40 protein-coding genes, 1 pseudogene and 1 other annotated feature (1 of these 42 running past the window's edge) are annotated in these 44018 nt (G+C 42.3%); of the genes and pseudogenes, 4 read left to right on the forward strand and 37 right to left on the reverse strand.

Annotation, left to right across the window (positions count from 1 at the left end; translation table 11 throughout):
- A protein-coding gene (locus HMPREF9380_RS04400) for a YSIRK-type signal peptide-containing protein (protein ID WP_002933827.1) crosses the window boundary here: on the reverse strand, positions 1–1015 show its start. Its footprint begins 3788 nt before the window's first position; only the first 1015 of its 4803 coding nucleotides appear in the window; its start codon is at positions 1013–1015; its stop codon lies beyond the left edge, outside the window.
- 143 nt (positions 1016–1158) lie between these two features.
- Here HMPREF9380_RS04400 and HMPREF9380_RS11510 point away from each other — a divergent pair.
- Together HMPREF9380_RS11510 and HMPREF9380_RS04395 are read left to right on the forward strand one after the other, a co-directional pair.
- Positions 1159–1353 (forward strand): annotated as a pseudogene (locus HMPREF9380_RS11510) (IS30 family transposase); the annotation flags it as partial.
- 484 nt (positions 1354–1837) lie between these two features.
- Entirely contained in the window at positions 1838–2092 is a 255-nt protein-coding gene (locus tag HMPREF9380_RS04395) for a hypothetical protein (protein WP_002933831.1), read from the forward strand.
- Between the two features lie 248 nt (positions 2093–2340).
- Here the strand turns inward: HMPREF9380_RS04395 and rplL are convergent, their stop codons facing one another.
- The 32 genes from rplL to HMPREF9380_RS04230 form a co-directional block, all read right to left on the reverse strand.
- A complete protein-coding gene (gene rplL / locus HMPREF9380_RS04390; protein WP_002900419.1) occupies positions 2341–2709 on the reverse strand; it encodes a 50S ribosomal protein L7/L12 in 369 nt (122 codons plus the stop codon).
- A 73-nt stretch (positions 2710–2782) separates the two neighbouring features.
- A complete protein-coding gene (rplJ, locus tag HMPREF9380_RS04385; protein ID WP_002897628.1) occupies positions 2783–3283 on the reverse strand; it encodes a 50S ribosomal protein L10 in 501 nt (166 codons plus the stop codon).
- Positions 3284–3319: 36 nt separating this feature from the next.
- Positions 3320–3455, reverse strand: a sequence feature (ribosomal protein L10 leader region).
- 86 nt (positions 3456–3541) lie between these two features.
- Positions 3542–4339 carry a formate/nitrite transporter family protein gene (locus HMPREF9380_RS04380; protein ID WP_002933834.1) on the reverse strand — a complete coding sequence of 266 codons (798 nt, stop codon included), beginning with the start codon at positions 4337–4339 and terminating at the stop codon, positions 3542–3544.
- Positions 4340–4452: 113 nt separating this feature from the next.
- Positions 4453–5400 carry a homocysteine S-methyltransferase gene (gene mmuM, locus HMPREF9380_RS04375; RefSeq protein ID WP_002933835.1) on the reverse strand — a complete coding sequence of 316 codons (948 nt, stop codon included), beginning with the start codon at positions 5398–5400 and terminating at the stop codon, positions 4453–4455.
- A gap of 9 nt (positions 5401–5409) precedes the next feature.
- Complete coding sequence (locus HMPREF9380_RS04370) at positions 5410–6816, reverse strand: amino acid permease (RefSeq protein WP_002933837.1); 1407 nt, start codon at positions 6814–6816, stop codon at positions 5410–5412.
- Positions 6817–6949: 133 nt separating this feature from the next.
- Entirely contained in the window at positions 6950–7651 is a 702-nt protein-coding gene (locus HMPREF9380_RS04365; protein ID WP_032907408.1) for a glucosaminidase domain-containing protein, read from the reverse strand.
- Between the two features lie 149 nt (positions 7652–7800).
- A complete protein-coding gene (gene yihA / locus HMPREF9380_RS04360; RefSeq protein WP_002933841.1) occupies positions 7801–8388 on the reverse strand; it encodes a ribosome biogenesis GTP-binding protein YihA/YsxC in 588 nt (195 codons plus the stop codon).
- A 10-nt stretch (positions 8389–8398) separates the two neighbouring features.
- Positions 8399–9628, reverse strand: coding sequence for an ATP-dependent Clp protease ATP-binding subunit ClpX (gene clpX, locus HMPREF9380_RS04355; protein WP_002917310.1), 1230 nt, complete (start codon positions 9626–9628; stop codon positions 8399–8401).
- Between the two features lie 224 nt (positions 9629–9852).
- Positions 9853–10365: a dihydrofolate reductase gene (locus HMPREF9380_RS04345; RefSeq protein ID WP_002933845.1), complete on the reverse strand. Its 513-nt coding sequence runs from the start codon at positions 10363–10365 to the stop codon at positions 9853–9855.
- Positions 10366–10489: 124 nt separating this feature from the next.
- Positions 10490–11329, reverse strand: a complete 840-nt coding sequence (locus tag HMPREF9380_RS04340) for a thymidylate synthase (protein WP_002933847.1) — start codon at positions 11327–11329, stop codon at positions 10490–10492.
- A gap of 104 nt (positions 11330–11433) precedes the next feature.
- Positions 11434–12393, reverse strand: coding sequence for an ROK family glucokinase (locus tag HMPREF9380_RS04335; RefSeq protein WP_002933854.1), 960 nt, complete (start codon positions 12391–12393; stop codon positions 11434–11436).
- 112 nt (positions 12394–12505) lie between these two features.
- On the reverse strand, positions 12506–12916 hold the full coding sequence (locus HMPREF9380_RS04330) for a GNAT family N-acetyltransferase (protein WP_002933857.1): 411 nt from the start codon (positions 12914–12916) through the stop codon (positions 12506–12508).
- Positions 12917–12987: 71 nt separating this feature from the next.
- Positions 12988–13575, reverse strand: coding sequence for a hypothetical protein (locus HMPREF9380_RS04325; protein ID WP_002933859.1), 588 nt, complete (start codon positions 13573–13575; stop codon positions 12988–12990).
- Positions 13572–15440: an ABC-F family ATP-binding cassette domain-containing protein gene (locus HMPREF9380_RS04320; protein ID WP_002933861.1), complete on the reverse strand. Its 1869-nt coding sequence runs from the start codon at positions 15438–15440 to the stop codon at positions 13572–13574. Before HMPREF9380_RS04320 ends, HMPREF9380_RS04325 begins: the two co-directional genes overlap by 4 nt.
- Positions 15437–16636, reverse strand: coding sequence for a CCA tRNA nucleotidyltransferase (locus HMPREF9380_RS04315; protein WP_002933863.1), 1200 nt, complete (start codon positions 16634–16636; stop codon positions 15437–15439). Before HMPREF9380_RS04315 ends, HMPREF9380_RS04320 begins: the two co-directional genes overlap by 4 nt.
- Positions 16633–17400 carry a 4-hydroxy-tetrahydrodipicolinate reductase gene (gene dapB / locus HMPREF9380_RS04310; RefSeq protein WP_002933864.1) on the reverse strand — a complete coding sequence of 256 codons (768 nt, stop codon included), beginning with the start codon at positions 17398–17400 and terminating at the stop codon, positions 16633–16635. The genes HMPREF9380_RS04315 and dapB overlap by 4 nt, the downstream gene beginning before the upstream one ends.
- A gap of 41 nt (positions 17401–17441) precedes the next feature.
- Positions 17442–18290 (reverse strand): DegV family protein, encoded by an 849-nt coding sequence (locus tag HMPREF9380_RS04305; RefSeq protein ID WP_002933866.1) that lies wholly within the window; start codon positions 18288–18290, stop codon positions 17442–17444.
- 2 nt (positions 18291–18292) lie between these two features.
- Positions 18293–18667 (reverse strand): DUF1149 family protein, encoded by a 375-nt coding sequence (locus HMPREF9380_RS04300; protein WP_032907411.1) that lies wholly within the window; start codon positions 18665–18667, stop codon positions 18293–18295.
- A gap of 126 nt (positions 18668–18793) precedes the next feature.
- Complete coding sequence (locus HMPREF9380_RS04295) at positions 18794–20779, reverse strand: PTS fructose transporter subunit IIABC (RefSeq protein ID WP_002933870.1); 1986 nt, start codon at positions 20777–20779, stop codon at positions 18794–18796.
- Positions 20776–21687 (reverse strand): 1-phosphofructokinase, encoded by a 912-nt coding sequence (gene pfkB / locus HMPREF9380_RS04290; protein ID WP_002933872.1) that lies wholly within the window; start codon positions 21685–21687, stop codon positions 20776–20778. Before pfkB ends, HMPREF9380_RS04295 begins: the two co-directional genes overlap by 4 nt.
- The gene (locus HMPREF9380_RS04285) at positions 21684–22427 is read right to left on the reverse strand and encodes a DeoR/GlpR family DNA-binding transcription regulator (RefSeq protein WP_002933874.1); all 744 of its coding nucleotides are present in this window, start codon (positions 22425–22427) and stop codon (positions 21684–21686) included. The genes pfkB and HMPREF9380_RS04285 overlap by 4 nt, the downstream gene beginning before the upstream one ends.
- A gap of 169 nt (positions 22428–22596) precedes the next feature.
- Entirely contained in the window at positions 22597–23580 is a 984-nt protein-coding gene (locus tag HMPREF9380_RS04280) for a CPBP family intramembrane glutamic endopeptidase (RefSeq protein WP_002933876.1), read from the reverse strand.
- A 13-nt stretch (positions 23581–23593) separates the two neighbouring features.
- Positions 23594–24223, reverse strand: a complete 630-nt coding sequence (locus HMPREF9380_RS04275) for a TIGR01906 family membrane protein (protein WP_002933877.1) — start codon at positions 24221–24223, stop codon at positions 23594–23596.
- The gene (locus HMPREF9380_RS04270; protein ID WP_002933878.1) at positions 24216–24986 is read right to left on the reverse strand and encodes a TIGR01457 family HAD-type hydrolase; all 771 of its coding nucleotides are present in this window, start codon (positions 24984–24986) and stop codon (positions 24216–24218) included. The genes HMPREF9380_RS04275 and HMPREF9380_RS04270 overlap by 8 nt, the downstream gene beginning before the upstream one ends.
- Positions 24983–25738 carry an acyl-[acyl-carrier-protein] thioesterase gene (locus HMPREF9380_RS04265; protein WP_002933879.1) on the reverse strand — a complete coding sequence of 252 codons (756 nt, stop codon included), beginning with the start codon at positions 25736–25738 and terminating at the stop codon, positions 24983–24985. Before HMPREF9380_RS04265 ends, HMPREF9380_RS04270 begins: the two co-directional genes overlap by 4 nt.
- 3 nt (positions 25739–25741) lie before the next feature.
- Positions 25742–26872, reverse strand: a complete 1131-nt coding sequence (gene hemW, locus HMPREF9380_RS04260) for a radical SAM family heme chaperone HemW (protein ID WP_002933880.1) — start codon at positions 26870–26872, stop codon at positions 25742–25744.
- Between the two features lie 138 nt (positions 26873–27010).
- The gene (gene proC, locus HMPREF9380_RS04255; protein ID WP_032907413.1) at positions 27011–27814 is read right to left on the reverse strand and encodes a pyrroline-5-carboxylate reductase; all 804 of its coding nucleotides are present in this window, start codon (positions 27812–27814) and stop codon (positions 27011–27013) included.
- Positions 27815–27816: 2 nt separating this feature from the next.
- Positions 27817–29079 carry a glutamate-5-semialdehyde dehydrogenase gene (locus HMPREF9380_RS04250; RefSeq protein WP_002933884.1) on the reverse strand — a complete coding sequence of 421 codons (1263 nt, stop codon included), beginning with the start codon at positions 29077–29079 and terminating at the stop codon, positions 27817–27819.
- 21 nt (positions 29080–29100) lie between these two features.
- Positions 29101–30210, reverse strand: coding sequence for a glutamate 5-kinase (proB, locus tag HMPREF9380_RS04245; RefSeq protein ID WP_032907415.1), 1110 nt, complete (start codon positions 30208–30210; stop codon positions 29101–29103).
- Between the two features lie 114 nt (positions 30211–30324).
- Complete coding sequence (locus HMPREF9380_RS04240; RefSeq protein WP_002933889.1) at positions 30325–31221, reverse strand: RluA family pseudouridine synthase; 897 nt, start codon at positions 31219–31221, stop codon at positions 30325–30327.
- Positions 31205–31672, reverse strand: coding sequence for a signal peptidase II (gene lspA / locus HMPREF9380_RS04235; protein ID WP_002904412.1), 468 nt, complete (start codon positions 31670–31672; stop codon positions 31205–31207). Before lspA ends, HMPREF9380_RS04240 begins: the two co-directional genes overlap by 17 nt.
- A 3-nt stretch (positions 31673–31675) precedes the next feature.
- Entirely contained in the window at positions 31676–32578 is a 903-nt protein-coding gene (locus HMPREF9380_RS04230) for a LysR family transcriptional regulator (protein WP_032907417.1), read from the reverse strand.
- A gap of 278 nt (positions 32579–32856) precedes the next feature.
- Here HMPREF9380_RS04230 and HMPREF9380_RS04225 point away from each other — a divergent pair, with 278 nt between their 5' ends.
- Positions 32857–35214, forward strand: coding sequence for a KxYKxGKxW signal peptide domain-containing protein (locus HMPREF9380_RS04225; RefSeq protein ID WP_002933894.1), 2358 nt, complete (start codon positions 32857–32859; stop codon positions 35212–35214).
- A gap of 150 nt (positions 35215–35364) precedes the next feature.
- On the opposite strand, the gene HMPREF9380_RS04220 is transcribed toward HMPREF9380_RS04225, so the two are convergent.
- From HMPREF9380_RS04220 to HMPREF9380_RS04210, 3 genes are all read right to left on the reverse strand, one after another.
- Positions 35365–36222 carry a GNAT family N-acetyltransferase gene (locus HMPREF9380_RS04220; RefSeq protein ID WP_002933897.1) on the reverse strand — a complete coding sequence of 286 codons (858 nt, stop codon included), beginning with the start codon at positions 36220–36222 and terminating at the stop codon, positions 35365–35367.
- 112 nt (positions 36223–36334) lie between these two features.
- Positions 36335–38296, reverse strand: a complete 1962-nt coding sequence (locus HMPREF9380_RS04215; RefSeq protein ID WP_002933899.1) for a peptide ABC transporter substrate-binding protein — start codon at positions 38294–38296, stop codon at positions 36335–36337.
- 285 nt (positions 38297–38581) lie between these two features.
- Complete coding sequence (locus HMPREF9380_RS04210) at positions 38582–41380, reverse strand: glycoside hydrolase family 3 N-terminal domain-containing protein (protein ID WP_002933901.1); 2799 nt, start codon at positions 41378–41380, stop codon at positions 38582–38584.
- Positions 41381–41616: 236 nt separating this feature from the next.
- Here HMPREF9380_RS04210 and HMPREF9380_RS04205 point away from each other — a divergent pair, with 236 nt between their 5' ends.
- Positions 41617–42357 carry a hypothetical protein gene (locus HMPREF9380_RS04205; RefSeq protein ID WP_002933903.1) on the forward strand — a complete coding sequence of 247 codons (741 nt, stop codon included), beginning with the start codon at positions 41617–41619 and terminating at the stop codon, positions 42355–42357.
- A 94-nt stretch (positions 42358–42451) separates the two neighbouring features.
- On the opposite strand, the gene HMPREF9380_RS04200 is transcribed toward HMPREF9380_RS04205, so the two are convergent.
- Complete coding sequence (locus HMPREF9380_RS04200) at positions 42452–43807, reverse strand: vWA domain-containing protein (protein WP_032907419.1); 1356 nt, start codon at positions 43805–43807, stop codon at positions 42452–42454.
- Between the last annotated feature and the right edge of the window lie 211 nt (positions 43808–44018).

Genomic DNA, 44018 nt, shown 5'->3' on the forward strand with positions numbered 1-44018 from the left:
TTGAAGCATTTATTTCTGAGACACGAGAGACATTTGTCCCTTCTTCAGCATAGAAATCTTGAGCAGCCAAAGCTACTCCAAAGTTTACGTCTTTTCCAACTCCTGCTTTTTTCAGATCATTGTAGACAGCAAGAATGGAATCATTTAAGCGTGATAGTTGGGTGTTAATTTGCTGTGTGGTAACGTTATCAGCTGCTAAAACTTTCTTAGCTTCCGCAATAGCTGCTTTATTGTTGACTACTGCCGCTTCGACGGCTGCTTTGCTTGCGCCTTCAACCTTATTTCTACGAACTGCTTCATCTGCAAGAACATTTGTCACTTCCGCTTCTGACGTGACCTGTTCCAAAACCTTTTTAGATTCTTCTACAGCTTTTTCTGTAGCAGTGGTCGCCACTGGTTTGACTGCTGTAGTTGTTGCTGTTTCCTCAACTTGTTTCCCAGCTTCGTCTGACTCAACTACAACCGTGATCAAAGCTTCAACTTTAGCAAGTTCTGCATCGATATCTGACTGTTTTGCAGTTTCGTTTGCAAGAACTGCCTTTGCAGCAGTCAATACTTCATTTGCTGTAACTATCGCTGTTGCATCAGCTTTCTTTGAAGATGCAACTTTTGCTTCTAACTCAACTACTTTTTTAGTCAGAGCAGCCTTATCAGCTTTTTTAGCTTCTACTATCTTATCTTCCTTCTCTGCAGTTGCTGGTGTTGCAACTTCAGGTTTCACCGCTGTTGAAGGCGACTCCGGTTTTTCTGCTAATACTGTTGTTGGTGGTGTCACAACTTCAGATCTCACTGTTGCTAAATCTGACTCCAACTTATCTGTCGGTGCTGGTGTTGCTGGTGATTTAGTTACTGTTACCGTAGTATCAGAACCTTGTACCTCCGTAGCAGATACTGCACCATTACCTAGGAACATCAAACCGGCTGCAATTGCCACCGATGCTGCCCCAAAGCTGTACTTCCGAATACTATAACGAAGGTACTTCTCGTTTCTAAAATCCTGTTGTTTTCTCTTCATGAAACACAACCTCCTTGTTTTTTTAAATGTCGATATGAAATACACAGGAAAACAGAGTCTCCTGCACTCACAGAAAATCGTTTTCAAGGAATTATTTATTTCCCGTGTTGTAAAATGAAGTGCAACAGAAAAGACATGTTCGTCATTCATCACATGAAAGAGGTTCAAATGAGAACTTCAACGGGCTCCTCAGAGAGTTTTTCCCTAAAGGCAAATCTCTCAATCCGCTGACTGACGAAGAACTCGCTCAATATCTCTCAGCTATTAACGAAAGACCTAGGCGACTTCATCAGTACAAAACTTCAAAATTTCTGTTTGGGCTAGCCCAAACAGCCTAAACAATGGAATCCCAGTCTATCCATGAACTTGTTGCACTTGACTTGACAATGTGCCAATTATTTATTTCAAAAAGTGATCTAACCACTCTCGACATATCTATTATAGCATTTTTAAACTTTTATTCAAGTGAGGTTGTAAGATGAAGTATAACACAAAAGTCATATTCTTCTGATATATAAGAATTCTCCAATTCAGTATAAAAGTAGATAAACATACCCACTAATCATTCCAACGAAAAATCAAACTATTCTTAATTATCAGACTCTGAATGTGGTAAAATGAGCGCTATCTCAAGATGGGTGAGAAATCTACAGAGATTGCTCGTCTTATTAGGTAGACATCACTCACGATTACTCATGAAATCAACGGAAAAAAAAACAGTTTTTCTACGTTTTTATGGCATACTCAAAATATAGGCTGTTGTATAGCTAACAGTTTTAACACATTTTTCTGACATACTATAAATTTCAAAGAAGTAAAAGAATGTCAATTAAAAATCATTTACAAAGAGAATTCAAAGGTTCAAATTTTGAAATTTGTGAAACACTAATAACAGATACCTACTTCACTAGCTTTTTAGATTACGTGAGTTTACCTGAATCAATCTCTAAATTAATTGAAGAAGGCTATGCTGATAAAAGAAATCAGTTAGATGAATACATTGATTTTGCACTTCATCATAATTTAATTACTATGCAAAATAATATTATCCAAGCTACCGATCTTGGTTTAGCCTGAGTGTGGTTGACATATGCGCCAGTTGAAGGCGATGATTGTATTTAGAAAAGAGAGCACTATAATTTCTGCATAGGGATAAAACTGACAAAGGAATTATATAGTCTATTTTGTTGTAAAAAAAATCCCCGCCAAGATCTAACTTGGCGGGGATTTGGTGGGGAATAACACCCCAATTTAAGATTTAAATCACCTTAAGCAATTCTTAACCTTAATATACTAGGCTTTCGCATTCAATTTGCGTTACTCTATTATTTAAGAGTAACTGAAGCGCCTGCTTCTTCCAATTTAGCTTTAAGTTCTTCGGCTTCTGCTGCAGCAACGCCTTCTTTGATAACATTTGGTGCACCATCAACAAGTTCTTTAGCTTCTTTAAGGCCAAGACCAGTGATTTCACGTACAACTTTGATAACGCCGACTTTCTTGTCGCCAGCTGCAGTCAATTCGATATCGAATGAATCTTTAGCAGCGGCAGCTTCACCAGCACCAGCAGCAGCTACAGCTACAGGAGCAGCTGCAGTTACACCAAATTCTTCTTCGATAGCTTTTACAAGGTCGTTCAATTCAAGGATTGAAGCTTCTTTAATTTCAGCAATAATGTTTTCAATGTTCAATGCCATTGTTATTTCCTCCAAATAAGTTTTAAATTTATAATATTTTTTTCGTAGCTAGGCTACGCTGCGTAGCTTAAGATTAAGCTGCGTCTTCTTTGTTGTCTGCAACTGCTTTGACAGCAAGTGCAACGTTGCGAACTGGCGCTTGAAGTACAGAAAGGAGCATAGAAAGAAGTCCTTCGCGGTTTGGAAGAGTTGCAAGTGCAAGAATCTCTTCTTTTGATGCGACAGCGCCTTCGATTGCACCACCTTTGATTTCAAGTGCATCAGCGTTCTTAGCAAAGTCGTTCAAGATTTTCGCTGGAGCAACAACATCTTCGTTAGAAAATGCTACTGCAGATGGTCCAACAAAAACAGATGCCAAGTCTTCAAGTCCAGCTTTTTCAGCTGCACGACGCAAGATTGAGTTTTTGATAACTTTGTACTCAACTTCGCTTCCACGAAGCTCACGACGAAGAACGGTATCTTGCTCAACAGTTAAACCACGAGCGTCAACAACGACGATAGATGCAGCAGCTTTCATTTTCTCAGCAACTGCGTCAACCAGTTCCGCTTTTTTAGCAATAATAGCTTCACTCATTTAGTGTTTCACCTCCGTAATTATTTTGCTTGGGAATTTTCCAAAAGAAAAACGCGCCCAAACCTAGACACGAAAGTACAATACGCTTCTTTTTACATGATACGTTTTGTCCTCGGTAGGATCTTTATGAGTCGAGCTCCCCTACTGTCTTAGGCAGTTTTTTCAAACCATTGATAATTATAGCAAAAGAAAAAAAAGATTGCAAGCTTTTTATACAATCTTTTTTATTTTATTGAATTATATTGAAGTTACACTGTATCAATCCACATAATCTTTTTCGTTCTTATTAAACCAAGCGTATGGCAAACCTATGAGTAGGCCACCACCGATGAGGTTACCGATAAAGGTTACGCCCCAGTGGCGTAGGATATTTCCAATACCAAAATTTTGCACTTCCGCTGCTGCTGAGCTGAATTTCACGATAGCAAAGGAAGCGAAGTTGGCAGCCAAGTGTTCGTTAGTCAGGAATACAAACATATAAATGGCTGATATAACTAAGAAGAGCTTAGCTGTACTATCCTTGACCAAAACGAAGGAAAGAATAGCGATATTAACAAAAATATTGGCCAAGACTCCCTCGAGCAGAATCAACTCATTAGATCGGGCAAGCTTCATCTGCACAACACCAGAAATGAAACTATCTTTGCTAAGCCCTGCGTAAGCAGCCGAGTTAGCAAAGAGCCAGCCGGCAATCAAGGCGCCAATCAGATTGAAAAAGGTACAATAAAGCAAAATCATCAAGGCTTTTTTCCAGTCAATCTTCTTCAAAAAGGTACCAGCAGTCAGAAACATCATGTTGGAAGTCACCAATTCTGCATTTAGAAAAACAATGTAAGCCAATCCCCAAGCAAAGATGAAAGGAAAGAGAAAACGCCCAGTTCCTGGAACAATCTTATTCGTCAAATCTGCTGCAATGGCTCCAGCCCCAGTACTAAAGGTTAGGAAAGCTCCAGCAAAGATGGAACGAACAGCGTACTTGGCTTTGCTTGTATCAAACAAAGCTTCTTTCTTGCGGCAAGCTGCTTCAATTTTAGGGATAAATGTCGATTCAGGCATAAAAAATTCTCCTATTAATTTAAACTATGTATAGTATATCACAAAGTTCTTTCTTTTGATAGCGTTTTCGAGAACCTTTTTAAATTTTCTAAAAAAGGATTGAAAATCTATTTTCAACCCTTAAATCTTTTTGATAACTGAGCAATATCTTCTGGCCGTGTTCGACAGCAACCACCAAAAAGACGCACTCCTTGATTTTGCCAAAGTTTACTATTTTCCAGCAAGCTCCGCCCCTGCTCTGGATCGTCATGCCAAGTCTTGGTCAAGCCATTATAAGTTTCGCCAGAGTTTGGATAGGTCAGAAAAGGTTTGTTGCACACTTGTCCAAGCCCATCTAATAAAGGAGCGATTAAATGTGGAGCTGTACAGTTAAAACCAACTGCCAAGACTTGTGGGCTTTCTTGAGCCAAGTTTCCTAATTCCTCAATCTTAGTGCCATCTGATATAGCATTCTCCGACTGGGCGACAAAGGACAAATAAGCCTCCGCCTGCGGAAATTCCTCAGCTAAAAGTTGGAGGATTGCTGCCGCTTCTGCTCCATTTGGAATCGTTTCAATAGCCAGCAAGTCACTCCCAGCTTCTAGTAAAGCTTGGATACGCGGACGGTGAAAATTTCGATATTCTTCCTCACTCAGCTGATAGTCTCCCGTATACTCCGAACCATCAGCTAAATAGGCAGCATAAGGCCCTACTGAGCCTGCAACTAGAGAATAAGGTCTCTGTTTCTGCTCCTCTGGAGATAATCCTATCCAGATATTTTCGATTGCCTTTTGTGCTAAGAAGACTGTCTCTTTTAAAAGATTATAACCCTTTTCAGGAGTTAGTCCTGCCTCTATAAATGCTGGAATGCTGGCCTGATAACTGGACGTAGTGATGATATCACTGTCAGCTCTCACATAGCTTTCATGCACATCTTGAATAATCTGAGGCTGGTCTAATAGGTATTGAGCTGACCAAAGCTTACCAGATACATCATATCCCAGCCTTTCCAACTCTGTACCTAAGGCTCCATCTAAAATAATAATTTCTTGCTTGTCAAGCAAATCTTTAAATTTTCCCATGAAATACTCCTAAAATCTACGATGACGAAGGTAATAATATAGATAGCAAAGACCAACAAAAGGTAGGCCAAAATAAAGTCCTGCTCTTTGGGACTTATCCCAAGCAATCCCAGCGACAGATAGAACCAAAAGAACTATCGTAAAGTAAGGCAAAAAAGGACTAAAGGGAGTTTTGAAAGCCAGTTCCTCTTCCTGATGTTCTTTCAGCCATTCTTTGCGGAAACGAATTTGAGCAATGGGAATAGACAACCAAACAACTACCACAGCAAAACCAGCAATCGAAACCAAAGCTAGGAAAACTGTGTCTGCCGCATAAAAACTTGCAAAAAGTGATAAAGCGGCCCCTAACATAGATAATAAGAGAGCTCTCATCGGTACGCCATGACGATTAATTTTTACAACTTTTCGGCTGATCATTCCTTCATTTGCTAAAGACCACAGCATACGACTGGAGGCATATAGACCAGAATTTCCCGCTGATAAAATAGCTGTTAAGATAACAAAATTCATGATATCCGCTGCATAAGGTAAGCCAATCTTATCAAAAACAGTTACGAAAGGAGCCTGTGTCACTCCTGCTTCCTTGACTGGTAACAAAGCAGCTAGAACAATGATTGTCAAAACAAAGAAAATTACCAAACGACCAATCGTTGTTTTAATAGCTTTAGGTACAGCTTCTGTCGGATTATCCGTTTCTCCTGCTGCAATACCAATGAGTTCTGTACCTGAAAAGGCGTAGTTCACTGCCAGCATAATAGACAAAAGCGCTGTCCAGTTTTTAGGAAAAGCTCCATGAGCTGTCAAGTTACTGAAGAAAGGCGCGTTTTGATGGTGACTCATAGGAATCAGACCAAATATCGCACCAAGCCCCAAGATAATAAAGACAATAATCGTAATAACCTTGATACTTGAAAAGTAGAATTCTGCTTCTGCAAACAATCTAACACTAAGAGCGTTCATTCCAAAGATTACAGCTGCAAAAAAAGCCGCAAAAAACCAAGCTGGAACACTAGGAAACCATCGTTGCATCAGCATACCTGCGCCCAAGAACTCTGTTCCTAAAGCCACCGTCCAACAAAGCCAATAGAGCCAAGCAACAGCAAAACCTGTGCCTGGACTAATAAACTTTGTTGCATAAGTGTGGAAGGAACCAGTCACTGGCATGGCAACAGCAAGCTCTCCTAAAGAGAGCATAACCAAATAAACCACCACTGCACCAATTAGATAAGATAAAACTGCCCCCAAAGGCCCTGCCTGAGCAATCGTATAGCCAGAACTGAGAAAAAGACCTGTCCCAATAACACCACCAAGTGACAGCATAAAGAGATGCCTACTCGTCATCTTACGATGAAATTCACCTTCATTCTCAAAGTTGTGGTTTTGAGAATGTTCATGTTTTGAATCTTTCTTAGTCATTATATTTCCTTCATTTTTTTGCTATCTACTTATTGTATCATAAAGGAAAGTAAGGAATCATATATATTTTTTATTTGGGTCATAAAGAAAACCTATACAAACTAAAAAAGAGGTCTTCCCCTCTTTAGTTATATTATAAAAATCTATTTGCCCAAGCAACATCCACATCTAAGATATCCTGAGTAGTATATTGCTGACGATAAGGATTGTATACAATATTGCTAGCCCCAGACTCATAGAGAGGAGAATCAAAGCGTGTCAAATTGTATTTTTCGATAATAAAATTCAATTTAGCATTATAACTGGTATCAGTAGCATAGACACCAGTCAGGGCAGCAGTCGCATCCTGGAAAGTTGGTGCATTACTCTTCCATGCGCCTGCAAAATGCCCTTGCTTGAGTACAGCAACATAGTCTTGCAGAGATTCCACATAGCTAGGATAAGAACGGAAACTATCATTGATAGTATAAGAGTTACCTTCTCCATCATCTTCCCATGTTTCCATGTTAGCAGATTGCCCCTCATAATGTCCTTTAATACCAAATAAATTATAGTGAGGATCACTTGACAAACCAGATTGTCCAGAGCCACTCTCTAAAATAGCCTGTGCAATCATTACAGAAGCATAAAGATCATTATCCTGTCCCAACTGACGAGCCGGTTCACCAATCTGTGAAATAAAATAGTCAGTTGGGTTCATAGGTTGTTGGTCGCTATTATTGGCACTAGCTGTATCAGTTCGATTAGCTAAATAAAAACCAACAATAACAGTTGAAATCATTATGAATACAATCGAAAGGGTTCTTTTACCTCTTTTTGATATTCTCTTCTTCATCATTATTCTCCTAAGTTTATTTCGTTATTTTCATTCATTCTATCATAATAAATAACTAAATAACACTACTAATAAATTACAAGTATGTAACATTTTTCGTTTATTTCAAAAAATCCAACTCAAAGATAAGTTGGATTTAATTCGTAATATTAAATTTTTGAAAAAATTGCATCCCAAGCAGCATCTAAGCCATCCTTGGTGACTGAGGAAAAAAGAATGAAATCATCATTTTTGTCAAAGTCCAGCTTTTTCTTAATAGCTGACTCGTGCTTATTCCATTTTCCGCGAGGGATTTTATCTGCTTTGGTCGCTACTAGAACAACCGGAATGTCATAATATTTCAGAAATTCATACATTTGCACATCATCTGCGCTCGGGTCATGACGAAGATCAACAAGGCTGACAACCGCTCTGAGATTTTCACGACTGGTCAGATATTCCTCAATCATCCGGCCCCATTTTTCACGCTCTTTTTTGGAAACACGGGCATAGCCATAACCTGGCACATCAACAAAACGCAACTTGTCATCAATGTTGAAAAAGTTTAGCAGCTGAGTTTTTCCAGGTTTTCCTGAAGTTCGCGCTAAATTCTTACGATTAAGCAGTGTATTGATGAAGCTGGACTTTCCAACGTTGGAGCGGCCAGCCAAGGCAATTTCTGGAATATCATCTTGAGGGTAATGCGATTTATTGGCTGCACTCAGCAAAATATCAGCATTGTGTGTATTGATTTCCATAAGCACCTCGTTAGGCAGTTTCTAGAATAGGCTTATCTGTTCCATCTACTGCTTCTTTGGTAATACGGACAAGTTTGACATTTTCCTGACTTGGAACTTCAAACATGACATCCATCATAGTTTCTTCGATGATAGAACGAAGACCGCGAGCACCTGTTTTACGTTCAATCGCTTTATTGGCAATCTCCTGCAGAGCATCCTCGTCAAATTCAAGCTTAACGTCATCATAAGATAGAAGTGCCTGATACTGCTTAATAAGGGCGTTCCTAGGCTCTTTCAAAATCCGAACCAAATCATCAACTGTTAGTTGCTCCAGAGCAGCAAAAACAGGCAAACGGCCAATCAACTCAGGAATAATTCCAAATTTTTGAACGTCTTCTGAGATAATTTCCTGCATATAGGACCCATCTTCGTCAATCGCTCGGTTATTCTGACCGAAACCAATGATTTTCTCACCCAGACGCTGTTTTACGATTTCTTCGATACCGTCAAAAGCGCCGCCAACGATGAAGAGAATGTTCTTGGTATCAACCTGAATCATTTCCTGCTGCGGATGCTTGCGTCCACCTTGCGGTGGTACACTCGCTACGGTTCCTTCGATAATCTTCAAGAGAGCTTGTTGAACTCCTTCACCCGAAACATCACGGGTGATAGAGACATTTTCGCCTTTTTTAGCAATCTTGTCAATCTCATCGACATAGATAATGCCGCGTTCTGCACGCTCAATATTAAAGTCAGCTGCCTGCAAAAGTTTGAGGAGGATATTTTCCACATCTTCACCGACATAACCAGCTTCAGTCAGAGCAGTTGCGTCCGCAATGGCGAAAGGCACATTGAGGCTGCGAGCCAGAGTCTGCGCCAGGAAGGTCTTACCTGACCCGGTCGGGCCAATCATCAAAATATTTGACTTTTGCAGTTCCACATCTTCTTCTTCACGGCTATCATGGTAGTTAATACGCTTGTAGTGATTATAGACCGCTACTGCCAAGGCACGCTTAGCTCGGTCTTGCCCGATAACATAGTGGTTCAAGATATTCAGCAGCTCCTGAGGTTTTGGCACCTCAGACAGATCTGCCAGCACTTCCTCGGCCAGCTCTTCACGGATAATCTCCTGTGCCAACTCCACACATTCATTACAGATAAAGGCATTGTTACCAGCGATAATCTTCTGAACCTCATCTTGGTTCTTCCCACAGAAAGAACAAAAAACCATCATATCATCATTACGACTTGTAGGCATTGTTTACTCCAATTCTAAAATTCTAAATCTATTTATTTTCTTTCGTACATGTTAAAAAAGTGTCATATAAAAAGCATGAATGGAATTTACCAAGTTTGTAAAAGCATTCAGCAAAAATAAAGCTGCCAGTCCAAACCGCTTTTTCCGAAAGGTTTGAACGGCACAAATAAGACAAATGACACATAAAAAGGCCGTAAAAAAACCAAAAATACTACGTTCCATTCTTACGAGTCCTTCCTTCGGTATCTTTTTATAGTGAAATCATAAGGATTTTTTTCATCTTTGGCATGAAATTCACTGCTAACTTCCTGATAAGGAGCCCAGTCAAATGTCTCAGGGAAATAGGTATCTCCTTCCAGCTTAGCAGCAATCTGAGTCTGAATCAATTCTTCCAAATACGGCTCAAAAGCCCTGATAATCTGCGCTCCGCCAATAATATACAAGTTTCTATCTTGCTTGTGGTACCAATCCAAGACATCTTCCACATTGCTGAACAGCAAGACATTCTCATTGTCAACTTGATAGTTCTTATCCTTGCTCAAAATCAGGCTGATTCGATTTGGCAAAACGCGACGCTGCAGACCATCAAAGGTCACACGCCCCATCAAAATAGCATGTCCAGTGGTTGTTGCCTTAAAATGCTGCAATTCTGCCGGGAGATGCCAGGGCATAACCTTGTCTTTTCCAATCAGACCATCCTCTGCCTGAGCCCAAATGGCAATAATCTTCTTTGTCATCCTTTTATCCTTTGTATTAGTAACTCTATTCTATCAAATTTGCTGTAAAAAGGCATGTTTAAAGTATGATTCAAGCAGAACTTTTGCAAAGGTTGGCTGTTTTCGCATACACTTATCAAAATCGTTAAATAGCCAAATCAAACTTCAGCTGAGGTTTAACGGGATCATAGTCTAATAACTCAAAATCTTCTGCTTTAATATCAAAGAAATTGGTCCCATCCGGCACATTTAAAACGAGCCGAGGTTGGCAGTCGCTAGGTTCCCGGCGCAATAGTTCCTCCGCCTGCTCGAACTGATTGTCATAGATATGCAAGTTATTGATAAAGTAAAAGAACTTGCCAATTTTCCAGCCGAAATGCTTGGCAATCATCATCTGCAGAGCCACATACTGCATAGCATTAATGTGGTGAGCAACCAACATATCATTTGAGCGCTGAGTCAGAGTCGCATCCAGATAAATGTCTCCATCTACACGCCGAACATCAAACATGGTTTGAAAAGCGCATGGAAGCAAGCCATCTGTTTCTTCAAAAGCTTCATAATCCCAGAGAGAGATGATATTGCGACGGTTCCAAGGATTGGCTTCCAACTGTTGGAGAATTTTATTGATTATATTGTGCTTCTTGACAACAGCTCCGTAGCGCTGCCCAATAGTACCTGTATCGCCAACTTCCCAGTCATTCCAATAATGAACATTGTATTTGTCATTGAGCAATTCCAAGCTATTAGACTGGTCTTGATAGATCCAAAGGACTTCCTTGATGGCAGACTTAATAGCAATAGGGCGCAGAGTCGTGATTGGGAATTCTCCCTTGCTCAAATCGTATTCCGCAAAAGAGCCAGTGATATATTTGGAGTTAGCTACATTTCCATCCTTGTAGCGCGGACGGGCATTTTCAGAAAAAACACCCTGCTCCATAATTTTTTTAATATTCTCTTTGAAAATCGTATCTGCTAACGTCATGATTTCTCCTTCGTTCAGTGAGCTTTTTCTAGTATAGCAAATTTTCTATAAAAATTCTCCTACAGACCTTTCTGCAGGAGAACAAATGAAGCATACTTGTAGAATTATTGTAATACCAATGAAGCTGCCCCGATAACGCCAGCATCATTTCCAAGAGTAGCCAAGGCCAACTTGGTTGAAGTACGAACCTGCGGGAAGCTATTCTCTTCATAAACCTTGCGCACACCATCAAGTAAGAAGTCACCTGCAGCTGATACGCCACCACCAATAACGATTGTAGATGGGTTGAGAATAGAGCCGATATTGGCACAGGCAATTCCTAGATAGCGCGCGAAATTGCGATAGACAATCAGAGCCAGCTCATCGCCCTCTTTCGCCAAGTCGAAGACAACCTTTGCATTAACATCTTCACCATTGTCGATCAGTTTTTTCAGCTCAGCATCACCAGCATACTCATCAGCATAGCGACGAGTCAGATTGACAATACCAGTTGCAGATGCAACCGTCTCCAAGCATCCCTTCTTGCCACAGGTACACAGAATTGGCTGATCGAAGTCAACAGTGATGTGACCCAACTCCCCTGCTGCTCCAGCAAGTCCGTGCAAGAGCTTGCCTTCTGCAACAATTCCTCCGCCAACACCTGTACCCAGTGTCATAAAGACTACATCAGGCTGGTTCTCTCCAGCACCTATCCAACGTTCGCCCAAAGCGGCAACGTTAGCATCGTTGTCAATATAGAAAGGAATCCCAGTCGCTTTTTCAATCTTATCCTTGACCGGCTGCAGCGTCTTCCAATTGAGGTTGTAAGCACCAATAACAGTGCCCTTTTCTCGGTCAACAACTCCTGGTGATCCCATACCAATTCCGATAAAATCCTCTGCTGAAAGCTGAAGCAAGTCCAAACGATGCAGGATTGACTCAATCATATCCTCTACGATGTGGCTTCCTTCGTCCAAAATATTGGTTTTAATGGACCATTTTTCTTGAATTTCGCCCTCTGAAGTCAAAATAGCAAACTTAATAGATGTTCCACCAAGGTCAATTCCGATTATTTTTTTCGACATGATATTCTCCTCTGTGTTTTATTTATCATCATTATATCAGATTTTTTCAGTAAGGAAAAGGTTTGCATAAAGAAAAGTGAAAATCGAATTCTTCTTTATTCCCAAAGTAAACTCACAACTCTTTTGTAAAATAATATCTTTCACCAGTATAGGGGTATTCTTTCAACGCGAACACTTCTGTATAGCCGTGCTGTTTATAAAAATCTGGGGCTTGAAACCGATACGTATCCACAAATGAATATTTGCATTTTCTTTCTCTGGCTTCTTGTTCAGCCCTACAAAGTATTTTTGAGCCTATGCCTTGCCCTCGTAAATCCTCACTCACATACAAATATTCAATCTCCAGCCAATTACCAAAAGTTTCGGCCGCCATACCAGCCAGCAGATTTCCTTGTTCGTCTTCTACATAGATGTTAAGAGGCTCACTTTTGGAGAACTCTCTTTTAGAGCGATTGTAGGATCTGATTAAATTTCCCAGTTCTTGTGTCTTCTTCGAGTTGGTATTTTCCAATCTTAGTTTCATAGATGCCTCCGTTCCATCTCTAAAGGTTTTAGATTTACAGTTTATGAAACTGTTCGGACTATATCTTCACTTTAAATATCCTTCTGATTTGCTCGCCATTGATTATGGTAATCCATCATCGTTTCATAAATATATTTTGGTTTCTCTTTTTTCAATAACATAAGAGTAATTTCTAACGGTTCAGGAATACCAAACTTATATCTTTTGCTCTTTCTAGAAGCAAGCCTACTTCTCTTCAAAACTGCAGGATCCACTGAATGAAAACAAATCGTCAAAATATGACTCTTATTGAATAATTGATATTTTGCATAATGTCGAATACGTTCAATTCTATAGTCTATTCTCTGGATTTCTTCCCAACTATAAAACGAAACTTCTCTAAAAAGAAGGGGTTTAAAGTAAAAGCCCTGTTCCGTTAGACGAAGAAAACGTTTATCCCTAAACAAACAAATCCATACCAAAATAGAGAGAAAATCAAAAACAATTGTACCTATCACTAAAAACATTTTTTCAATCACAGAAATATTGGAATCGAATAATAGGTATCCGTTTTTAGATGGTAATACAAGAACTGTAGTCATAAAGACAGCAAGAGTGCTCTCCGATATAGCTAAGATGAATATCTTCAACCAGCTCTGACTAAACACTACTTCTTTCATTCGTTTAACCCACTCAGGTATTCATAGCGCTCGTATTTTTCCAGCAGTTTCTCGTTCTGCTCATCCAGTTCTTGCTGGAGTTCAGACAGGCGAGCAAAGTCAGATCCATTCTCCTGCATAGCCGCTTCAATCTCAGAAATCCGCTCTTCCAGCGCCTCGATATCAGCCTCAATAGACTCCCACTCCTGCTTTTCAAAGTAGGTCATGCGCTTTTTCTCCTCGCGCACTTTGGCCGATTTTTCCTTTTCCGCCTTTCGGGAAATAGCAGAGCTTTCTGCCAGAAAGGCTTTTTCATCCAAGTAATCGGTGTAATTTCCGAAAAATTCTCTAATACCCCCATCCTCAAAAGCCAAAATCTTGCTAGCTATCTTGTCTAGGAAATAACGGTCGTGGCTGACTGTAATAACTGGCCCGGCAAAGCCTTGCAGAAAATTCTCCAAGACCGTCAGAGTCGCAATATCCAAATCATTGGTCGGCTCGTCAAGAAGCAAGACATTTGGCTTTTCCAAAAGAAGCTTGAGCAGATAAAGGCGCTTTTTCTCTCCGCCAGAAAGCTTTTCGATTAAAGTCCCATGAGTAGAACGAGGAAAAAGAAACTGCTCCAAGAGTTCTGCGATGGAAGTCGTTCCGCTGCCTATCTTGACCTCCTCAGCCACTTCTTGCAGGAAATTAATGACTCGCTTAGACTCATCCAAGCCCTCAATCTGCTGAGAGAAATAGGCCACTCGGACTGTCTCCCCTACAATAAGCTGGCCAGCCTGAGGCTGAAGTTTACCGGCAATCAGATTGAGCAAGGTCGACTTGCCGACACCGTTATCTCCGACGATCCCAATGCGGTCCTTGTTCTGGATTAAAAGGCTAAACTGAGAGAGAATAGGCTTCTGGTCATAAGCAAAGTCTACGTTTTGAAACTCGATAACCTTCTTACCAATACGGCTGGTTTCAAAATTCATTTCTAGATTGCTCTCAGTCGTCTGGCCTGCCAAATCTTTCTTGAGGTCATGGAAACGATTGATACGAGCCTGTTGCTTGGTTGCCCGAGCCTGAGGCTGCCGTCGCATCCAAGAAAGCTCCTGCTTGTATAACTGCTGCTTCTTATGAAGCAAGGCCACATCCTGCTCATCCTGCTCTGCCTTAAGACGGACATAGTCTTGATAATTTCCCTGGTATTCAATCAAGCGACCGCCATCCAGCTCAAAAATCCGTGTCGAAATATTATCCAAGAAATAGCGATCATGGGTGATAAAAAGCACGGTCTTCTTTGAATTTTTCAAGAAATGCGTCAGCCATTCAATGGTATCAATATCTAGGTGGTTGGTCGGCTCATCCAGCAAGAGCAAATCGGCATCGCCTAAGAGAACCTGAGCTAGCTGAACTCGGCGACGAAGGCCTCCTGATAGCTGACCAACCTTAAGTGACAGATTAGTCAGACCAAGCTTGGACAGGACCGTCTTGACTTGACTTTCTATTTCCCAAGCATGTAGTGAATCCATCTCAGACATAACCGCTTCTAGTCTTGACTGTTGGCTTTCATCATAAGCCGTCAGGAGCAGCTCATACTCTCGAATCAACTGCATTTCCCGTAAATCACTTGATAGAACAGTGTCAAGCACCGTTTGCTCTTCATCGAAATCAGGCTCCTGAGTCAGATAAGCAATCTTATAGCCCGTCTTAGCAGAAAAAGGGCTGACATCTCCGTCAAAGCCCGACTTGCCCGACAAGACATCCAGCAGCGTTGTCTTTCCTGTTCCATTGACACCAATCAGACCAATCCGATCTAAATCATGAATGATAAAGGAAATATCCCGAAAAACAGTCTTATCACCTACTGATTTGGTTAGCTTGTCAACGATAAAATCGCTCATTTCTTCTCCTCGATATAAGCATAAATGGCCTCTAAATTATTAGGCAAATGGCCATCTACAATAGCGTATTCCAACTCTTTCAGAATTTGACCAAGTTTTGGTCCTGGTTCAAAGCCGAACTCCCGCATCAGCATGCCGCCATTGACCGCCATTTCCTGCTTGTTATGAATAGTCAGACTGGCATCAAGATTTTGAATGGCAGAGAAGTCCACTGCCAAACCTTGCGCATGTCGAAGCTCTTCTGCTTGTTGCAATAAGTCAATATCATAGTCATAGCAGTCTCGCTTGGTCAGGTTTCGTTCTGAGCGAATGGCCGCAATCTCAACCAAATCTTCTACTTTCTTGGCAAATTCACGAGAGGTCTTCCAGTCTTTTAGAAAGCCTTTGACATTTTGCACATCCAAGGCTAGCAAAAGGGCTGCCCAAGCCTGCTCAGACGCTGAAAAGCGAAAATCTGAAGCCAACTCGAAAAGCCTTTCTAACTTAGCTCTGCTTCCCTTCAAATCTGGCAAAAATTCTATGGCACCGCTTGTCAAGAGTGCCTCTAAACCCTTGCGCCAAAACGGAGCCAGCAAGAGCTTGTCGAATTCGATAAAAATTCGTTCAACCGAAATCTTTTCAAGCAAAGGAGCACAATCCTTCATAGCCGCAAAAGTATCTTGCTCTAGGTCAAAATCCAAGGCAGCTTGAAAACGAAAGCCCCGCATAATGCGGAGAGCATCTTCATTAAAGCGCTCTGCAGCAGTTCCAACTGCCCGCAAAATCCGATTTTCCAAGTCATTTAGACCATGGAAAAGATCAATGACCTGGCCGTTTTCATCCAAAGCTAGGGCATTGATGGTGAAATCGCGCCGCTTGAGGTCTTCCTCCAAAGAACGCACAAAAGAAACCTTACTAGGTCTGCGGTAGTCCACATAGACATCCTCGGTCCGAAAAGTTGTCACTTCGTATTCACGGTTATTTTCCAGAACCAAGACGGTTCCATGCTCAATCCCCACATCAACTGTCCGGTCAAAAATACGTTTAGTTTCCTCAGGATAGCTGGAGCTAGCGATATCCACATCGTGAATAGGTCGCTGTAAAAGGGCATCGCGAACAGAGCCCCCAACAAAATAAGCTTCAAAGCCAGCCGCTTTTATCTTCTCTAATACTGGCAAAGCCTCCTGAAATTCAGAAGGCAGAGTTTCTAATCTCATAGTAAATGTTCCAATCCATAGACTAATTCTGAGCGTTTGACAACCTCTTTAATGGCAAGATTAACTCCTGTCATAAAGGAAGCACGGTCATAGGAATCATGCCGCAGCGTCAATCCCTCTCCCTGGCTACCAAAGATTACTTCTTGATGGGCAACCAAACCTGGCAAGCGGACCGAATGAATACGCATGCCATCGAAATCAGCTCCGCGGGCGCCAACTATAGACTCTTCCTCATCAGCAGCTCCCTGCTGCTTGCTTGGTCTGACTTGACTGATGAGCTCGGCTGTCTTGATAGCCGTCCCACTCGGAGCATCCTTTTTCTGATCATGATGCAACTCGATAATTTCTACATTTGGGAAATACTTGGCTGCCTGTGCTGCAAACTTCATCAGCAAAACAGCTCCCAAAGCAAAGTTCGGAGCAATCAATCCGCCCAGCTCCTTTTCTCTAGACAGTTTGATTAACTCTTCCAACTGCTCAGGAGTAAAACCTGTCGTTCCAACCACCGGGCAAAATCCCTGTTCCAGAGCGAAGTGAGTATTGTCATAAGCTACTTTTGGGGTTGTAAAATCAACCCAGACATGGGCTTCCAGTCCAGCCAATTCTTCCTTGGCATTAAAGACGGGAACACCAGCCACTTCTTTTTCATCCGTAAAGGGATCCAGCAGTCCAACTAATTCTAGTTCAGAATCTTCTGTTACCATTTTATAGGCTGCTTGGCCCATTTTCCCTTTAAAACCAGCAATAATAACTTTGATACTCATGTTTCTCCTCCTTACAGAGACAAGCTCAGGCACTCAGACAATCAAATCACAGGAATATAAACAAGTGCAACGCTACCCTTGCCTAGGTGTGTTCCAATGACGCTGCCAAAGGTTGCGATAGGGACTTCACCTGCAATACCAATGTCTAGCAGATTCTGCTGAAGCTCAGCTGCCTTTTCTGGCGCATTGCCATGGATAACCATAACCTGATAAGCACCGCCCGCCATTCCTTCTTGGACAAGTTCCAGCATACGCTTGGTAGCCTTCTTCTCCGTCCGAATCTTTTCAAAAACCTCTATCACACCATGATCGTTAAAATACAGAATAGGCCTGATACTGAGCAGATTTCCCAGAATAGCTGCACCGTTAGACAGGCGTCCTCCTTTTACCAAGTGGTTCAAGTCATCCACCATGATAAAAGCGCTGGTCCCATCGATCTGCTTCTGGACATTGGCTAAAATTGTTTCAAAATCTAGTCCTTCTTCTGCCCACTCTAGAGCAGATTGAACCATAATACCGAGCGGTGCACTGGTAATCTTAGAATCTGGAAAGGCAATTTGCAAACCATGAAATTCATCTTTCAGATACTGAATGTTTTGATAAAAACCAGAAATTCCGCTAGATAGAAAGAGTCCCAGAACATGGGTATAGTCTTTGCCGTCTAGAATGGTAAGAATCTCTTCTAGGTCCGCAATGCTAGGCTGACTGGTCTTGGGCAATTCATCTGACTGAGCCATTTTTTCATAAAATTCACTAGCTGTTAAGTTTCTTCCTTCGACATAAGACTCACCGTCAATCACGACCGGAATATCCAAGACGAAAAGATTTTCATTCTCCAGTAGGGAAGCCGGCAGATAGGCCGATGAATCTGTGATAACCGCTAACTTCATGATTAAAACTCCAAATTAATGCCTGGCAAATCCAGAGCAATTTCTGTCACTTCATAAGTCAAGCGGTTGAGCATAGTTAAGCAAGGCCGAGCCAGCTCTTCTACTTCATCGTGGTCAAATTCACTCGGTTCCTCAATAAGACGACCGTGAATGTGGTTAGCTTGCGAAATGGTTCCGCTGATAACAAAATTCTCAAAAACAATCATAAAAGTCAAAATCACAATCAATGAAGTTGTGTGGGCTTCGATGTCTCTTTTGACCAATTGGAAATTCACATCAACCTTGGTTTCAGGTGTTCCATTTTCTTTTTCCCACTCAAAATTTCGGGCGTCAAAATGGTACTGACTAACAAATTCTTTTTCGCGCTGTATGTTCATTTTTATTCTCCTAAAAATATGCGATAGGCCCATTATACCATATATCGAGCGAAGTTTCCATGCTAAAATTTGCAGGCCGGAAAACACAAAAAAGAATCTCACTGACAAGCGAGATTCTTTTAAATATTATTTTTTAAGTGGTTTGCGCAGGTAACCAAAGATAATACCGCTGACTACTGCACCAATCAATACATATACCAAGTAAAGGATTGGATTATTTGTCAATCCGATCACAAAGATTCCTCCATGAGGAGCCATTAGCTTGATACCAGACAAGCCTACAAGAGCACCTGTAAGGGCTGAACCGACGATAAAGCTTGGAATAGCACGGGCTGGGTCAGCAGCTCCAAATGGAATAGCTCCTTCTGTGATGAAAGATAGTCCCATAACGATGTTGGTAATTCCAGAGTCACGCTCTTCTTCTGTAAATTTATTTTTGAAAAGAACTGTTGCTACAAACACTGCTAAAGGCGGAACCATACCAGCTGCCATAACAGCCGCCATAACAGTTGAACCACCACTTGTCAATGATTCAGCCAAAGAAAGAGTACCCACAGTATAAGCAGCCTTATTAACAGGCCCCCCCATATCGACAGCCATCATTCCTCCTACCAGAAGTCCAAGAATAACTGCTGATGTACCACTCAAGCTCATAAGGAAGTCATTAAGAGCTGTATTAATCGCTGACATAGGAATGTTTACTGCCAACATAGCAAACCCGGTAAGAGCAACACCTAACAAAGGGAGAAGAAGAATAGATTTAACACCTTCAAGTGAACGAGGAACTTTGATGTATTTTCTAAGCAATAGTACGATACCACCAGCTAAGAAACCGCCTACCAAAGCTCCTAGGAAACCAGATGAAACTTGGGATTCAGCTAGCGATTTCAAAATTGCTTCAGCTTGTTCCGGAGTTTTATTTGCAAGTTCTTTGTATACTGGAATATTTCCATAAGCAATACCTGCTTTAGCAATTGCACCTGCCACAAAACCAGCCACCAATCCAGGTTTTTCAGCAATGGAATATGCAATATAAGCAGCTAATACAGGAACCATGAAGCCAAAGGCTGCTCCACCAATCTGATTGAAGAGAGCTGACAAACCATTATAATTCCCCAAGTGACTCAACTGATCTTTAGGAACCCCTTGATCGAGCAAGAATGAGATAGCAATCATAATCCCGCCACCGATAACGAATGGCAACATTTGGGAAACACCGCTCATCAAGTGCTTGTAGAAAGCAGCTCCCAGGCTAAGTTTCTCATCGCCGGATTCTGCCGTACCGCCACCATTGGCTGCCTTGTAAATTTCAGCATTTCCTGAAAGAGCCTGATTGATTAGTTCTTCCGTCTTACGAATACCATCCGCAACAGGTCGTTTAATTAACGGCTTGCCATCAAAACGATTCATCTCTACCGCTTTATCAGCAGCGATGATAACAGCTTTGGCATTTTTGATATCTTCTGCTGTCAGTTTATTTCCGACACCACTGGCACCGTTGGTTTCAATCTTGATGCCAACACCCATTTCAGCTGCAACCTTCTGCAAAGCCTCTTGAGCCATGTAAGTATGCGCAATTCCTGTCGTACAAGCTGTTACAGCTACAAGGAAATCACCACCTTCATTAGCAGGTTCAACAACAACAGGTTCCTCTGCTTTTTCCGAAGCTTGGTCAAAGAGTTCAATCACCTGATCAGGCGAAGTCACTTGACGCAATTTATCCGCAAAACCATCCTTCATAAGGTATTGAGACAATTCAGCCAAGGCAGCCAAGTGAGTATCGTTAGCACCTTCTGGAGCTGCAATCATGAAGAAAAGATCAGTTGGTTGGCCATCCAAACTTTCATAATCGACGCCTTTATTTGACTTGGCAAAAAGGACAGTCGCTTCTTTCACTGCAGCATTTTTGCTGTGAGGCATAGCGATTCCGTCACCCAAGCCTGTAGAAGTCAAGGCTTCACGAGCCAAAATCCCTTCTTTGAAAGTCTCAAAGTCTGTCACATAGCCATGATCCACTAGGCTTTGAATCATTTCTTCGATAACAGCTTTTTTCTCTGTTGCCTGCAAATCCAGCAACATCACATCTTTTCTTAGTAAGTCTTGAATTTTCATATTTTTTCTACCTCTACTTTTTCATAGATTTCTTTTATATAATCAGCTGTCGCCAAGTCATCTGAGAAGGTAGTCGCCGTTCCGCAGGCCACTCCCCATTTGAAGGCTTGAATAACATCGCCAGAGCGGACAAACTCTCCGGTAAATCCAGCCACCATAGAGTCACCAGCACCAACAGAATTTTTCACATTGCCCTTGATAGGTTTAGCGAAATAGGCACCCTCTTGAGTTACCAGCAAGGCACCGTCGCCAGCCATGGAAATAATAACATGTTGGGCACCCTTGTCTAAGATTTGACGGGCATAACTCTCAATCTGATCCAAACTTTCAAGCTTGACCCCGAAAATATCACCTAGTTCGTGGTTGTTAGGTTTGACTAAGAGCGGCTCAAACTCTAAAGAATCCAACAAGGTCTGACCTTCAAAGTCACAGACCACTTGTGCTCCTGTCTTTCTGGTTAAGCCAATCAACTCCTTGTAGATAACATTTCCTAGATTTTTAGGACTGCTGCCTGCGAAGACTACTGTATCTCCTGAAGTCAGAGAAGAAAGGAACTTCTCAAGTTCTTCTAGTTTCTGACTGGAAATTTCTGGACCAGGTCCGTTAATTTCTGTCTCAGCATCCGCTTTAATTTTGACATTGATACGAGTATCCTGCTCAACTTCTACAAAATGGCTTGAGATTCCTTCCTCTTCCAGAGTATCTGTGATGAACTTGCCAGTAAAACCACCGATAAAGCCAGTCGCTGTATTCTCAATACCTAGACGTTTGAGAACTCGGCTAACATTGATTCCCTTTCCGCCAGCGAATTTATCGTCACTGTCCATCCGATTGACGCTTCCTATAAGGACTTTGTCCAGACGGACAATATAGTCGATGGAAGGGTTTAGTGTGACAGTATAAATCATACCTCAATCACCTCCGTTTTTTCTTTGAGCGCTTGAATCACTTCCGATTCATTTTGATTAGTAATGATGCTTGCTTTGGCAAGAGGAGCAACCTTGACAAAGGACGTCTGTCCTAGTTTAGAAAGATCAGCCAAGACATAAGTCTTCTTAGCATTCTCCAAAATCGCTCTTTTGACAGCTCCTTCCTCCATGTCTGGAGTGGTAAAGAAGCCATCGTCAATGCCATTCATTCCAATAAAGGCTTTATCGAAATTTAACTGACCGATTTGATTTAGGGCAACACCGCCAATGCTGGCATCTGTTGAGCGCTTGACCTTTCCGCCGATAATGACTGTCGGTATATTGCGCTCTATCAACTTGGTCGCATGGTGAATGGAGTTGGTGACAACAGTCACTCTAGGGTCATGCAGCTCATTGACTAAAAGCTCATTGGTTGTCCCCGCATCAATAAAAATCACATCATGCTCTTGAATCAAGCTTGCTGCCATTTTGGCAATAGCTGTCTTTTCTTGAATGCTTTTGATAGATTTTTCCTGATTACTCTCCTCTTCTTGTAGAAAATGAAGGCTCTCGGCTCCACCATGAACTCGTCGCAGCTTGTGCTCACTCTCCAACTCATCCAAATCTCTTCTGATAGTTGATTCTGAAGTGTTTAAAGCATGTACTAGATAGTCTAGAGAAACAAATTTTTCTCTTATGACTGTCTCTAGAATAACTTGCTTTCTTTCCGACTTCAGCATAAAGCACCTCCTTTGAAATCGTTTACGATTATTATTATACCTCTTTAATTTTCAATGTCAAGCATTTTCTATCAAAAGCTTTCAATTTCTATCTTTTTGCCGAACAAAAAAAGAGCTGGGCTATATCCAACTCCTTAAATATGTTGCATAACTGCCAAATAAAAGGCAATTAGCTATTATTGATCAAGGATACAAGATAGGCTGCCATGACAGGCAGAAAAGTTCCAAGAAAAGTAAACACAACCAGAACCCAGAACCAGACTGATTTAAAAGCCTGTCGGTAGGTCCCTGGGAGCGAACGATTGGCGTCAATGTATTCCTTAAATTTTGGCCACTTCAAGATTAAAAGCAAAAGAAATACTGTGCTGCCAGCGATTAATAGGCCGTAAAAAACGATGTTAACAATAGGCTCTGGAGCTTTTTTTGAAAGAAAAGCTATCCCTTCTGCTATGACAAAGTTATTGAGAGCATGAAAAATGATAGACCAGATAATCGAATACTCAAAAGCGATATAACCAAAGCCTAAACCAATCAAACTAGCAAAATAAAATTGATAAAGATTTTCGTGAAAGAGACCAAACAAAATCGCAGTCAGAAGAATGGCAAAAACCTTTCCATGCTTCTCTAATGCTCGCAATCCAGCACCTCTAAAAATGATTTCCTCCGTAACTGGAGCCATCAAAGATGAATAAATCAGCATGGTCAGAGTTTCAGAACCGCCGCCTCCTGATTCCATACTAGAAAGATCTAGATTGAAGAGTTGCATGATAGCCTGCATCATCTGATTAACAACAGCTGTAAACAATTGGGCGAACAAAAGGAAGCAAATCATATAAAAGAAAACTTTAGGAGTCATCTTCCGCCCCTTACGGCGAAGGTCGTATTTAAAGAGCTGCTTACCCCTAGACACCGTGAAAGTAAGAACACCGAGACAGGAAGCTATAATATAGGCTCCACCGTCCTTTTCAATAAATTTAGTGAGAACTTCCTGGGTCTTTTGGATATCCATATCTTGCCCTGGCATAATAACGAAAAAAGCTACAAATGCATAAACGAAAACAGAAGCAAGCATGACCCATAAATAAGTAAAGCAAGTCGCCGAAAATCGTCCTAGATCTTTTTTAGGATTTAAAGGTTCGGGTATATAATACATAAAATCTCCTATATTAAATTTTCTCCTTACCCTTTCGGCTCAGGAAATACAAGGTTAAAAAGATTCCCTCATAAAGTAAAGCAAAAAGAATAAAGGCGTGCATGAAAAATTCTTCTGGTAGAATCCAAATGACTGGATCCTTAGTTGGATCAAACATCCAGGTATTGTCTCCGGCAAAGAGAACTTGATGAAAGAGTGTAAAAAAATTGTTAAAACCAATCAGAAAGGCCTGTCCAGCAAAGACAAACGGCAAGAGACTAATCACCAGAAAAGCCCGCCTGTAGAGACCTAAAAATCCCTTTTTGACTACTTTTTTGATAAAGAAAATCAAAGCAGGCAGAGTAACTAGAAAAATAGCTTGCGCCAAATGAAAAAGATACTTGACCACCTGAAAATGATGTAGCCCTGCAGCTGACGAACGAAAATCTGGCATCGCCAGTTTCTGATTAAAAGGATTGGTCAGGTAATTCATCAAAATATTAAAATTATACTGAATGGTCTCTGCTTTCAAATACACCTTATCCGGCAAGTTGAAATGAGAAATCTCCATCGGGTATAAAAACCAAGCCAGATAAATGGTTAGCAGGATGGCTACTGCCAGCAAGCACAAGACGCTGGCTAAAAATCTCAACTTATCACGCATCGAAGTCCCACTCCGCTAGACTGGGCAAGACATGCGTCGGTTGGATCGGCAGATTGGGTACCTCTTCTGGCAGGGTAAAGCCTGTTGTGACCAAAAGGGTCGGAATCCCATTGTCGATTCCCGCTCGAATATCTGTCAGATAGTTATCACCCACCATGACCACTTCTTCACGCGCCAACCCTAGATGCTCTATGGCTTTTTCCATGATGATGGCATTGGGCTTGCCGATAAAGGTCGGTTCAACCCGAGTGGCTGCTTCCAAGAGGGAGTTGATTGCGCCAGCTCCCGGCTGCAAACCTCGCTCAGTCGGAATGTTGAGATCTGGATTGGTTCCGATAAAGTGAGCACCCTTTTGAATAGCCAGAGTCGCTATTGTCAGCTTCTCATAGTCCACTTCCCAGTCCAGACCCACTACTACATAGTCAGGATTTTCTGTATCCTCTATGTATCCAGCTTCTTCAATGGCATGTTTAAGCCCGACATCACCGATAACATAGACTTTCTTGCCCAGATTTTTCTCCTGCATATAATCAATGGTAGCTAAAGTAGCTGTGTAAATAGTTTCAAGTGGCGTCTCAATATTGAAATTTGCAGCCAGCATGGTCTGCACTGCTTCTGGCGTACGCGTGGTATTATTAGTCACGAAAAGATAGGGAATCTTGCGCTTCTGCAGCTCATGTACAAAAGCTTCACCAGCCGGAATCCGACTCTTTCCCTTATAAATCGTCCCGTCTAAATCAATCAAATATCCTTTATAAGTCATTTCTGCTCTTCCCAATTCTCTTGTTTAAACTCTTGCCAGGTTACTAAAGCCTGGGCATTGACTTCCCCGTCACTGGAAATCTGATGATTGCTCTGCAGACCTTCTAGGTCATAGCTAGAAGCAATCATACCGCCCGGACGGACTTCCTTGACATACTTGAGTTGGACTTTCTTGGGAATGTGTTTCATCAGGAAGTCTGCACCCATTACCTCAAAGATCCAGTCCAGATACTTGCTATTATTTACATGGCCGTTCATATCCAAGTCGTAAAAGCGCACATGGTAGTCCTTGCTGACAGGATTTTTCAAGTCTGGATACTTAGGACCGCGCAGTAATTTCTTGGAAAAATCAGACTGGTAAGGAGCGACAATCTCCGGATCAACGGCACGAACCTTTCGGCTATCGCGATCCATAAGAACAAAGGTTGCCATCATCTGGATAATGGCCTCACCCGCTTCATCAAAAATCGTGAAGCGACGGTAGCAAAAGAGCCGATTGTAGGTCAAAGCTTCTGTCTCAATGGTAATCTCCTCTGCAAATCGCGGCAATCGTGTCACATCGATATCATAGTCCGTGATAATCCAGACTAGGTTATACTGATCCAGCATATCCTTGTCACTGACGCCAAGCTCGATTGACTGCATCCCCGATACCTGCAAGGACAGCAGGATGACATCCGGCAGCTTGATATGGCCATTCAAATCCGCCATATCAAAAGGAATTTTCATTTTCATTTGATAAGTTACGCCCATGATTTACTCCAATATAAATTTCTCAGCAACCGTATCGCCCAAAAAGAGGCCTTGTTTGGTCATGCGCACGATGTCTCTGTCTGGCACTAGCAAACCCTGCTCAGTCAGTTCAGCCACGACAGCCCCGTACTGATCTTCAAAGGAAACACCGAATTTTTCCTCAAAACGCTTTTTAGAAACACCTGACTTCTTCCGCAATCCTAGAAACATCTCTTCTTCCATCTTTTCATTCAGTGTCAGCACTTCTTCCTGCACACGGGCATTGCCCGCTTCTACTGCCTGCAGATAATGACGAATCGGTCCATGGTTTTTATAGCGAACACCATCGACATAGCCAGACGCTCCCGCTCCAACACCATAATATTCCGCATTGTCCCAGTACATGAGATTGTGGCGGCTCTCAAAGCCTGGCTTGGAAAAGTTTGAAATCTCATAATGCTCGAAGCCGGCCTTTTCCAGCTCAGCTATAATGTATTCAAACATCTCCGCTTCCAAATCTTCCTTGGGCAGAGGCAGCTTCCCTCGCCGCATCCGATTCATGAAGACCGTATGATTTTCCAAAATCAAGCTGTACAGACTCATGTGGGGAATGTCTAGGGCAATAGCCTTGGCTACATTGATTTTCACATCTTCCATAGTCTGCTTGGGCAGGGCATAAATCAGGTCAATCGAGATATTATCAAAACCCGCTTTTTTGAGATTGGCAATATTCTCATAGATGTCCTTTTCTGAGTGACTGCGACCAATCTGCTTGAGCATGCGATCATTGAAAGTCTGTACACCCAGCGAAACTCGATTGACAGGCGAGTCTTTAAGAACAGCAATCTTTTCCTGGTCCAAGTCCCCGGGATTGGCTTCGATGGTCAACTCTTCTAGATAAGACAAGTCCAGCTTGTCCGTCAGTTTTTCCAACAAAAAAGCCAACTGACGCGCCGATAGAGCGGTCGGAGTTCCGCCACCGATATAGAGGGTACGGAGCTTTTTGATGTCGTAAGAATCATACTCCTCAATCAAATGCTCCAGATAACTATCTACTGGCTGATTTTTGATAAAAACCTTGGAAAAATCGCAGTAATAACAAATCTGAGTACAAAAAGGAATGTGCACATAAGCAGAAGTCGGTTTGGTTTGCATAGTACATATTATACCACAGTTTTAAAGAGAGGACTTATTTGATTATCAAACAAAGAAAAAAAGAGTGATCCTGTAAAGACAAAAATTGTCCTCGCATGTCACACCCTTTCTATAATCTAAAAAAATTGAAGATCTAAATCAATTATTCCCCAACTCCTGCGTCCTCTTGTAAGCAGCTTGAACGGCATCCATGACCGTTCCTCGAAAGGCATTTTCTTCCAAACTGACTACCCCGGCGATGGTCGAACCGGACGGACTGCAGACCTGGTCTTTGAGTTGAGCCGGATGTTGCCCACTGACCTGACTTAGCTTGGCAGCGCCTAAAAGGGTTTGATTGGCCAGTTCAAGCGATATATCGCGACTGAGTCCTGCTCGGACACCAGCATCCGCTAAAGCCTCTATAAAGAGATAGACGAAGGCTGGTCCACAGCCAGCAAGAGCTGTCGCTGCATCCAATTGCTTCTCCTCTAGTTTGACCAAAAGGCCAGCAGAAGACAGTAGCTCACGCAACAAATCTTCGTCTGCTTGATTCGCCTGCTGGGATAAGGCATAGCTAATAACACCCTCGCCAACAGCTACTGGTGTATTAGGCATGATCCGAATCCAACGATGGTGGCTAGGTGTCAATTTTTCTAATATTTCCAAACTCAGACCAGCAGCCATTGAAACCAACAAAATAGACTCCCGTTTTTCTAGAATTTCCTGATACTCAGCCAGCATGTCAGCAAATTGAGCTGGTTTGATGCCAAGGAAAATCACCTCTGCCTGAGAAAAAACTTCTTCATTACTGACCGGTTGTCCACCAACTTCCGCAGCAATCTTTTCAGTCTTGTCACGACTGCGATTGGCTAATAGTAATTCGCTTCTATATCTTTCATCTTGGGCAACTAGGCGAGCGAGACTACCACCCATATTTCCCAGACCGATAAATCCAATTTTCATCATTATTTCCTCACTTGACCAGTCCCTTGGATGACGTATTTATAGCTGGTCAACTCTTTCAGTCCCATAGGACCTCTGGCATGCAGTTTCTGAGTAGAAATCCCCATTTCGCAGCCAAGGCCAAATTGACCACCGTCTGTAAAACGGGTTGAGGCATTGACATAAACTGCTGCGCTATCCACTTGCTCTGTAAAGTAAGCTGCTGCTGCAGCGTTCTCCGTCACAATGGCATCCGAGTGATGGGTGCTGTGAGCCTCAATATGCTCCACCGCTTCTTCCAGCGAAGAAACTAGCTTGACCGCTAAGATATAGTCCAAAAATTCGGTATCAAAATCTTCCGGTCTAGCTTGCGAGCCCGAAATATACTGAGCCGCTTTCTCATCCAAACGTAATTCAACAGCTTTTTCTTGCGCAGCATCACGATCTGTCACCAGCATCTTCTGCAAACGTGGTAAAAATGCAGCTGCAATCTCTTCGTGAACCAGCAGTACCTCCATGGCATTGCAGACAGAAGGGCGACTGGTCTTGGCATTCTCAATAATCGCCAAAGCCTTGTCTTGATCAGCATCCTTATCTACATAGACATGGACAATTCCAGTACCTGTCTCAATAACCGGCACAGTTGCATTTTCCACAACCGCCTGAATCAGTCCGGCACCTCCACGAGGAATGAGCAAATCCAGATATCCCTTGGCCTTCATCATAGCCTGGGCTGAAGCCCGGCTGGTATCAGAAACCAACTGGATACAATCCGGCGAAATCTTCGTCTGAGCCAAGCCTTCTTTCAAAGCTGTAACAATAGCTAGCGCTGTCTGATAAGCATCCTTGCCGCTTCTGAGGACGACTGCACTGCCACTCTTTAGGGCAAGAGCTGCAGCGTCAGAGGTGACGTTAGGCCGGCTCTCGTAAATAATACCAATCACACCCATAGCCACCCGCTTTTTACTGATGACAAGACCGTTCTCAAGCTCGGTTTTTTCCAAGACTTGCCCTACAGGATCCTCCAAGTCAATCAGCTGGCGAATGCCCTCAGCCATGGCAGCAATGCGATCCTCGTCCAGATAGAGTCGGTCCAGCATCACATCTGAAATCTTACCTTTAGCTGTGGTCATATCCAATTCATTGGCTGCTAAAATATCCGCACGAGAAAGCCAGAGCTGACTTGCCATTTCTTCTAAAGCATGGTTTTTCTCAGCCGTTGTGGCCGTATTGATTGTCTTCTTGACTTCCTGAACCTTTTCAAAAATTGCTTGTGTTGAGGTCATCTCTTCTCCTTTCCTCGTCTTCTAAAATTCTGCAAATAAATCATTCACCTCCGGTGTCATAGAAATCCAGTCATCCCGATGAATGACAACACCCTTAGGTTTATTGGACTTGAGCATATCTTTAAGAGCTGACTTGCCAAAACGCACGCGCCCTTTACCAAGGATAGCTCCACTGCCTTCCTCGTAAACTGTCACCGTATCTTGATAGGCAAAGCTACCCGATACAGATACAAGACCAGAAACCAACAAACTTTTTCCCTTATTTTTGAGAGCGTCGGCTGCTCCTTGGTCTACATAGATTTCCCCTTGACTTTTAGCATAGAAAGCCAGCCATTGCTTCTGCGTCTTTAGACCTTTTTCCTGGGCTAAAAAGAGACTGCCATCCTTGGTTTCTTCCGCTGCTTCAAGCAGAGCATCAGACTTGAGTGAAGAGCAGATATAGACCGGAACACCAGACATGGTTGCCAGCGTTGCAGCCTTAATCTTTGTCAGCATACCACCAGTCCCGTTGCTCGTTCCTGCACCGCCCGCCATATCAATCAGCTCAGAGCTAATCTTCTCAATCTTTTCCAGTCGACGAGCATCTGGATTGATAGAGGGATTGGCCGTGTAGAGTCCATCGACATCTGTCAAGAGCACCAGGAGGTCCGCCTGAACCATAGCCGCTACCTGAGCACTCAGTGTATCATTATCGCCGACCTTGAGCTCCTCGATAGCCACTGAGTCATTTTCATTGATGATAGGAATAGCGCCGCGATTCAGCAAGACAGACAAGGCCTGATGGGCATTTTTGTAACGCCGCTTATCTGCAAAATCATCCTGGGTCAAAAGAATCTGAGCAGAAATAATTTGCTTCAAAAGAAGATTGGTTGTGTATTCCTCCAAGAGCAAACCCTGTCCAACAGCAGCTGAAGCCTGTTTGTCTGCCACCTTGGTCGGTCGTTTTTTAAACCCTAGAGAAGAAAAACCTGCCGCAATAGCTCCTGATGAGACCAAGATTAACTCATGTCCCACCTCATGCAAAAAAGCCAACTGCCGAGTAATTTCCTTTACCTTGGCGCGTGACAGACTGCCATCTGCATTGGTTAATGACGAAGTCCCCACTTTAAATACGATTCGCTTTGCTTTCATTTCCTTTTCCTTCACTGCTAGATTGTCTTATTATACCACGATTTACGGAAAATAAAAATGACCGTGATTGAAGCGGTCAGAGGAAAATTTATATTTTAATAATGAATGAACTTGCTATTCTTGTCGCAGCTTTTTCAAAGTTTCTTGGAAAATAGCTGGCACTTCAGCTGTAAACTCCAGCACTTCACCAGTTCGAGGATGGGTAAAGCCCAGCGTTCGCGCGTGCAGAAACTGGCCATGTCCTTTCAACGTCTTACGTGGTCCATAGACCTCATCTCCAGCCACAGGGTGCCCAATGTAGGCCATATGAACACGGATTTGATGAGTTCGACCTGTTTCCAGTTGAAGCTCAACCAAGCTAAAGTCACCAAAACGTTCCAAGACTTGGAAACGCGTCAGAGCTGGCTTACCTTTAGCCGTCACAGCCTGCTTCTTGCGGTCTTTTTCACTGCGGCCAATCGGTGCTTCAATCACTCCACGGTCGTTAGGTAGATTTCCATGAACAATAGCCCAATACTTGCGTAGGGATTTCTTATTCTTGAGCTCATCAGCCAGAGCCACATGGGCTTGGTCATTCTTAGCAATCATGAGAAGCCCTGAAGTGTCCTTGTCAATCCGATGGACAATCCCCGGCCGGAGGACTCCGTTGATGCCGGACAAGTCTTTGATGTGGTACATAAGAGCGTTGACTAGCGTACCGCTTGTATGACCTGCAGAAGGATGGACCACCATTCCCTGAGGTTTATTGACAACTGCCACGTCCTCATCTTGATAGACGATTTCTAATGGAATATCCTCAGGAACATACTCAACCACTTCCGGCTCAGGCAGCTCATAGGAGATGACATCGCCTTCTTTGACCACATATTTGGCTTTTTTGACTTGTCCATTGACCAAAATCCGGCCGTCCTTGATCTGCTCATTAGCCAAACTCCGCGATAGGAATGTCAGCTCTGCCACCGCCTTGTCCAATCGCTGACCAACTACTGAGACCTCAATTCTTACTTCCATCTTTTTCTTCCTTCAAAATCATCAGCAGTAAAATAGCTACACCAAAGGTCAGATACATATCAGCCACATTGAAAATAGCAAAATTAATAAAATCTAACTGAAACATGTCCACGACAAAACCTTGACGTATCCGGTCAATAAAGTTTCCCAAACCACCAGCAATCACCAAGGTCAGCCCAGCCAACATCCACTTTGAGGCGTGGAGGTGCTTGACGAGGTAGTAAACTGCTCCGCCAATAACCAGAAATGTCACTAAAGTAAAGAGCCATTGCTGATTTTCCAGCATGGAGAAGGCTGCGCCGGTATTCTGAAGATAGGTCAGACTCACCAGATGCGGAATGAAACTCTTGACCTGCCCCAGCTTAAAATCGCTGACAATATATAACTTAACAAGCTGGTCCAAAACAATAAGAACCAAGACTGCAAAAGGAATAATAACTTTTCTTTTCATACTTTATTTTTTCTGTGCAAAATACTCTTTCATAACTGATACAAAGTCTTCTCCGACCTGAGTCAGCTCTACATCTTCACGCTTGACATAGACCATATGGTTGTCCAAGTTGTCGCGAAGCTTGATGACAGTAATACCATTTACACTATTACTGTCCAAAAAGCCAGATCCAGTCGCATAAGCATCAGTACGCTCCAAAATCCCATTCAAAGTCGCCCGGTCCGTCACATTAAACATCTGTGAGCTGGCACTGGTATCGACAAAATTCTCTGAATAATAGAGATACTCGTCCTTTTCTTGGGAGAAGCGAACAGTCGGCAAAGCAGCCAAATCTTCCATGACCAACTCCTTCTTCTGAGTCAGAGGATGATCTTCCCGCAGGTAAATGTGGGTCTGAAAAGGAATCAGCTCAATTACTTCCAAGCCTAGCTTTTCCACCCGCTGCATAATCCCTTTAGTATTCTGATTATTGAGGTAGATAATGCCGATTTCACTATGGCCTTGCGCTACTTCGTCCAGAATCTGCACAGTTGTTGACTCAAAAATCCGGAAGTTTTTATACTCTGGATAGGTCTGAGAAAATTGTGTAATCAGAGGCGGCAGAAAATCATAGTGCTGGCTGGCAATAGAAAACTCATCACGCTCCTCCTCGGGATTGGCATATTGATTTTGAAAGACATCAAAGCCCTTGACCAAGTCTTGAGCCTTCTCATAAAACTCCATTCCTCGGCGAGTCAGAAAAGTCCCGCTGCTGGTCCGACGAAAAATCTTGAAGCCCAGTTCTTTTTCCAGATCACGGACAGAGATAGACAGACTAGGCTGGCTGACATACATTTTTTCCGCGGCTTCTCGAAAGGTTCCACTGTTAGCAATGGCGACCACATAACGCAATTGTTGAATATTCATAACATTTTCCTTCTTTACATATCGTCTCATTATACCATAAACCAAGGCAGAACAAAAGGTTCAGGCAGAAAACATTCATCTTCGTTTTTCTATTTATTGTTAGAAATAGATGCGTCTAATAACTCTAATTTTATATTAGCATGAAAAACAACCATAACATTATGGTAATAAAAATGTGCTATATTATTTAAGAGTAATTTACCAAGCTCACCAACTCTCATGCCCCTCAAGCGGCAAGATGCAAAACTCTTCCGTTCTCACTTTAGAAAGGAATTATCATGAAAAAAAGAACGCATTTCAAACTCCGAAAAGTTAAAAAGCAATGGATTACAGTTGCAGTCACTTCTGCTACTTTAGGAGCTGGTTTACTGACTTTTTGTCAAACAGAGGCAGAGGAGATGACTTCACCTAGCTCTCCACAGCAAGCTCAAGTTAGACAAAATATCAGTCCGCAGATTTCTGAAAACACTGATAACCTTCTGGATACCCCAGAAAATCATCTAGCTGAGCCAGAACATCAGGATGAAACTATATCCCAAGACCCGTTCGAAACTGACAATAATAGCCACCAAGAGGAGTCCAATCCTTCTCAAGGAAAACAGGAAAATCCAGTGGAAACAAAGAATACTGAGAAAGAACAGGTGAAGAAAGGAGAAGCGACTGCAGAAAAGGAAGCAAACAACCAGTCAGATACTGAAATCACTCAGCCAAAAACTGAGCAAGCAAGACAAAACAAGGAGGTCGAAAAGAAAGAACAAAACGATCCTGCCATTGACCCTCCTAAAAATCAGTTTGTAACAGATAAACAGGGCCACACGTTTTACTACGACGAAAAAGGAGAAAATCCGCAGGGCTTATTTGAAGTAGACGGAAAAAAATACTACCAAGATCGTTATAGCGGTATTTACAAAAACCAGCTAGCTCGAACTGGTTACGAAGGAGCTACTTACTATTTCGGCCAAGATGGCCATCCTATTACCAATCAATGGTGGGAAGAAGAATTTTACCCTAGAAATCGATACTATTTCGGTCCAGACGGAAAAGCCTTGAAACATTGGCAAACTTTCGATGGACACAAGGTCTACTTTGATGACTACGGTGTCTTAGTCAGAGGATCATATCGCATAGATGGCAAAAAATACGCCTTCGAAAAAGATACAGGCTATCTTATTACCAACAGATTTTTCCAATATGCACCTTCAAATGATTGGTACTACCTCAATGAACTCGGCCAATTCGTCAACGGATATCAAACCATTGACGGAAAAAAATATTACTTCAACGATAATGGGCTACAGCTCAAAGGACTCGGTTTTGATTTAAAGCAGAAACTGCTCTACACAGATCCTAATACTGGTGAAATTAACACAAATCCACTCCAAACCAACCGTTTTTATACTAATCAAAGCGGTCAGTGGTTCTATATCACTGCTAACGCCGAATTGGCAAAGGGCTTGCAGATTATAAACGGGAAGAAGTACTATTTTAGCGCTTCCGGATTTCAGGCAAAAGATCAGTTGGTTGAAATCAACGGAAAAAAATATTTCTTTGCGCCTGATACTGGAGAGATGGTCAAAGACCGCTTTGCTGGTATCAAATCCCGCAACAACTACGGCAGTTATATAGCTTGGTATTATTTCGGTCCAGACGGTGCTGCACTAACCGGTGAGCAGACTATCAACGGTAAGCAATTAGAATTCTACCGTAGCGGAGAACAAATAAAAGGTAAACTCATCGACGACGGCGACAGTTTCCGCTATTATGATGCCTACACTGGAGAGGTGGTCAAAAATGAATTTCGTTATATCGGAATAGGCAACAACTACACTTATTCCCCTTATTTCAACGGCTGGTACTATTTTGATGAGAAGGGCCGAGCTGTCATAGGATGGAAAGAAGTGGATGGAAAGCTTTTGTATTTCGCAAAAGGACCTAATCCAGATCTGAAGTACGATTATTATCATCAAAAAGGCGGACAAATCAAAGGCGAACTTTGGAAAATTGATGGCAAACTCTATTATTTCGATGAGTGGACTGGAGAGAAAGTGACCAATCGCATCGTCTACTATCGCGGATCCGACTATATCATTGATGCAGATGGCGTCGCTACTAAAACAGACAAGGATTTTGACGAAGAAATGCCACCCAATGCTAAAAATCAATTTTATTTGAGTCCAAAAGGCTACTACTATTACTTGGGAGACGACGGCAAACCAGTCACTGGCTGGCAGACCATTAATGGTAGAAAAATTTACTTTAATGAAAGAGGTCGCCAAATTAAAAATGAACTAAAATTTATTGACGGCCGCTACTACTATCTGGACGACAAAGAAGGCGAAGCCCAAGCCAATCTTTTGGTCTCCTATGTAAAAGGTAATGGAGAAAAAATTCAAGTCTATCTCAAGGAGGACGGAAGCTTAGCTAGTGGCTGGCTGACAACCAACGATAATACCTATTACTTTGATAGCAATAGCAGTCCATATCCCGCTTTGGTGACTAGTCAATTAAAGGAAATCGATGGGAAAAGCTACTGCTTCGGAAACTCCGGTGCCCTGCTTAAGAATCAAACTTTCAATCTGAAAGGCAAAAAATACAAAGCAGATGAAAAGGGAGTTGTAACTCTGATTGAGCCATAAAAAAGATGAGAAGCGAGGCTGAGATCAAGAGATCTCAGCCTCTTCACTATGGTCAAAAAACTGTGGTGCAATCTAGTCTGCAAAACTCACACTCTGCTATGTACTCCATTTCACCCAAGATATATCCATCTAAAATGAGCCAATTCATCTTCACTTCTCTGTCAGATAGACAACCTCTGTCATCTCTTTGAAGCCTAACTTTTTATAAAGTTTCAAAGCTCGAGTATTCTGCTTTTCTACGACAATCTGAAACTCCTGTCCATTGCGATCATTTAAATCCCGCATACTTGCAAGCAAGAGATAGCTTCCTAACCCTTGCCCCTGAAAGGCTTGATCAACCGCCAAGCCAAAGAAATAATTGGTCCCAAAATCCGTATCAACCGATACTGAAGCCACAACTCTACCGTCTTTCTTCAAGATGTAAAGCAGACTGGAGCCACTGCTAACGGCTTCTCTGGCATATTTCAAAGCAACATCTAGCGGTGTCTCAAAGACTTGGGACTGAAAGGCTGCAATCTCTTCTGCCAAGTCCAAACTTCCCTGCATGACTTCTATCCCTTCTCTTTCTTCCAGAGGAAAAGTTTGAGCAGGCTGTGCCAGCCAGATTTCAGCTTCATCTGCTTGGTAATCAAATCTTCTAGCAAAATCAGGTTGAGCGTTCAAAAAGACCAGCTCCGCTACATACTCAATCTCGGTCAAATCATACTGATCAGCTACTTTTGCAAAAGCAGCCAGAAGCAGATTAGCCACACCCTGACGGCGATACATCGGCAGAACATAGAGAGAAACCTCAGCTTGGCCAGGTTCATCCGCGTAGACTGATAAAGAGCCGATGGTCTGGCCATCCATCTCAGCCAAGAAGAAGGCTGGCATTTCAGGATCTGCATTATAATTATTATCCAGGTAGGGCAGTCTATATCCTCCGTCCACCTTATTACACTCTTGAACTAATTCAAACAATTCCTGCTTTTCTTTCTCAGGTAATTCACTATAAATCCTTATTTGCATCCGTCTCACTTCCTTGCAGTATTTCTTTCTATTTTACCACGAATAGCCCTATCAAGCCATTCAAAAAGGGGCTGGAAAAATCCAGCCCCAATATCGCTAAGTGAATCGTTTTTTATTTTTCAACGTGGTCAGCAAGTTCTTCCTGGGCTTTTTTATTTGCCGCAGTAGCTTCTTCTTTCCATTTTTTCTTAGCCGCTTCGTATTCTTTGGTCGTTACTACATCCTTCTGAAGCTGAGTCAGCTTGAAGTTGTAGCCTGAACCTTTGACACCAACTGGTGAGTAGGCCTTTGTAAATGGCACTGATTTAGTAACCGACGGTGTTGCACCTTGTGATACAGTCGGAATAATCAAACCGCTATCTAGCAACCAAGCTTCCGCTTCTGCATACTTTTCGTAACGCAGCTGCACATCGTTGGTTTCAGCATTGGCTTCTTCCAGCATCTTAGTATATGTATCCAAGCCCAGCTCTTTAATCTTATCATTATCCTGACCTGGCTCAAAACCAAAGTTTTGCAAGCTTCCGCCGTTCTTGATATTGAGAGTATCAAGGTAGGTAGATGGGTCTTGGTAGTCACCAGTCCAGCCACCAGTAGACATATCATAGTCTTTCTGAGCAGCAGAGTTAGCAAAATAGGTGATATTATTAAGGTCGTCTGTGCTCATCTTTTGCAGGTCAATGACGACATTTTCTGCTCCAAGAGCCGATTCGATAGACTGCTTGGTTGAGCTAGCCCATTGAACTCCAATAGTGCTAGACTGATCCACAGGCATATCTAAGTGAATTGGGAATTCTACTCCCTTAGCCTGCAAAGCTTGCTTCGCTTCTGCAAATTTCGCCTTAGCCTTTTCAGGATTGTAGTAAGGATCTTGAGCGTCAGAGAGGTCAATTCCTTGCCATTGGCTGCCATAGTTGACTAATTTTTCTCCAACAACGGTTCCAAAATCCTTGTCGCCAATTTGGACAAAAGTAGGTGGTACTAAGGTATTTCTCAAGACCTTAGTCGCTCCGTCTTCACCATTTCCTTGCGCACCATAAGATGTACGGTCAAAGGCAAAGTTAATAGCCTGACGGAAATCCTTGTTCATGATTGCTTCGTTGGTAGCAGATTTTTGAGCGTCTGTTGTTTTAGAAGTATGATTGTAAGACTGACGGTTGTAGTTGAAATTATAGTAATAAGAAGTAGAATCTTGCGGGCTGTATACGATATTGTCCGCATATTTCTTCTTGACTGAAGCAAAGCCTGAGCTATTCGGATAGAGACGAGCTGTGCTGTAAACGCCATCGCTGAAGTTACGAATCAGTGCTTCCTGATCATTTCCATCATAGTAGGTCAGCTTGATGCTACCCAGAGTGACATTGTCTTTATCATAATAGTTTTGGTTTTTGACAAATTCCATCACAGACTTGGAAGTCAGAGACTTGAGCAAGTAAGGACCATTATAGAGGATGCTAGATGGCTTGACAGAGCCAAAGTTGCTTCCTTCTGCTTTCAGAAACTCTTCATTGACTGGGAAGAGAATTGTGCTGGTTGTTTTAGAGTTCCAGTAAGGCTCAGGGCGGGCCAAAGTGTATTGCAGGGTATGGTCATCAATAGCTTTGACACCAACATTGTCAAAATTCTTATCTTCACCCTTGATATAAGCATCCAGGCCCTTCACAGAGTCCTGAACGAGATAAATAGCTTCAGAATTTTCATCTGCTGCATACTTCAAGCCAGTCACAAAGTCCTGAGCTTTTACTTCTGCATATTCTTCACCATCGGATGTGTACCATTTAGCATCATCGCGCAGCTTATAAGTATAGGTCAGACCGTCCTTAGAAACTGTCCATGACTTCGCGATTGAGGGAACTAGATTCCCGTACTTGTCATTTTCAAAAAGTCCATCAACCAGGTTGGAAATGACATCACCTGTCGTTGCACGGTTTGTAGCAAGATAGTTCAAGCTGTCAGGGTCTGAACTATAAACGTAAGTATAATTATTTGTGCTAGATGAAGACTGGCTACAAGCTGTTAGCAATAGCCCGGCGCTCAGTGCAACTCCAGTCGCAATCAACCACTTTGATGCTTTCATGGATAGAACCTCCTTTGATGTTACATTTTATAACATGACCTATTATACCAAAAAGCGTATAAAAAGTAAATAGTAAACCGATGACAGATGAGTAAAATATTCAAGTCAGTATGCTTTTAGGAAACACATAAAGCTCTCAGCTACCGCATTCCTACTAATTTCCAAATAAAAAAAGAAGAATCCGTTTTTACTGCAAACTTGCTTTGGATTCTTCCTTTTTGTTATTTTATCAAGAATAAGTAAAACTGTAAGCTCTTCAACACTGCTTGCTCGTTCTTTTATTGCTTATAGTCTGCGAGAGGACAAGTCATACAGATAGACAGCCCCAAACAAGAACAAGGCACCCAGCAAGACTAAGAACAAACTGCTGCCGTCTCCTGTTTTAGGAAGCTGGCTTACCTGTGTAGCCTGCTGACTTAGCTGCCGACGAGAACTTACAGGTTCAACAGAACGTAAACTCAGCTGAGGAGGATTTTGTTGACCTGGAACCATGCTCTGCCTAGCTTCAGTAATCTGAACAAGTTCCTTGTAGTAACCTTCTCCCATACTGAATTCTCTGTCTTGACTGTCAATCAAGGTTAGAGAAAGCACCGGGCTGAACTGACCTTCCACTAAGCCTTCCAAGTTAATCTCAACCGGATTAGTATCATTGGCTTTTTTAGAAATCAAAACAGTATCACCAGAGATGGTATAGTCAGGACCGGGCAGGATGCTGAAATGCTGACTATCCACCTTAAGAGCAAGACGGTAGTCATTTTTCTCTAGACCGTTTAGTCCACTCAGGGTAACGGTAGCTGTAAAAGGCTGATCTAGCTGAGCAGATGCAGGGACATTCACTTTGATATCCTTAACTGGATCGGTATAAAAGAGACCATGCCCAATCGGATAGGCTACCTCTGTCTCAGACATGATACCATCCTTGATACTCGGCACATTTACCGGTAACCTCCCAACATGATTTTGACCATTGAAAATGACTTCCACACCTGCTGGGATATTAGGACCGAAGGCGTTGTCAGGCTTCAGAGACTCTGTTGGATCCATGCCCTTGTTTCCATAAACTGCTACAATAGCCTTGGCATTAGGATAATTCGCTACATCATAAGGTTTGGAAATGCTCATGACAGCTGCTTGTTTTCCAGTTGCATTTGCATAGTCCACGACTTCTGTCGGTACTCTTGTCAGCCAAAAATCACTAGCCAGTTGAGATTGACGGCCAATTTCAGAGATTAAGACAAGGTGAGTAGCTTGGTCAATCTTTTCTTTCAAATCTTCTAACTTGGTTGTTTTGCTGTAGTTCAAAGCTTCGTATGTGACACTTGCTGGAATCACTCCGTCCGCTATCAGACGCTTGACACCCAGCTCTAGCCCAGGCACTTCATCGTCATAAGCCGCTAACAGCAAAATCCTGTCGCCAGATTTGACCTTAAAAGGCAAAATAGTATCATCGTTTTTAACTACCGTCACCGCACTAGCAGCGATTTTACGTTCAGTATCTCTGTTTAACTCTGAGCCAACAGTTGCTTCAGCCTTAGCTTGAGTACGCTCAGATGGGTCAAAGTCTAAAATACCCCGTTTTTCTTTTAAATTCAAGATGCGGGTAACAGACTCATCCAATCTGCTGACTGGAATATCACCTCTCTGAACCGCCAGCTCAATATCATTGATAATCTTATCAATCTTAGCTAAATCACTCTTGCTGCGTAAGACGGTTGGCATCAGCACCACATCTACACCTGATTTGATTGCCATGATAGCTGCTTCAGATTCTCCGAAGTTTTTGGCAATCGCATCCATTCCCATAGCATCAGATACTACTACACCCTTGTAACCAAACTTTTTGCGAACAATGCCGGTAATAATGTCATCAGACAAGGTGGCAGGGATATAGATGGTTTCCCCAGTTTGCTTAGATATAACCGTGTCTTTTTCGATCTGAGGATACTGAATATGGGCGGTCATCAGCATATCAGCGTTTTTGTCAATGGCAGCCTTGAAAGGCAGCAACTCCAGAGCTTCTAATTCTGCATAGGACTTATCTACCAGAGGCAGACCAGTGTGAGAATCCACCGCCGTATCACCATGACCAGGAAAATGCTTAGCCGCTACTGCGACATTATATTTCTGAATCCCCTCCATCATAGCCGTTCCCAAGCGAGCAACAACCTTAGGGTCTGAAGAGAAGGACCGTAAACCAATAACGGGATTCTGCGGATTGTTATTTGTATCAAAAACAGGAGCAAAGTTGACATTCAAACCTAGAGCCGATAGCTCCCGTCCAATAATTTGACCTGCTTGATTAGCCAATTCTGGATCACGCGTCGCACCAACTGCCATGTTACCAGGAAGAGCAGTCCCACTGCCCAAACGATAAACGATACCACCTTCTTGGTCAATCGCGAGCAAGAGCGGCAGCTTGCCATTATTAGCTTGGTTACTAATAGCTGCTTGCTGCAGAGCCTGCGTCAAGGCTAAGGTTTGAGCAGTTCCTTTCACATTCTCAGCAAAGAGAATGACACCACCAAAGTCGTATTTATCAACCGCTTCTGCCACTTCTTTATTAAGCTGCGTCATATCGGTCTGGGAAGCTTGGCCCTCTTGCTGCCATTTTCTGAAGTCCGGCATCAGCATCTGGGTAATCTTCTGACGAAGAGTCATATCCGCCACAAGCTCCTGCACTCTCTTAGAAGCCGAAGGGGCATCACTCGCTGCCTGACCCTGCGCCAGATTGGCAGCTGCGGAAACTTCTGCAGACTGAGCTGTCGCTGGTTTGGCAGGATTATCCACCGAATTTTCTGCATTGGCAGCTTGGCTTGAAGCAGCCGTTTCAGTAGCTGCAACTGCCGAAGCATCAGAGACCGGCAGAGCTTTTGCAGCAATCTGACCATCCTGACTTGGCGTCCCCCTAGCCCCTGCACTACTATCAGAAGAATCTGTTACGACTGCAACACTTGCTTGTTCATACTGGTTAGCAGGTTCCGGCGGCTGATTAGCCGTATCTGCTTTTATGGCTCCCAATGGCCAAATAACTAGTAATGACAAGGCAAGTACCAATAGCAATTTATACCTTTTCATCATAGGCATTCTCCTTTCATCCCTATAATAATAGCACAAAAAATTATGTTTGTAAACGTTTACATATTATCTAATCCTTGTTTGTTTTTATCACCAATTAGTAATATAATCTCTATAAAAATGAAATAGTATTACAATATTATAGAAATGTTACAGAGGTATAATTTTATAGAAATAACATAACCTAACTGTTAAAAATGAGATTCGTTAATCTTATACTAACAGTTGCATAGAAAGGATTTGCTATGAGACAAGAAAAGAACACCAAAACAATGTTCAACCAACGCTACTGGCTGGGGCTTTCACTCGCTTCTGCTGCGACTTTGGCAGCTGCTTTGATTTCCACCGGAACAGTTCAAGCGGAGAACAAGTCAATCCCAGACTGGGCTTCTAGACGTGAAGTTGGTATTTACGATCCTAGTGTACCCGACATTGAGGACGACCCTACTATCTTTGATGATTCTGAACCTATCAAGGTTCCGGAAGCACCTAAGCGTGAGTTCCCTGGCGCTTTTTATGATGAGTCTGGTGAAAGAATTGAAAATAGAATCGTTCTTCACGAGGGTAAATACTACAGGGCGGACCGCTATGGTAATACATACAAAGTTCAAGATGACCCAGCTGAACAAATTCCGACGAATTTAAAAAATTCCTTCTATACCAGCCCAACCGGGAAGACGTATTATTTCGACGAAAAAGGACGACGGGTCATCAATACTTACACTATTGATGGCAAACTATACTTCTTTGATTCTAACGGAGAAATGGTTAAAAATCAATTTATTAGTTATAGTGAATACACTTTTTACTTCGGAAAAGATGGAATAGCTTATAAAAACGGTCTTTTTAAGATTGGCAAGTACTACTATTACTTTGGTGAGTATGGTGATCTTTATAGGGAAGCTATTGTCAACTACAACGGAAAGACCTATTATGCAAATTGGCACGGCGTTGTCAATATAAAAGACGAAGAAGTTACTCCATAATGAAAAACACCAGAAATGAGAACGTGTGTCTTCGTTTCTGGTGTTTGTTTTATTCAAAACCCCTCTAATGGGAAATTCATTTTTTAGCAGATGGTTATTGTTCTTCTGATTTTCTTACACTAATACCTAGCCCCAATCCAGTCAGAAGCAAACCAAGCCCCACAACACTATAGACTGCCTTTTCGCTACTTCCTGTTTTAGGAAGAGACTGTTCAGATTTGGCCAAAAGTGTTGGTGCTTGAACATGATAGACGGTAGATGTAGGCATTGTAGTACGACGCTCAAGATAGAATTGATAACTATCTTTTATGATTTTATAGTAACGAGCTTCATTGACACTTTCAACAATCCATGAAGTGGTTCCTTTTGTTAGAGCATCAGCTAGGTTATTTTCGATATCAAGCACTCTGCCTTCTGTTGCAAAATTTTTGTAAATTCCCTCAATCGCTTTTACCGTTGCTACGGTTCTTTCTATACCAGCAGCTTTCAAAGCCGCAAGTGTATCAGCAACCGTTGGAATTGAAGGGTCTTCTTTCATTTCAGCATCTGTTAATAAAACGACGAATTTCTTATTTTTAGATGACTTAGACCAATCATAGGTCGAAATAATCTGGTTCAGGGCAGGAGTTGGTGTTTCTGGAGTATCTCCTCCACTCGCTATACGAATCGCAGCTAACGCTTTTTCGAGCTCAGCCGGATCAGTTGTAAAATAAGATGACCCAAACCGTGTTAGAACCGTGTCTTCATCTTTGCTGCCAGAATTACGGCCGTAGACTTCATCACTAAATGTTGCCAAGCCAAAACGTGCTGTAATCCCCTCTTTAGTAATATTTCGCACAAATTCATTAATATTTGCACGAACAATATCAATTGTGCCACCCATGGATCCTGAACGGTCGACAACAAATACAATATCAGCTGAACCAACTTTTGTCACAGTTGGTGGCGTTGAGGTGTAGGTAATAGTTGTAGTCTTATCTACTCGCTCATACTGCGTATAGGGATTCCCATTTTCATCTGTGCCAGATAAAGTATTTTCAGTACGTCTAGTTATTGGCTCTGGCGCCTTATCAAACTTTGACGGAGCCACTTCTGTCTTTGTAACATCAACAGTCGCCGTTTCTACACGGACTGTTTGATTGCCTTCTTGACTTTCTTTGACATCAACAGGTGATACATTTTTTGAGACATCGATCAAATCTCCTGGTTTCGCTGTAGATTCTTCAACAACAGGTTTCGTCGTATCAGCAGCAATTTCAGCACCAGCAGCTTCAATCGGAGAGCTTACTGCTTCAGTTTTTGCTATACCGCTTGATGAAGGTGGTGTACCAACCTGGTCTGCAAAAACATGCGAAGCTTGTGAAAAGGCAAATAGAAGAGTTGCTGATGCTAATCCAACTTTCAATTTGTACAATGAAAAGCCTGGAAGTTTAAATGATTCTTTTTCCATAATTTCTCCTTGTCTTTTTAGATTTAGAAACATGATTGCATCTATTTTATATAGAATAACATAAAAAAATAGGAACTGCAAGCGATTTCAAATATTTATTAGTCTAAAAATTAAAATTTTAGAATATTATCAGAGTTTGTATGCTAAAATTGATGAGCATCATCATGAATTATTAAATAAATGCTTTATCGTGCCGTCTCTAATAAGAAAT

The organism is Streptococcus sanguinis SK49, from assembly GCF_000212815.1.
Classification (GTDB): domain Bacteria; phylum Bacillota; class Bacilli; order Lactobacillales; family Streptococcaceae; genus Streptococcus; species Streptococcus sanguinis_C.

Excerpts from the sequence above, each read along its gene's own strand:
- HMPREF9380_RS04395 (WP_002933831.1), top strand. The coding sequence starts at position 1,838 with ATGTCAATTAAAAATCATTTACAAAGAGAATTCAAAGGTTCAAATTTT.
- rplL (WP_002900419.1), bottom strand. The coding sequence starts at position 2,709 with ATGGCATTGAACATTGAAAACATTATTGCTGAAATTAAAGAAGCTTCA.
- rplJ (WP_002897628.1), bottom strand. The coding sequence starts at position 3,283 with ATGAGTGAAGCTATTATTGCTAAAAAAGCGGAACTGGTTGACGCAGTT.
- HMPREF9380_RS04380 (WP_002933834.1), bottom strand. The coding sequence starts at position 4,339 with ATGCCTGAATCGACATTTATCCCTAAAATTGAAGCAGCTTGCCGCAAG.
- mmuM (WP_002933835.1), bottom strand. The coding sequence starts at position 5,400 with ATGGGAAAATTTAAAGATTTGCTTGACAAGCAAGAAATTATTATTTTA.
- HMPREF9380_RS04370 (WP_002933837.1), bottom strand. The coding sequence starts at position 6,816 with ATGACTAAGAAAGATTCAAAACATGAACATTCTCAAAACCACAACTTT.
- HMPREF9380_RS04365 (WP_032907408.1), bottom strand. The coding sequence starts at position 7,651 with ATGAAGAAGAGAATATCAAAAAGAGGTAAAAGAACCCTTTCGATTGTA.
- yihA (WP_002933841.1), bottom strand. The coding sequence starts at position 8,388 with ATGGAAATCAATACACACAATGCTGATATTTTGCTGAGTGCAGCCAAT.
- clpX (WP_002917310.1), bottom strand. The coding sequence starts at position 9,628 with ATGCCTACAAGTCGTAATGATGATATGATGGTTTTTTGTTCTTTCTGT.
- HMPREF9380_RS04345 (WP_002933845.1), bottom strand. The coding sequence starts at position 10,365 with ATGACAAAGAAGATTATTGCCATTTGGGCTCAGGCAGAGGATGGTCTG.
- HMPREF9380_RS04340 (WP_002933847.1), bottom strand. The coding sequence starts at position 11,329 with ATGACGTTAGCAGATACGATTTTCAAAGAGAATATTAAAAAAATTATG.
- HMPREF9380_RS04335 (WP_002933854.1), bottom strand. The coding sequence starts at position 12,393 with ATGTCGAAAAAAATAATCGGAATTGACCTTGGTGGAACATCTATTAAG.
- HMPREF9380_RS04330 (WP_002933857.1), bottom strand. The coding sequence starts at position 12,916 with ATGAAACTAAGATTGGAAAATACCAACTCGAAGAAGACACAAGAACTG.
- HMPREF9380_RS04325 (WP_002933859.1), bottom strand. The coding sequence starts at position 13,575 with ATGAAAGAAGTAGTGTTTAGTCAGAGCTGGTTGAAGATATTCATCTTA.
- HMPREF9380_RS04320 (WP_002933861.1), bottom strand. The coding sequence starts at position 15,440 with ATGAGCGATTTTATCGTTGACAAGCTAACCAAATCAGTAGGTGATAAG.
- HMPREF9380_RS04315 (WP_002933863.1), bottom strand. The coding sequence starts at position 16,636 with ATGAGATTAGAAACTCTGCCTTCTGAATTTCAGGAGGCTTTGCCAGTA.
- dapB (WP_002933864.1), bottom strand. The coding sequence starts at position 17,400 with ATGAGTATCAAAGTTATTATTGCTGGTTTTAAAGGGAAAATGGGCCAA.
- HMPREF9380_RS04305 (WP_002933866.1), bottom strand. The coding sequence starts at position 18,290 with ATGAAGTTAGCGGTTATCACAGATTCATCGGCCTATCTGCCGGCTTCC.
- HMPREF9380_RS04300 (WP_032907411.1), bottom strand. The coding sequence starts at position 18,667 with ATGAACATACAGCGCGAAAAAGAATTTGTTAGTCAGTACCATTTTGAC.
- HMPREF9380_RS04295 (WP_002933870.1), bottom strand. The coding sequence starts at position 20,779 with ATGAAAATTCAAGACTTACTAAGAAAAGATGTGATGTTGCTGGATTTG.
- pfkB (WP_002933872.1), bottom strand. The coding sequence starts at position 21,687 with ATGATTTATACTGTCACACTAAACCCTTCCATCGACTATATTGTCCGT.
- HMPREF9380_RS04285 (WP_002933874.1), bottom strand. The coding sequence starts at position 22,427 with ATGCTGAAGTCGGAAAGAAAGCAAGTTATTCTAGAGACAGTCATAAGA.
- HMPREF9380_RS04280 (WP_002933876.1), bottom strand. The coding sequence starts at position 23,580 with ATGTATTATATACCCGAACCTTTAAATCCTAAAAAAGATCTAGGACGA.
- HMPREF9380_RS04275 (WP_002933877.1), bottom strand. The coding sequence starts at position 24,223 with ATGCGTGATAAGTTGAGATTTTTAGCCAGCGTCTTGTGCTTGCTGGCA.
- HMPREF9380_RS04270 (WP_002933878.1), bottom strand. The coding sequence starts at position 24,986 with ATGACTTATAAAGGATATTTGATTGATTTAGACGGGACGATTTATAAG.
- HMPREF9380_RS04265 (WP_002933879.1), bottom strand. The coding sequence starts at position 25,738 with ATGGGCGTAACTTATCAAATGAAAATGAAAATTCCTTTTGATATGGCG.
- hemW (WP_002933880.1), bottom strand. The coding sequence starts at position 26,872 with ATGCAAACCAAACCGACTTCTGCTTATGTGCACATTCCTTTTTGTACT.
- proC (WP_032907413.1), bottom strand. The coding sequence starts at position 27,814 with ATGAAAATTGGATTTATCGGTCTGGGAAATATGGGTGGTAGTCTCGCT.
- HMPREF9380_RS04250 (WP_002933884.1), bottom strand. The coding sequence starts at position 29,079 with ATGACCTCAACACAAGCAATTTTTGAAAAGGTTCAGGAAGTCAAGAAG.
- proB (WP_032907415.1), bottom strand. The coding sequence starts at position 30,210 with ATGAAAGCAAAGCGAATCGTATTTAAAGTGGGGACTTCGTCATTAACC.
- HMPREF9380_RS04240 (WP_002933889.1), bottom strand. The coding sequence starts at position 31,221 with ATGGAAGTAAGAATTGAGGTCTCAGTAGTTGGTCAGCGATTGGACAAG.
- lspA (WP_002904412.1), bottom strand. The coding sequence starts at position 31,672 with ATGAAAAGAAAAGTTATTATTCCTTTTGCAGTCTTGGTTCTTATTGTT.
- HMPREF9380_RS04230 (WP_032907417.1), bottom strand. The coding sequence starts at position 32,578 with ATGAATATTCAACAATTGCGTTATGTGGTCGCCATTGCTAACAGTGGA.
- HMPREF9380_RS04225 (WP_002933894.1), top strand. The coding sequence starts at position 32,857 with ATGAAAAAAAGAACGCATTTCAAACTCCGAAAAGTTAAAAAGCAATGG.
- HMPREF9380_RS04220 (WP_002933897.1), bottom strand. The coding sequence starts at position 36,222 with ATGCAAATAAGGATTTATAGTGAATTACCTGAGAAAGAAAAGCAGGAA.
- HMPREF9380_RS04215 (WP_002933899.1), bottom strand. The coding sequence starts at position 38,296 with ATGAAAGCATCAAAGTGGTTGATTGCGACTGGAGTTGCACTGAGCGCC.
- HMPREF9380_RS04210 (WP_002933901.1), bottom strand. The coding sequence starts at position 41,380 with ATGCCTATGATGAAAAGGTATAAATTGCTATTGGTACTTGCCTTGTCA.
- HMPREF9380_RS04205 (WP_002933903.1), top strand. The coding sequence starts at position 41,617 with ATGAGACAAGAAAAGAACACCAAAACAATGTTCAACCAACGCTACTGG.
- HMPREF9380_RS04200 (WP_032907419.1), bottom strand. The coding sequence starts at position 43,807 with ATGGAAAAAGAATCATTTAAACTTCCAGGCTTTTCATTGTACAAATTG.